Source organism: Marinobacter sp. MIT930201, from assembly GCF_047122665.1.
Classification (GTDB): domain Bacteria; phylum Pseudomonadota; class Gammaproteobacteria; order Pseudomonadales; family Oleiphilaceae; genus Marinobacter; species Marinobacter salarius.
Map to the genome: position 1 here is coordinate 2299702 of NZ_CP138916.1, position 57671 is coordinate 2357372.

The 57671-nt window shown below is 57.2% G+C and carries 44 protein-coding genes and 2 riboswitches (2 of these 46 only partly in view); of the genes, 31 read left to right on the top strand and 13 right to left on the bottom strand.

Features of this window, described 5'->3' with window-relative positions; all coding sequences use genetic code 11:
* A protein-coding gene (gene istA / locus SIC19_RS10535) for an IS21 family transposase (RefSeq protein WP_127401805.1) crosses the window boundary here: on the bottom strand, positions 1-127 show its 5' portion. The gene continues 1415 nt to the left of window position 1, outside the view; only the first 127 of its 1542 coding nucleotides appear in the window; the start codon lies at positions 125-127; its stop codon lies off the left edge, out of view.
* A 224-nt stretch (positions 128-351) separates the two neighbouring features.
* Between istA and SIC19_RS10540 the strand changes: the two genes are divergently transcribed.
* From SIC19_RS10540 to nhaB, 9 genes are all read left to right on the top strand, one after another.
* Positions 352-1587: a Wadjet anti-phage system protein JetD domain-containing protein gene (locus tag SIC19_RS10540; protein ID WP_412535511.1), complete on the top strand. Its 1236-nt coding sequence runs from the start codon at positions 352-354 to the stop codon at positions 1585-1587.
* Positions 1588-1681: 94 nt separating this feature from the next.
* Entirely contained in the window at positions 1682-2020 is a 339-nt protein-coding gene (locus SIC19_RS10545) for a mCpol domain-containing protein (RefSeq protein ID WP_412535512.1), read from the top strand.
* Positions 2021-2635 carry a hypothetical protein gene (locus tag SIC19_RS10550; protein WP_127402001.1) on the top strand — a complete coding sequence of 205 codons (615 nt, stop codon included), beginning with the start codon at positions 2021-2023 and terminating at the stop codon, positions 2633-2635.
* An 88-nt stretch (positions 2636-2723) separates the two neighbouring features.
* Positions 2724-3650 carry a nucleotidyltransferase domain-containing protein gene (locus tag SIC19_RS10555; RefSeq protein WP_127402000.1) on the top strand — a complete coding sequence of 309 codons (927 nt, stop codon included), beginning with the start codon at positions 2724-2726 and terminating at the stop codon, positions 3648-3650.
* Entirely contained in the window at positions 3647-4279 is a 633-nt protein-coding gene (locus SIC19_RS10560; RefSeq protein ID WP_185906459.1) for a hypothetical protein, read from the top strand. Before SIC19_RS10555 ends, SIC19_RS10560 begins: the two co-directional genes overlap by 4 nt.
* Before the next feature lie 764 nt (positions 4280-5043).
* Positions 5044-5141, top strand: a riboswitch (glycine riboswitch).
* A 163-nt stretch (positions 5142-5304) separates the two neighbouring features.
* A complete protein-coding gene (locus tag SIC19_RS10565) occupies positions 5305-6549 on the top strand; it encodes a D-amino acid dehydrogenase (protein WP_036211690.1) in 1245 nt (414 codons plus the stop codon).
* A complete protein-coding gene (locus tag SIC19_RS10570; protein WP_228712270.1) occupies positions 6549-7511 on the top strand; it encodes a helix-turn-helix domain-containing protein in 963 nt (320 codons plus the stop codon). Before SIC19_RS10565 ends, SIC19_RS10570 begins: the two co-directional genes overlap by 1 nt.
* A gap of 111 nt (positions 7512-7622) precedes the next feature.
* The gene (locus SIC19_RS10575; RefSeq protein WP_127401999.1) at positions 7623-9725 is read left to right on the top strand and encodes a TonB-dependent siderophore receptor; all 2103 of its coding nucleotides are present in this window, start codon (positions 7623-7625) and stop codon (positions 9723-9725) included.
* Between the two features lie 253 nt (positions 9726-9978).
* Positions 9979-11484: a sodium/proton antiporter NhaB gene (gene nhaB, locus SIC19_RS10580; RefSeq protein WP_036211681.1), complete on the top strand. Its 1506-nt coding sequence runs from the start codon at positions 9979-9981 to the stop codon at positions 11482-11484.
* Here nhaB and SIC19_RS10585 read toward each other — a convergent pair.
* On the bottom strand, positions 11471-12205 hold the full coding sequence (locus SIC19_RS10585; protein WP_412535513.1) for a DUF3047 domain-containing protein: 735 nt from the start codon (positions 12203-12205) through the stop codon (positions 11471-11473). The genes nhaB and SIC19_RS10585 overlap by 14 nt on opposite strands.
* A gap of 125 nt (positions 12206-12330) precedes the next feature.
* Positions 12331-12525: riboswitch (cobalamin riboswitch) on the top strand.
* Between the two features lie 109 nt (positions 12526-12634).
* On the opposite strand from SIC19_RS10585, the gene SIC19_RS10590 reads away from it, so the two are divergent.
* Both SIC19_RS10590 and SIC19_RS10595 read left to right on the top strand, forming a co-directional pair.
* Entirely contained in the window at positions 12635-15400 is a 2766-nt protein-coding gene (locus tag SIC19_RS10590) for a ribonucleoside-diphosphate reductase subunit alpha (RefSeq protein WP_127401998.1), read from the top strand.
* A gap of 34 nt (positions 15401-15434) precedes the next feature.
* The gene (locus tag SIC19_RS10595) at positions 15435-16493 is read left to right on the top strand and encodes a ribonucleotide-diphosphate reductase subunit beta (RefSeq protein ID WP_075196426.1); all 1059 of its coding nucleotides are present in this window, start codon (positions 15435-15437) and stop codon (positions 16491-16493) included.
* Positions 16494-16531: 38 nt separating this feature from the next.
* Here the strand turns inward: SIC19_RS10595 and SIC19_RS10600 are convergent, their stop codons facing one another.
* Both SIC19_RS10600 and SIC19_RS10605 read right to left on the bottom strand, forming a co-directional pair.
* Positions 16532-18199, bottom strand: coding sequence for a GMC family oxidoreductase (locus tag SIC19_RS10600; RefSeq protein WP_127401997.1), 1668 nt, complete (start codon positions 18197-18199; stop codon positions 16532-16534).
* Positions 18200-18226: 27 nt separating this feature from the next.
* A complete protein-coding gene (locus SIC19_RS10605; protein ID WP_127401996.1) occupies positions 18227-19738 on the bottom strand; it encodes a CoA-acylating methylmalonate-semialdehyde dehydrogenase in 1512 nt (503 codons plus the stop codon).
* A 188-nt stretch (positions 19739-19926) separates the two neighbouring features.
* Here SIC19_RS10605 and SIC19_RS10610 point away from each other — a divergent pair, with 188 nt between their 5' ends.
* On the top strand, positions 19927-20871 hold the full coding sequence (locus SIC19_RS10610; protein ID WP_051947094.1) for a LysR family transcriptional regulator: 945 nt from the start codon (positions 19927-19929) through the stop codon (positions 20869-20871).
* Here SIC19_RS10610 and SIC19_RS10615 read toward each other — a convergent pair.
* Complete coding sequence (locus tag SIC19_RS10615) at positions 20861-21763, bottom strand: LysR family transcriptional regulator (protein ID WP_127401995.1); 903 nt, start codon at positions 21761-21763, stop codon at positions 20861-20863. The two genes, SIC19_RS10610 and SIC19_RS10615, sit on opposite strands and share 11 nt — an antisense overlap.
* 91 nt (positions 21764-21854) lie before the next feature.
* Between SIC19_RS10615 and SIC19_RS10620 the strand changes: the two genes are divergently transcribed.
* The 3 genes from SIC19_RS10620 (at position 21855) to SIC19_RS10630 (ending at position 24366) form a co-directional block, all read left to right on the top strand.
* The gene (locus SIC19_RS10620; RefSeq protein ID WP_085678273.1) at positions 21855-22727 is read left to right on the top strand and encodes a sterol desaturase family protein; all 873 of its coding nucleotides are present in this window, start codon (positions 21855-21857) and stop codon (positions 22725-22727) included.
* 88 nt (positions 22728-22815) lie between these two features.
* Positions 22816-23328, top strand: coding sequence for a hypothetical protein (locus tag SIC19_RS10625; protein WP_091644436.1), 513 nt, complete (start codon positions 22816-22818; stop codon positions 23326-23328).
* A 69-nt stretch (positions 23329-23397) separates the two neighbouring features.
* Positions 23398-24366 (top strand): surface lipoprotein assembly modifier, encoded by a 969-nt coding sequence (locus tag SIC19_RS10630; protein ID WP_036211659.1) that lies wholly within the window; start codon positions 23398-23400, stop codon positions 24364-24366.
* 10 nt (positions 24367-24376) lie between these two features.
* Here the strand turns inward: SIC19_RS10630 and SIC19_RS10635 are convergent, their stop codons facing one another.
* Positions 24377-25711: a S8 family serine peptidase gene (locus SIC19_RS10635; RefSeq protein ID WP_169052495.1), complete on the bottom strand. Its 1335-nt coding sequence runs from the start codon at positions 25709-25711 to the stop codon at positions 24377-24379.
* A gap of 127 nt (positions 25712-25838) precedes the next feature.
* Between SIC19_RS10635 and SIC19_RS10640 the strand changes: the two genes are divergently transcribed.
* The 8 genes from SIC19_RS10640 (at position 25839) to ahpF (ending at position 35564) form a co-directional block, all read left to right on the top strand.
* Positions 25839-26330 (top strand): RNA polymerase sigma factor, encoded by a 492-nt coding sequence (locus tag SIC19_RS10640; RefSeq protein WP_041332886.1) that lies wholly within the window; start codon positions 25839-25841, stop codon positions 26328-26330.
* Complete coding sequence (locus SIC19_RS10645) at positions 26327-27052, top strand: hypothetical protein (RefSeq protein WP_127401994.1); 726 nt, start codon at positions 26327-26329, stop codon at positions 27050-27052. The genes SIC19_RS10640 and SIC19_RS10645 overlap by 4 nt, the downstream gene beginning before the upstream one ends.
* Positions 27053-27153: 101 nt before the next feature.
* A complete protein-coding gene (locus SIC19_RS10650; RefSeq protein ID WP_127401993.1) occupies positions 27154-29043 on the top strand; it encodes a monovalent cation:proton antiporter-2 (CPA2) family protein in 1890 nt (629 codons plus the stop codon).
* 144 nt (positions 29044-29187) lie between these two features.
* Positions 29188-29937 carry an NAD(P)H-dependent oxidoreductase gene (locus SIC19_RS10655; RefSeq protein WP_036211652.1) on the top strand — a complete coding sequence of 250 codons (750 nt, stop codon included), beginning with the start codon at positions 29188-29190 and terminating at the stop codon, positions 29935-29937.
* 66 nt (positions 29938-30003) lie between these two features.
* Positions 30004-31110 (top strand): histone deacetylase, encoded by a 1107-nt coding sequence (locus SIC19_RS10660; RefSeq protein WP_036211650.1) that lies wholly within the window; start codon positions 30004-30006, stop codon positions 31108-31110.
* A 147-nt stretch (positions 31111-31257) separates the two neighbouring features.
* Positions 31258-31821: an alkyl hydroperoxide reductase subunit C gene (ahpC, locus tag SIC19_RS10665; RefSeq protein ID WP_007153032.1), complete on the top strand. Its 564-nt coding sequence runs from the start codon at positions 31258-31260 to the stop codon at positions 31819-31821.
* A gap of 519 nt (positions 31822-32340) precedes the next feature.
* Complete coding sequence (gene ltrA / locus SIC19_RS10670) at positions 32341-33732, top strand: group II intron reverse transcriptase/maturase (protein WP_412535514.1); 1392 nt, start codon at positions 32341-32343, stop codon at positions 33730-33732.
* 239 nt (positions 33733-33971) lie between these two features.
* A complete protein-coding gene (gene ahpF / locus SIC19_RS10675) occupies positions 33972-35564 on the top strand; it encodes an alkyl hydroperoxide reductase subunit F (protein WP_036211647.1) in 1593 nt (530 codons plus the stop codon).
* Positions 35565-35688: 124 nt separating this feature from the next.
* Here ahpF and SIC19_RS10680 read toward each other — a convergent pair whose 3' ends face one another.
* Both SIC19_RS10680 and SIC19_RS10685 read right to left on the bottom strand, forming a co-directional pair.
* Entirely contained in the window at positions 35689-37440 is a 1752-nt protein-coding gene (locus tag SIC19_RS10680; RefSeq protein ID WP_127401992.1) for a hybrid sensor histidine kinase/response regulator, read from the bottom strand.
* A 20-nt stretch (positions 37441-37460) separates the two neighbouring features.
* Complete coding sequence (locus SIC19_RS10685) at positions 37461-38090, bottom strand: response regulator (RefSeq protein ID WP_075194613.1); 630 nt, start codon at positions 38088-38090, stop codon at positions 37461-37463.
* 256 nt (positions 38091-38346) lie between these two features.
* On the opposite strand from SIC19_RS10685, the gene SIC19_RS10690 reads away from it, so the two are divergent.
* The 7 genes from SIC19_RS10690 to SIC19_RS10720 all read left to right on the top strand — a co-directional run bounded on the left by SIC19_RS10690 (position 38347) and on the right by SIC19_RS10720 (position 49787).
* The gene (locus SIC19_RS10690; RefSeq protein ID WP_091643988.1) at positions 38347-43515 is read left to right on the top strand and encodes a hypothetical protein; all 5169 of its coding nucleotides are present in this window, start codon (positions 38347-38349) and stop codon (positions 43513-43515) included.
* Positions 43516-43705: 190 nt separating this feature from the next.
* Positions 43706-44314, top strand: coding sequence for a transcriptional regulator BetI (gene betI, locus SIC19_RS10695; protein ID WP_127401990.1), 609 nt, complete (start codon positions 43706-43708; stop codon positions 44312-44314).
* Positions 44315-44319: 5 nt separating this feature from the next.
* Positions 44320-45786 carry a betaine-aldehyde dehydrogenase gene (gene betB, locus SIC19_RS10700; protein WP_127401989.1) on the top strand — a complete coding sequence of 489 codons (1467 nt, stop codon included), beginning with the start codon at positions 44320-44322 and terminating at the stop codon, positions 45784-45786.
* 21 nt (positions 45787-45807) lie between these two features.
* Positions 45808-47493: a choline dehydrogenase gene (gene betA / locus SIC19_RS10705; protein ID WP_127401988.1), complete on the top strand. Its 1686-nt coding sequence runs from the start codon at positions 45808-45810 to the stop codon at positions 47491-47493.
* Positions 47494-47719: 226 nt separating this feature from the next.
* Positions 47720-48937, top strand: coding sequence for a BCCT family transporter (locus tag SIC19_RS10710; RefSeq protein ID WP_126810948.1), 1218 nt, complete (start codon positions 47720-47722; stop codon positions 48935-48937).
* Between the two features lie 40 nt (positions 48938-48977).
* Positions 48978-49187 (top strand): hypothetical protein, encoded by a 210-nt coding sequence (locus SIC19_RS10715; protein WP_041332895.1) that lies wholly within the window; start codon positions 48978-48980, stop codon positions 49185-49187.
* Between the two features lie 45 nt (positions 49188-49232).
* A complete protein-coding gene (locus SIC19_RS10720; RefSeq protein ID WP_127401987.1) occupies positions 49233-49787 on the top strand; it encodes a YgjV family protein in 555 nt (184 codons plus the stop codon).
* On the opposite strand, the gene SIC19_RS10725 is transcribed toward SIC19_RS10720, so the two are convergent.
* Positions 49782-50816, bottom strand: a complete 1035-nt coding sequence (locus tag SIC19_RS10725) for a histone deacetylase family protein (protein ID WP_127401986.1) — start codon at positions 50814-50816, stop codon at positions 49782-49784. The genes SIC19_RS10720 and SIC19_RS10725 overlap by 6 nt on opposite strands.
* A 30-nt stretch (positions 50817-50846) precedes the next feature.
* Complete coding sequence (locus tag SIC19_RS10730) at positions 50847-52706, bottom strand: sensor domain-containing diguanylate cyclase (protein ID WP_127401985.1); 1860 nt, start codon at positions 52704-52706, stop codon at positions 50847-50849.
* 57 nt (positions 52707-52763) lie between these two features.
* Between SIC19_RS10730 and SIC19_RS10735 the strand changes: the two genes are divergently transcribed.
* On the top strand, positions 52764-53324 hold the full coding sequence (locus tag SIC19_RS10735; protein ID WP_127401984.1) for a TIGR00730 family Rossman fold protein: 561 nt from the start codon (positions 52764-52766) through the stop codon (positions 53322-53324).
* On the opposite strand, the gene SIC19_RS10740 is transcribed toward SIC19_RS10735, so the two are convergent.
* The 3 genes from SIC19_RS10740 to SIC19_RS10750 form a co-directional block, all read right to left on the bottom strand.
* On the bottom strand, positions 53294-54187 hold the full coding sequence (locus SIC19_RS10740) for a carbohydrate kinase family protein (RefSeq protein ID WP_127401983.1): 894 nt from the start codon (positions 54185-54187) through the stop codon (positions 53294-53296). The two genes, SIC19_RS10735 and SIC19_RS10740, sit on opposite strands and share 31 nt — an antisense overlap.
* Positions 54188-54282: 95 nt before the next feature.
* Positions 54283-55188, bottom strand: a complete 906-nt coding sequence (locus tag SIC19_RS10745) for a DNA-binding response regulator (RefSeq protein WP_127401982.1) — start codon at positions 55186-55188, stop codon at positions 54283-54285.
* Positions 55175-57671, bottom strand: partial view of an ATP-binding protein gene (locus SIC19_RS10750; RefSeq protein ID WP_127401981.1) — the 3' portion only. The gene runs 884 nt beyond the window's last position; only the last 2497 of its 3381 coding nucleotides appear in the window; the start codon falls outside the window, past its right edge; it ends in the stop codon at positions 55175-55177. Before SIC19_RS10750 ends, SIC19_RS10745 begins: the two co-directional genes overlap by 14 nt.

Sequence of the window (57671 nt, forward strand, 5' to 3'; positions counted from 1 at the left end):
GGAGCTTCTGGATAGCCCCGACACTGGTTTTGGTACTGGCGCTGATCTGCCGGATCGAAAGCCCGGCTTCCAGCCTCAGACGAAGCACTTCTCTGATTTTGCGCATTGGATTTCTCTTTGCTGCCATGACCCTGATTCCCAAAAAAAGAACCAGAGTAGCAAGCGGTTGAATAAACAATGCGTTAAGAAGGATTCTGGTGGAACGTGAACACCGATTCCGGGAACGTGAACGCCAATTCCGGCATGGTGAACACCGATTCCGGAAATTCTTGAAAAGTGTTCATCTTCGACCAGAATGACTGTTCACGTTGAACCAGAATAGGTGTTCACGTTCGTCCGGAATGGGCGTTCATGATGGGCCGGAATATGCATGCGCAACTGATTAAGCAAATTGATAAGCCAGGTGGTGTAAAGCTTCAGGCACGGATAGGCATTACAGATCACGCCTATCGCTGGTACTTCGCACTGAACAACAGTGAGAAAACAGCCCTTCACCAAAGTTTAGAAGCGCTGAAGCATCTCGACATTCAGTATCAGCGTAGAGTGGCCTTAGGAGCATTCAAACATATTGAGGCGGTTCACATTACCGATGGTCGCAGGCTCATGGCATCTCAGGGTCTCAGCCCGCTGGCGGATGACATACAGCTCGCCTTCGAACAGCTTGAGGCCGCTGAGTTTCATGTCCCCTGGTGGGAGACAACGAAGCGCGATGTGGCAGAGGCATGGTCAGCCAACAAGGCATTCAATGGCGTTAAGCGACAGCAATCCGAGCGGCTTTTCGATGCCATGAAGGTTGTAGAGTGGATCGTTCAGTCGGAAGACGCCTCGCCAGCCCCTGATATTAGAACTCTCAGCACAATGCTCTTTTATGACTCCAAGAAGCTGGAGGGAAAGAGTTTTGCGAATCTGATTCGTCGTTTGATGCTCGGGCAACTGGACGACGATGTGGTAAACCTGATGGACGATGGGTCGAAGTTGCTGGAGTATTTTGGGATCAGCAAATATCCAATGCCGATGCGGTTAAAAGCGAGCGCCCAGCTAGTCTGCCGAGGTGTTGTTGATTTGTCTGCGCTCCATTACGGGATTGGTGTCTCCCCGGATGAAGTTAAAGATATTGAGTGGCTCCAACGACCACCGTATTTGCTGTTCATCGAGAACCGTGCCAGCTTTGAGCGGTATGTACGGGAGATCGATGATGCGGGTGTTGTCATTTACACGGCAGGTTTTCCGCCTCGTCACTGGCTGCACGCAATCGAGATCATCATCGACAAAATCCGAACTGAGGTACCGGTTTATCACTGGGGCGACCGTGACGTGGGTGGTTACAGAATCCTAGCGTTTCTGGCGAAACGACTTGATATCGATATTCAGCCATACCTCATGGGTGTGGATGCTCCGGTACCAACTCAGGTTGGTGACGAACTCAAAGAAATACCTGTCGTAGGGTTGATGCAGGCGATTGAGTCAGCGCGAGGTTATCCCTCCATTTCAGCGCTTTATGAAGATCTCGGTAGGTGTCAAGATACAAGCTTACCGTGGATTGAGCAGGAACAAATTGCGCCCATTAGCCCGCTGGAAAAAAGCTAAAGCAACGGCTGAGATTTGATGCTAGCTCCTCAAAGCAATGCCATTCAGATTCGTAGAGGTTAATTTGAACTACATCTCAATAGATGGAGACGATGTGGGCAGGAAGATCACGTCACTCTATCTTGAAAATGCGACAGCTAAGCTCTCTCAATTCTGTGATGAGATGAAAGGTGCCACGGAAAAAATATCCAATTTCCTCAAGGGGCAGGGGTTTGAGGTGATTTTCTGTGCTGCAGACGGTGTGGCAGCTTCAATAGAAAGTGATATTGATTTTGAGCGCGCTTTCACGGAACTCTGCAAGTTTGCTCCGGAGGGGATTACTCTCTCAGCGGGGGTAGGTCAGTCGCTGAGTCAGTCTTACATCGCCCTTCTATCTGCGAAGAGTAACGGTAAGAACTGCATACACCGATATTCAAGGCTTGGAGAAATCTAGATGGTTCGGATCATCCGGTTTGATTCACTACTCAAGTATGTGGCGTACACAACTGTCGCCTTGAGCATCGGAATCTACGCCTTTGTTCAGGCCATATGGCTTCCAGATTATTCTCTATTTAAGGTCGTCACGATCTCCTCGATTGTCAGCACATTTTTAGTGACCTTACTAATGCTCCCTTCGTGTTCTCGGAAGATTTGGGCATTCATAGGGTATATTAACGAATCCATCTACCCTGACCTGAATGGAACGTGGCAGGGTGAGATAACCCTCGAAGATGGAAAGGCCATAGATGTTCGAGCTGTAGTTCGCCAAACTTTGCTTTCCACGGAAATCGATATCCATGGTGAAACGATGAAATCTGTCACGCTCGACACAACGCCCAGCATGGAAGCCGGGCAAAAGAAACTGTACTACGTTTATCGCGCTGACCCGAAGAATCCCGCATGGCCAAGCTATTGTGGCTCGACAATTTTTGACGTGCGTAGCGTTCAGTTGGAAGGTAATTGCCAGTTAGAGCTTTCCGGCAAGTATTTCACAGATCGCAAAACCGTCGGACGGATAGTGTTGCGCCAGCTTGGGACAAATAATAATCATGATGTCTCTTTCTACTAGCGTCCGGGTCCCCCCGGCATGAACGTTAGGCTCGTGTTAAATCCAGGAACGATAATAACCCATAAGTTCACCAATACTCGGAGCGATTATGTCTCAGTACTGGAATGACCGATTCTCTCGATGGTCTCGACCACCAAGCGATAGTGAAGAAGCGAAGGCAGATCGGGCCGCAAGAATGGTCGACGACGCGATATCCGGGCATGCTCCTCTGGAAGGCAAAAGAATAAGCGTATATGGAACAGGCTCTTATAAAAACAACACGAATACTAGAAACGAAAGTGACATTGATATTGCCGTGGTGCTCCACGATTGTTTCTTCTCAAAATATCCGAATGGTAAGCCGCCTCAACCAGAAGACTTAGGTCATGCAGGTGGAGTGAAGTACGGCTTAAAAGCATTTCGCGAAGATGTGGGAAAAGCTTTACGCGCCAAGTTTGGGGCCGACGGAGTGACCGCTGGCTCAAAAGCATTTGACGTCCACTCTAACACTGCTCGTCTAGACGCGGACGTTGCGGTTTTCCTGGAGCATCATAGGTACACCGGGAAGCAAAACGCGGACGGGACATGGCATTATTTAGAAGGTGTCGAAATGAGGGGTAAGGATAATGCAAGAATTATTAACTGGCATGGAGACCACTATGCAAATGGTGTTGACAAAAACAACCGCACTGGTCGTCGATATAAACGCGTCGCAAGAGTTTTAAAATGTCTTCGCGACGATATGAAACAGAGTACAGACCAGGCGACACGAAAAGCCGCTGACGTGCCCTCTTTTTTGTTGGAATGCTTGGCTTTCAATGCTTCAGATGGCTGCTTCCAGCAAGGCGACTTATACGACGACTTAAAAGCTGTAATCACTGAGGTTTGGAATGGCACAAAGCCAGAAACAGATGATTTGGTCTACTTGGAGGTGAGCGGACTAAAATGGCTTTTTGGTAGCGAGCAGCCGTGGACCAAAGCTGGAGCACATTCGTTCCTTCTGAAAGCTTGGCAGCATGTCGGGTTCAGCAAATGAATAGGGCGTATGCAACCATCATTGTAGGATTGGTCGTCGCTACTTGGGCTATCTATCTATTGCTACAAGGGTACACTTTGACATGGAGCTACTTGGGACCGTTCTCGGTAGCTGTCGCCGTGCTCACCGCCACGGCGTTTGTATTCAAACATTGGGGTTGGCACTGGCCTATTGTTCACTTGCTAACCCAAACACCGAACTTAACCGGGACGTGGGTCGGGAAGCTTAAATCTGATTATATTCATGATGGGGAAACCGAACCGCGTGGCCCAATAGATGCGGTCCTTATCGTTACCCAAACAGTAGACGAAATTAACGTTCGCCAGTATACGAAAGAGTCATCATCAACCACGGTCGCTGCATCAGTAACGGCGGAGCCTGGCGACAAGTTCATTCTAGCAACGGTTTTCTTAAATGAACCAGAAATAGAATTACAGCAAACCCGCAGCCGCATGCACTATGGTGCTACGCGACTGGGCATAGAAGGTCCTCCGAGATCGCCAGAGAAACTAGTTGGGAATTATTGGACAGCTAGAAAAACGTCGGGGTCACTGGAGTTTAAGTTGGTAAGTCGTAAGCGTGCGGACTCATTCGAGCATGCATATCGACTCCAAAAAACTGCTAAGTGAAGGATGCTGGGGTCCCTAATCAAAGAGTGTCTAACCATGCGCTTCAACCGACTGCTAGCGCGGCGGTTGAGTACAGGCGTCAAGTGTTTATGACCGAAACTTGTGCGATCGAAGTAATGATCCGAAAGGCTGCGCCGCGTTCCTATAAGGTCACTGGCGGTCATTTTGACTATGGTAGCCTTTACTTGGCGAGCATGGCCGGTGAGTCGTATGTCCTGCCCATTTCTCAGATTTCAGAAATTCAGGACCTTGGTAATGGGCGGCACATTGTAGTTTTGCCTAGGTGGCTGGCCCGTAAAAGCGGGCTTCTAAAGTACGAGCGTAAGTTGTAGTCTCTGTGGATGTTTAGCAAATGCATTCAATCACCTAACGAATATTTGTAATTCGTTCTGCACTTCCCTCAACACGCATGACTCACGACCCTAAAAGCGAGGCCTTCAGGCTCTGACCGGAATGCCTACTTTGCGACCATCTGAACCGTTTTCGAGCCCCATTGTGGGAAGCTTGAATCTTTTACTGGGAGCTTGCCACAAATAAGTTACCAACTTTATTACTATTGATGTGGGCGCTTTTCTCGGCGATCGCCTCAAAAGTTACCAACGTTATTTATTTCTAGCGATTAGGCGGTACCAAAAACCAGCGCTTCAAAAGGCAATTTGTTACCAACTTTATTATTATCCTACACTGCTGCCCGGAGTATGCTAATATTCTGCAGGGCGAGTTCAACTTTTGCGTCCCTGTTACGCTAGTATTCGTCGAACAATGAGGTGTCAGCGGGAGAGATCGAGTCGCAAACCATGCACTCGGCGCCGAAGGAGCAACTGCCCCGGAAACTCTCAGGCAAAAGGACCGCTGACATGAAGACTTTCCGAAGAGTTGCCAACGACTGCGTCCGTTGGCACACCGAAGGAGCAAGCGGCCGGTTCCGTTGGAACGGTGCGTGAATCTCTCAGGTCCAGTGACGGAAGGGGTGCTTTCTACCATGCTGTGGAGAAAGGAAACCCTGGACGCCCCTGGAGAGTATTATGAAGCGAGTTGCAGTTATTGGCGGTGGTATCACGGGTATCACCACCGCATACACCCTGGCCAAGCGCGGCCTGGATGTCACCGTTTACGAGAAACACCGTTATGCGGCGATGGAAACCTCTTTCGCCAATGGTGGCCAACTGTCCGCCTCCAACGCTGAGGTCTGGAACAACTGGCAGACCATCATCAAGGGCCTTAAGTGGATGTCCCGGAGGGATGCGCCGCTGCTGGTTAACCCCAAGCCTTCCTGGCACAAACTGAGCTGGTTCGCCGAGTTCATCGCCGCGATTCCCCAGTACGAACAGAACACCACGGAAACCGCACGCCTTGCGATTGCCGCCCGGGATCACCTGTTTGCCTGGGCGCAGAACGAAGGGATCGACTTTGATCTGAAGAAGCAGGGCATCCTCCATATCTACCGTGACAAGGCCGGGTTCGACCATGCGGCGAATGTTTCCAGGTTGCTGGCTGCCGGCGGCCTGGAACGTCGGGCGGTCACTCCCGAGGAAATGAGGGCTATTGAACCCACGCTGGCGGGGACCTATTACGGCGGTTTCTACACCGAAAGCGATTCAACCGGTGATATCCATAAGTTCACCAATGGCCTGGCGGAGGCCATTCTTCGCCTCGGCGTCAAAACCTGTTATGAGCACTCGGTGACGGAACTGAGTGCGGATCAATCCCACGCCTGGGTCACCTCGTTTGATGGTGAAGAGCAAACTCGTGACACCTTTGATGGTGTGGTGATCTGTGCGGGCGTGGGTAGCCGGGAACTGGCCGCCAAGCTGGGGGACCGAGTCAACATTTACCCGGTGAAGGGGTATTCCATCACCGTTGAGCTTGACGACCAAGCCTCCCAGGAAGCGGCACCGACGGTCAGTTTGCTGGACGATGCCACCAAGATAGTCACCAGCCGGCTGGGAGATGATCGGTTCCGGGTTGCGGGTACGGCGGAATTCAGCGGCTATAACCGTGATATCCGGGATGACCGGATCCGGCCGCTCACCCGATGGGTCGAGCAGTGTTTCCCTGGGGTTTGCACCCGCCGCGTCGTACCCTGGGCAGGGCTGCGCCCCATGCTGCCCAATATGATGCCGCGAGTCGGTCCGGGCCGGTTGCCCACCGTGTTCTATAACACGGGTCACGGTCATCTGGGCTGGACCCTGTCTGCAATCACTGCCGAGATGGTGGCGGATGCCGTTGCGCCCGCGGTGTCAGGCACAACAGCGAGTACAGCCGGCTAGTGTTGGGAGATCGTGCCGAACTAACGTCGTTCGGCAGGCAGGATTTCCTGGCTTTTGGCCGCGAGTACGGAATCAGCTACCGCTTCCCCTGCGTCGACGGCCATGACGCCCCCGATGACGATTCAACCATCGCCCGGGGGTGGATTGATGAAACCCCGCTACCGTCGGGGTTTCGCTTCACTCATTCCGACCTGACGATCTCCCAGAGCTATGAATCGGTGTCGCTGGGCCATGCGCCCCTGTTGATGGTGATCGTGCTCGAAGGGCACATTCGCCTGTCGGTTGGTGCGGTCGAGCGGGAGCTTGGGAGTGGCATGGCTGCCAGCCTGCAATTACGACCGGAATATGCACTGGCAGCCTATCAGCCTGCTGGTCAACGTTTGAAAACCATTGTGTTGGCTTTTGATCCCGGTGGCCCGTTGCCGGCGCAGACCGAACAGGGGTCTCTGCGAGCCCTGCTCAGGGGGGTGCAGGACCCAGTGGTGCTGTGGGACGTTCCACCAGTTCTCATGACGGCTCTTGAGCAACCCCTTGGCGTCGGGCTGCCTGAGCTTCAGAAAACACTGGTGCTGGAAGGTCTGGCTCTGCAGTTGGTGGGTTATGGTCTTCCGGAGCAGGTGCCAGCGATTGAACGGAAAAGTCGCGCGTCCACCCAGGAACACCAGCGCCTGGAGGCCATTCGTCAGCTGATGGAATTCGCCCCGACGGACAATTACTCCCTGACGGATCTCGCCAGCCGTGCCGCAATGAGTCCCAGCAGTTTGCGTAGTAAATTCCGTGCGACCTACGGATTGTCGGTGTTCGGGTATCTGCGGAAGTGCCGGTTGAACCTGGCCTGGCATTACCTGGAGCAGGGATACTCTGTTCAGCAGGCTGCCCACCGGTCCGGCTATCGACATGCCACTAACTTTGCGACCGCGTTCCGGCGCCAGTTCGGTGTTTCTCCCAAAACCGTCGTTTGAATCACGGTATTTATCATTCCGCATATAAATTCTGTCACTTGGCATATCTAATGCTGGATCTAAAAGCGAATAATTCGCATTAAATTATCGTTAGACCCAAGTGAGGTTTTCATGTTCCGACATTCCCGTTTGTCATTTGCGGTTGCCATGGCCCTTGTCGGTGTCACCGGCGCGCCATTAGCCGTTGCCCAGGAACAGGGCGAACCGAAAATGCTGGATGCGCTAAACGTAACAGCGACCCGCAGCGCCACGAAAACCGATACCCCGGTGATTGAAACCCCGCAATCAGTATCTGTTGTCAGCCGCGAAGACTGGGAAGAAAAAGGCGCCCGTACGGTGCAGCGCGCCGCCAGCTATACCCCGGGTGTGGGTACGAACCAGGTGGGGTCTTCCAACCGCTACGATTATCTGATTCTCCGCGGTTTTTCCGATGGCAGTATCAACAACACCTATCTGGATGGCCTGCGGGTGATGAACGACGGTGGCTCCTACAGCTCCTTTGCCATTGATCCCTGGTTTCTTGAGCGTATTGAGATTGTTAAAGGCCCGACCTCCGTTCTCTACGGCCAGGGCTCCCCTGGTGGGATTGTTGCCCTGACCAGCAAGCGTCCGGAGTTCCGGGATGGGGGTGAAATCCGTGTCTCGCTCGGCAACAACGCCCAGCGCAGCTTTGCCTTTGATGTCACCGGTCCGGTGGATGATGAGCAACGGGTTGCCTATCGCGTGACCGGCATTGCTTCCGCTGCTGACGCGCAACAGGACCACGTGGAACTGGACCGTCGCGCCATTGCCCCGTCGCTGACCTGGGACATGACCGACGAGACCAGCGTGACTCTGCTGGCCTACCTTCAACGTGATCCGGAAGGTGGCTACCACAGCGGTTTGCCGTACGAGGGCACGGTGGAGTCCCGCGACGGCCAGAAAATCGACAACACCTTTTTTGAGGGCGAACCGGACTACGACCTTTTCCGGCGCGACATGACCATGGTGGGATACGATCTGGAGCATCGAATCAATCGTAACTGGTCCGCCTTGCAGAAAGCCCGTTACCTGGATTCGGACGTTGAGTTGAAACAGGTTTATGCCTACGGCTGGGCCTCGGCCACTGAGCTTAACCGCTACTACTCCGGTGGCGATGAGGATCTGCAGGCACTCACCGTTGATAACCAGATTCAGGGGGAATTGACGACTGGCGCGGTGGATCACACCGTATTGGTGGGGGTGGACTATCAGCAGCGTGAGAACGACGTGGTCTGGCCGTCGGGCGCCTTTCCGGCCATCGATGCCTTCAATCCTGAGTACGGGGCCGATCCCTCTGCCCTATACCCCCCGCAACGCAATCTCCGTAAGCAGAAACAGACCGGGGTCTATCTGCAGGACCAGCTGGCCACCGGTGGCTGGCGGTTGACGTTGGGTGGCCGTTACGACTGGGTGGAGATCGAGAACACCAATCGTGACACCGGTGTAGTGACAGAGCTGGACGAAACCCAGTTCAGTGGCCGTGCCGGGCTGCTCTACCTGTTCGACAACGGCATTGCACCCTACGTGTCCCACTCCACGTCGTTTTCGCCCAGCGCCTATACCGACGAGAACGGCGACCTGCTGGCCCCGAGTGAAGGCAAGCAGATAGAAACCGGGCTTAGGTACCAGCCGGTGGGAACCACGGACCTGTATACGCTCTCTCTGTTCCGCATCAACCAGGAGAATCTGGCCACCAAGCAGCCACAGGAGTCCTTCTACCGCAGTATTGGTGAGATTGAGTCCCAGGGTGTGGAGCTGGAAGCCAAGGCGCAGCTGACGGAGAACCTGAATGTCCAGGCCGGATATGCGTTCACGGACGTCACCTTTGAGAAGTCCGAGGCCTATCGCGAGGGCAATGCCGCCAGCCAGGTGCCGGAACACCAGCTGACCCTGTGGGCCGGTTACCGGTTCACGCAGGGAGTCCTTAATGGGGCAAACGCGGGATTGGGTGTCCGTCACAACGCAGACATCTACGCCGATGATGCCAACACCAAAAAGGTGCCGGACTACACCCTGGTGGATCTGGCACTGGGCTACGATTTCAGCAAGCTCGGCCTGGAAGGCGTTTCTACCCGGCTGAACGTGAACAATCTGCTGGACAAGGAATACGTGGCGTCCTGCTACAACAGTCTGGACTTCTGTTACTTCGGGGCAGAACGTAACGTTACGGCGTCGGTTTCTTACCGGTTCTGACACGTAAGCGGGAAGTGATAACGGTCATAATAAACCCTGAGTGCTGAAAACAGAGTCGATTCTGGCTCTGTTTTTAAGTAATATTACGAAACTCTTTTGAGTGGTCGTCCGGCCACTCTTCCTTGTTTCATGTAAGACCAAATAGGCACTCACCCTGTACCTTTGGGGGATTACCGGTTACACAAATATCAAGGAAGATGCGGGCCTTCTGCCACACAATTCCAACAAACCGTTTACTCAGAAGATTCCCGCAATGCCCACAACCGTTCTCTCCGGCTTTACCCACAACTTCCTGGGTAATGCACCCGCCTGGTACAAACAGGTCATTCTTCTATTCCTGATTGCCAACCCCCTGATTGTCTGGACCCTTGGCCCGGCCGTGGCCGGTTGGGCGTTGGTGGGGGAGTTTATTTTTACTCTGGCCATGGCGCTGAAGTGTTATCCACTGTTACCGGGCGGGTTGCTGGCGATTGAAGCCCTGTTAGTGGGTATGACGTCAGCGGATGCGGTGTACCACGAGGTGTTGGTGAACTTCCCGGTCATCCTGCTGCTGATGTTCATGGTGGCTGGCATCTACTTTATGAAAGAGCTGCTGCTGGTGACGTTTACCCAGATCCTGGTGGGTGTGCGGTCAAAGTCCGCGTTGTCACTGCTGTTCTGTGCTGCTGCGGCCGTTCTATCCGCGTTCCTGGACGCGCTTACCGTCACCGCAGTCATCATCAGTGTCGCTGTCGGTTTTTACTCGGTGTACCACAAGGTAGCTTCCGGCAAGGGTTATCATCACTCCGATCATAATGCCAACAGCGATGAACACGTGATTGAGTTGCACCGGGAAGACCTGGACAAGTTCCGGGCCTTTCTGCGTAGCCTGCTGATGCACGGCGCCATTGGTACGGCCTTGGGGGGAGTCTCCACTATGGTGGGCGAACCCCAGAACCTGCTGATCGCCAAGGTAGTAGGGTGGGACTTTGTCAGTTTCTTCCTGCGCATGGCGCCGGTGAGCCTGCCGGTGCTGGTGGCCGGCCTGACCACCTGCTGGCTGCTGGAAAAGCTGCGCTGGTTTGGGTATGGCGCCCGGTTGCCCAAGCCTGTCCGCCAGGTACTGGAAGAGTTTGCTGACAACGAGCGCACCAAGCGCACGAAAGCCGATCAGGCTGCCCTGTGGGTACAGGCAATGGCGGCCCTGGTGCTGGTTGTTGGGCTGGCGTTTCACCTGGCAGAGGTGGGGTTGATTGGCCTTCTGGTGATTATCCTGATCACCTCGTTCACTGGCGTTACTGACGAGCACCAGATCGGTAAGGCCTTCCAGGAATCGCTGCCATTTACCTCGCTGTTGGTGGTGTTTTTCGCTATCGTCGCGGTGATTCACGAGCAACACCTGTTCAAGCCGATCATCGATTTTGTGCTCAGCCTGCCTCAGGACCAGCAGCCGGGCATGTTCTTTATTGCCAACGGGTTGTTGTCGATGATCAGCGACAATGTGTTCGTAGCCACCGTTTACATCAGTGAAATCAAACAGGCGCTGGACGCCGGCAGTATCGACTACGAGCATTTCCAGGAGTTGGCCATCGCCATTAACACCGGCACCAACCTGCCCAGTGTGGCTACCCCCAATGGCCAGGCAGCGTTTCTGTTCCTGCTGACGTCTGCAATCGCTCCGCTGGTGCGATTGTCCTACGGGCGGATGGTTGTGATGGCGTTTCCCTATACCATCGTGATGGGCGCGGTAGGTCTGTTTTGCGTCATCAATCTGGTTTGACCAAGCTGACATCGCCATACCAGGCGGTGGCAGATGCTCCGGTGTTGTCGGAATCCGACATGATGGCGACGCCCACCAGCTTCGGCGGCTCTCGGCCAAAGGCCTTGCGGTAGTCCGCAACGATATCCCGCTCCACCGTGACCCATTCGCCTGTGTTCGTCGTCCCGGAGTTCACCGCTACCATCATCGTGGTATCGGTGAACGGGTTGGCAATGATTTCGCCAACCGGCAGCCGGTTGGCCCAGATGTAGTTCAGCGCATTGCCCGGCAGTTCCTCCCCGAACACCACTTCCACGGTCTTGCGTTTGGCGCGCTCGAAAAAGCCGGCTTCGTCCGGCTCGAACTCAAAGGCCACGTAGATTCGCGCAGGGTAGTCATCGCCCTCCTTTTTACGGGCGTTTCCCTGCTGATAAACGTTCGACACTTTCCACCGCCAGCGCAGGATCAGTGAATCCCCGGGTTCGACGGACACCCTGGCTATCAGCCCGGAGGCGCTGTTGTCCGTGGTGGCCTTGACCACCTGCTCGCCGTTGTCGTCCGTCAACTGATAGCGACTGTGGCGGTCTATCTTCGGAAACTCCATCGGTTCCCAGCCATCTTCCAGGGACGTTATGGTCGAAAACGCGGTGATCAGCGAGTTTTCCGTGCTGTCAGCCTGGGCCGAAGCGGCCATCAACGAAAGGGCGAGGGCGGCCGTCAGGTATCTCGGTAGCGGTGTCATGGGATGCTCCTATGGGTTCGTTTACTGACCGGTAACCGTCGAAAAAGTGCCTTGTTGCGATTTACCTTAGTCTATATAGTGTTTATATCCTTGGCTTAGTACCAGATATAGTGATCAAAGGCTGATCAATCACAGATCGCCCTCATCACGATGATCGTGGTACCGGGAATCCGGTGAGACTCCGGAACTGACGCGCAGCGGTATTGGGGAACGAGCGTGGCATAAAGACACTGGCGAATGCCGGGAAGTCGCCACGCAAGGCCGAGCCAACAGGTTCACGCCCCTGAGTCCGAAGACCTGCCAGGGAATACAACTGCACCTTCGCGTATCAAGGTGAGCAGATCGGTTTTGCGTTGTCTCTGTTCAGAGCAATGCTCGCCCCTGCGTACGCGAAGGTCTTGGCATAAACGCGTACTCAGGAGAACCGACATGTCCACTGCTACCCTGGCCGAGCCCGGCCAATCTGCCTCAACCAGCACTGCCTCCCTACAGGTTATTAAACGTAATGGCGCCCTGGTTGGATTCGACGCCAGCAAAATCAGTGTTGCTGTGACCAAAGCGTTTCTTGCCGTCGAAGGCGATGAAGCAGCAGGCTCGGCTCGCATTCACGATTCCGTGGAGCAGGTTACCCATCAGGTCATGCAGGCCATCAGCCGACGCTTGAAAGCTGGCGGCAAGGTGCACATTGAAGATATCCAGGACCAGGTGGAACTGGCGCTGATGCGGGCGGAGGAGCAGAAAGTGGCCCGCGCCTATGTACTCTACCGGGAGGCTCATGCCCAGGAGCGGGCCAGCCTGGCGCCGGTGGAGGCCCATCCCACGCTCACGGTGAAAAAAGCCAACGGTGAGGCCGCGCCGCTGGATCTGGGGCTGATGAAAGTCCAGGTGGAGCGTGCCAGCCAGGGATTGGAGGGCATCGATGGCGAATCCCTGGTGGAAGGGGCGCTGCGGAACCTGTACGACGGTATCGCTGAGGAGGAGGTGCTGTCTGCGCTGATCATGACCGCCCGCGGCCGCATCGAGCAGGAACCGGACTACAGTGCCGTAACCGCTCGTCTGCTGCTGGAACAACTCAGGCTGGAAACCGCAGCCGCCTTGAGCCTGCCCCTAAGTTTGCCGCTGGCGGAAATATACCCGCAGGCCCTGAGCACCTTCATTGAGCAGGGTATCCACTACGAGCTGCTGGACGACGCCATGGCGGCGTTCGACCTGGAACGCCTGGGTGCTGCCCTCAAGCCGGAGCGGGACCACCAGTTTGGGTTCCTCGGCCTGCAGACTCTCTACGACCGCTATTTCCTCAACTGGAAAGGTGACCGGCTGGAGTTGCCCCAGGTCTTCTTCATGCGCGTGTCCATGGGTCTGGCGTTGCAGGAAGACGACCCCAATGCCCGGGCCATTGAGTTCTACGACCTGTTGTCATCCTTCGACTACATGGCCTCCACGCCAACCCTGTTCAACAGTGGTACCCGACATTCCCAGCTTTCATCCTGCTACCTCACCACCGTTCAGGATGATCTGGAGGGTATCTATGGTGCCATCCGTGACAACGCCATGCTGTCCAAGTGGGCCGGCGGCCTGGGTAACGACTGGACGCCAGTCAGGGCTTTGGGCTCCCACATCAAGGGTACCAACGGCAGCAGCCAGGGTGTGGTGCCATTCCTGAAAGTGGTGAACGACACGGCGGTGGCGGTGAATCAGGGCGGCAAGCGCAAGGGCGCCGTGTGCGCTTACCTGGAAAGCTGGCACCTGGATATTGAGGAGTTCCTGGAGCTACGCAAGAACACCGGCGATGAGCGTCGTCGTACCCACGACATGAACACCGCCAACTGGGTACCGGACCTGCTGATCGAGCGCATGCGCAGTGATCAGGACTGGACCCTGTTCTCGCCAAACGACACTCCGGACTTGCATGACCTCTATGGCAACGCATTCCGGGCGCGGTACCAGGAATACGAAGCTATGGCGGCCAGGGGCGAGATCACTCTGTTCAATACGGTGTCCGCCAAACAGCTCTGGCGCAAGATGCTGACCGTGCTGTTCGAGACCGGTCATCCGTGGATCACCTTCAAGGACCCCTGCAACCTGCGCTCACCGCAGCAGCATCGGGGCGTGGTGCACAGCTCCAACCTGTGTACCGAGATCACCCTGAACACCAGTGCGGATGAGATCGCCGTGTGCAACCTGGGGTCCATCAACCTGGCGGCCCATGTCCACAACGGTGAGCTGGATGTCCAGCGCCTAGAACGCACGGTCAATACTGCGGTCCGCATGCTCGATAACGTGGTCGACATCAATTACTACGCAGTGCCCCAGGCGAAGAGTTCCAATTTCAAGCATCGGCCCGTTGGTCTCGGCCTGATGGGCTTTCAGGATGCGTTGTATCGACTCAATCTGCCCTACACCAGCGCGGAAGCGGTGGAGTTTGCCGATGTGGCGATGGAGCAGATCAGTTATTTCGCGATCCGGGCCTCGGCTGCGCTGGCCGGTGAACGCGGTGCCTACGAGACCTATGAAGGCTCATTGTGGCATCAGGGTATTCTGCCCATTGACTCCATCAACCTGTTGAAAGAGGCCCGTCAGGACGGTGACCTGAGCCTGAATACCAGCAGCCGCCTGGACTGGACGGCGGTGCGGGAACTCATCGCCCGCAATGGCATGCGTAACAGCAATGTGATGGCCATTGCGCCAACGGCGACCATCTCCAACATCGTCGGTGTCTCCCAATCCATCGAACCGGCGTACCAGAACCTGTTCGTGAAATCGAATCTCTCCGGCGAGTTCACGGTGGTTAATCCATCTCTGGTTCGTGATCTGAAAGCTGAGGGTCTGTGGGACAACGTGATGGTGAACGATCTCAAGTACTTCGATGGCAGCGTGCAGCAGATTGATCGTATTCCCGCGGAACTGAAGGCCCGCTACGCCACCGCCTTTGAGATCGATGCCCGCTGGCTGGTGGAGGCGGCGGCCAGGCGCCAGAAATGGCTGGACCAGGCCCAGAGCCTGAACCTTTACATGGCGGAACCCAGCGGCAAAAAGCTGGATGAGTTGTACCAGTTGGCCTGGGAACGGGGACTGAAAACCACCTATTACCTGCGCTCGCTCGGGGCCACGGGTGCCGAGAAAACCGCGCCGGTAGCAGCACCGCAACCACAGGTATGCAGCATTGATGAGCCGGACTGCGAAGCCTGCCAGTAAACCCGACCGCCACCAAGATTCTAGAGGTTAAAAGATGCTCAACTGGGACGACGAACCAAACACCCAAACCCGCCCGGCTACCCAGGAGGGTCCGGCCCCGGTCAATGTCGATGACAAGCGCGTTATCAACGGCGAAACCGACATCAATCAGCTGGCACCCTTCAAGTACCCCTGGGCCTGGGAATACTTCATGAATGCCAACAAGAACCACTGGACGCCGCTGGACGTGAACATGGCTCAGGACGTTCACGACTACCACCACCGCCTGTCCGCGCCGGAAAAGCACGTGTATGAGAACGTGCTGGCCTACCTCACCACCTCCGACATCCTGGCGATGCGCAACATCGGCCTGGCGGTGATGGAGAAGATGAGCGCCCCGGAATTGCAGATTTACCAAGCGCGGCAGGTGTACGAGGAAGCCATGCACACCTGGGCCTACCAGCACTGCATTGAAACCCTCAACCTGGACCAGAGCGAGATCTACAATCGCTATCGGGTGGTCCCCGCGATCAACGGCAAGATCCAGATGGCCAACCGCCGGCTGGATGCCGCCATGCGCTCTGATATGAACCTGCGCAACAAGGACGACCTGCAGGAGTTCATTATGTCCTACCTGTTCTTCGCAGCGGTCTTTGAGGGTGCCTGGTTCTACAACGGTTTCAGCCCCATCTTCGCCCTGCAGCGCCGGGGCCTGATGCGGGGCACCGGTGAGCAACTGCAGTACATCCTGCGGGACGAAGCCATGCACTTCTCGTTCGGGCTGAAAGTGGTGAACCAGATCCTGGAAGAGGAAAACATCACGCTGGACCCCAAAGCCGTGCGCGATATGTGGGACGAGTCCGAAGCCGCTGAAACCGCCTACGCCAACTACATCCTGCGGGACCCGATCCTGGGCTATTCCGCCGAGTACCACAGCGAGCAGTTCCGTTTTGTGGCCAATCGCCGGGCCAGAACCGTTGGCCTGGACGAACCGTTCCCGGGAGCAAAGAACGTCTCACCCTGGCTGGATGAGCAGGCCACCCTGCGTAAGGAGAAAAACTTCTTTGAAACCCGGGTCATCGAGTATCAGACCGGCGCGCAGTTGGAGTGGTAGCAACGTACTGACCTTCAGTCCGGCGGGCTGGCCGGCACTTACGTGCCGTTCAGAATCCAGCCTGCCGCCTTCTCCGCAATCATCAGTGTGGGGGAGTTGGTATTACCGCTGGTGATGGTCGGCATGACACCGGCATCCACCACGCGCAGGCCGGCGACGCCACGAACTCTGAGGTGAGGGTCGACGACTGCCATGTCGTCGTCTGCCCGCCCCATGCGGGTGGTTCCCACCGGGTGAAAAATCGTGGTGCCAATGTCTCCCGCCAGCCTGGTAAGTTCCTCATCGGTCTGGTACTGAAGGCCCGGCTTGAACTCTTCCGGCTCATACTTGGCCAATGCCTGTTGTTCTGCAATTCGGCGCGTTACCCGAAGGGAATCCGCTGCGACCTTGCGGTCTTCCTCGGTGTTCAGGTAATTGGGGGCAATGGCGGGCTTGATTCTGGAGTCCCGGCTACGAATGCGCACGCTACCGCGGCTCGTCGGGTTGAGGTTACAGACGCTGGCGGTAATGGCTGGAAAGTCATGCAAAGGCTGGCCAAATGCCTCCAGACTCAATGGCTGAACGTGGTACTGGATGTTGGCGTACTCATATTCTTCGGAACTGCGGGTAAACAGACAGAGTTGGGAGGGGGCCATGCTCATGGGGCCAGAGCGGGTAAGCAGATATTCCAGCCCAATTCGTGCCTTGCCAATCAGTGAGTTGGCCATGGTGTTCAGGGTCTTCGCGCCCCGAACCTTGTAGACCGATCGAATTTGAAGGTGATCCTGAAGATTCTCGCCGACGCCGGGTAAGTCGGCAACAACCGGGATATCGTGCTCCCGAAGCAGATCCGCCGGGCCAATGCCCGACAGCTGCAGCAACTGGGGGGATCCGATAGCGCCGGCTGAGAGGATGACTTCGCGGCGTGCGTGGGCGGTGATTTCTCCCTCTCCCGGTCGTTCAACACGCACGCCGGTGCATCGGGGCATTTCACCGGCCGCCATGTCCAGCGCCATGACATGGGTGGAATGCCACAGTGTCAGGTTAGGGCGCGTCTTGGCCGGCCGCAGGAACGCCTTCGAGGTGCTCCAGCGCCAGCCGGAGCGCTGATTGACTTCGAAGTAGTCAACGCCTTCGTTGTCGCCGCGGTTGAAGTCCCGGGTCCGGGGAATGCCAGCCTGAACGCAGGCGCTGGCAAAATCCTCCAGAACGGTCCATTTCAGCCGCTGATGCTCGATCCGCCACTCACCGCCGTGGCCGTGGTAATTCCCGTGTTCCGGATCGGCGTCGCCTTCTTCGTCCAACCGGTAGTGATCTTCATGACGCATAAAGTCGGGCAGGCAGTTATCCCATGACCACGCCTGCTCTCCGGTAACATTGGCCCAGTGGTTGTAATCCCGGGCCTGGCCACGAATGTAGAGCATGCCATTGATGCTGGAGCAGCCACCCAGGGTTTTCCCCCTGGGGTAGATCAGTGATCGACCATTCAGGCCGGGGTCCGGCTCGGTGCGAAAGCGCCAGTCCGTGCGCGGATTGTCGATGCAATAAAGGTAGCCCACTGGAATATGGATCCAGTGGTAATTGTCACGACCGCCCGCCTCGATCAGCAGCACCCGGTTGGCCGGGTCGGCACTCAGACGGTTAGCCAGCAGGCAGCCGGCAGAGCCGGCCCCGACGACGATGTAATCAAACTCGTGCTGCCCGTGTGCATTGTTGTTATTGGACATGGTCTGTCTCCAGGACTGGTTTGCGTGTTACTTGGCGGTTGGCATCACAAACTCGGCACCGGCATCGATGGAGTCTGACCAGCGCTGCATAATGGATTTCTGCCGAGTATAGAATTTAACGCCCTCTTCACCGTAGGCATGGGTGTCGCCAAACATTGAGCGTTTCCAGCCACCGAATCCGTGCCAGGCCATGGGAACCGGAATGGGCACGTTGATACCGACCATGCCAATCTGAATGCGACGGCCAAATTCACGGGCGACGCTGCCGCTCTCGGTGAAACAGCTGACACCGTTGCCGAATTCATGATCATTGATCAGACGGATGGCGGTCGCAACATCGGGAACCCGCACACAGGCCAGCACTGGTCCGAAGATCTCTTCCCGGTAAATCGTCATCTCCGGAGTCACATGATCAAACAGCGTACCACCCATCCAGAAACCTTCGCCGCAGCCTTCGCCCGTTGACGCTGCATCGAAGTCGCGGCCGTCGACCACCAGTTCAGCGCCTTCAGCCACACCTTTATCAATATAACCGGTAATGCGCTGGTGAGCGCCGGCACTGACAATCGGACCCATTTCGGCGTCCAGTTCCATGCCGTTCCTGATCTTCAGGCTGCGCGCCTTCTCTGCCAGCCTGGGAATCAGTTTGTCAGCAACATCACCGACCAGAACCGCCACGCTGATTGCCATGCAACGTTCGCCGGCACTTCCGTAACCAGCGCCAATGAGCGCATCCACGGCTTTGTCCAGATCGGCATCGGGCATAACCACCATGTGGTTCTTGGCGCCGCCGAGGGCCTGAATGCGCTTGCCGTGACGGGCGCCATTTTCATAGATCAGATTGGCAATCGGAGTGGAGCCGACAAAGCTCAGCGCCATAACGTCCGGGTGCTCAATGAGCGCTTCCACTGCACCCTTGTCACCCTGCACCACATTGAACACGCCGTCGGGCAGGCCAGCCTGTTTGAGCAGATCAGCGAGCATCAGAGACGCACTGGGGTCGATCGGGCTGGGCTTGAGCACAAAGGTATTGCCGGCAGCGATTGCCACCGGGAACATCCACATGGGCACCATTACCGGGAAGTTGAACGGCGTAATACCAGCGACCACGCCCAGGGGCTGGCGGGTCGTCCAGTTATCGATACCGGTACTGACCTGTTCGGTATAGTCGCCTTTAAGAAGCTGGGGAATACCGCAGGCGAACTCCACGATATCAATCCCCCGGGCAACTTCCCCCTGAGCGTCGGTAAAGACCTTGCCATGTTCGCGAGTAATCGCTTCGGCCAGTTCGTCTTTGTGCTCGTTAAGCAGTTGCAGAAACCTGAACATGACACGTGCGCGACGAATCGGCGGGGTGTCCGCCCAGCTTGGGAAGGCGGCAGACGCAGCGGCCACGGCCTGATCAACATCATCGCGGTTGGCAAGAGCGGTCTGGCCTGAGACCTTGCCGGTAGCGGGATTGAATACGTCCTGAGTTTGGCCGGAGCTGCCTTCTGAAATTCGCCCATTGATATAATGCTGGATCGTTGGATTGCTCATGGTTGTCTTTTCCTGTTTTTGATTCAGTTTGTTGTAAGTGTTCTGGAAGCCCTTAATCAGGGCATTCGTCGTTGTTGGCTAAGGATTGAACAGATAATTTACGATCGGTCAGGCATCGAAGCAATTGAGTTATTCTAAATCATGATATAAGTAATACTTATATTGGAGCTCAGGAGGGGGAGACGACTATGCAACACTTGCAGGGATTACGTGCCTTTGTGTCTGTGGCTCGTGAGGGGAGTGTTTCCAGGGCTGCCGAGCGACTGCATCTGACACAGCCGGCCGTGAGCCTGAAATTGAAACAGCTACAGGATGATCTTGGCCTCAGGCTTTTTCGGCGTAAGCCGCAGGGGTTGGTGCTGAGCGCTGATGGTCACAACCTGTTGCCGGTGGCAGAAAAGGCGTTGGCGGGAATAGCCGCATTTGAGCAAAGCGCCCAGGCATTGCACAGCACGGTTCGCGGACGCCTTAAGATAGGCACCATCGTGGATCCGGAATTTATCCGTCTGGGGTCGTTTCTACACCAATTGGTGGCTCGCGCGCCCCAACTTGAAACCGAGCTGCATCAGGGGATGAGTGGCCGGGTTCTGGAACAGGTCCGTAATGGCAGCCTGGACGTTGGTTTTTTTCTTGCCCCGCCAGGTCTGGGCGCTGGACAGTCATCGCCAGAGTTAATGTACAGAGAGCTGACCCGGTTTGACTATCACGTTATTGCACCGGCGGGATGGGCGTCACGGGTGGCGGACAGTCGCTGGTCGAGCCTCGCCGGGCTGCCCTGGATCGTGACGCCGCCGGATTCAGTGCACAATCGGTTATTGGCTGACGCAATGGAGCCTCACGGATTGGTTCCAAATGGCGTTGCACAGGTCGACCAGGAAGCCTGCATGCTGGACCTGGTCAGGGCGGGCGTCGGGCTCAGCCTGGCCCGGGATGCCCTGGCGATGGCAGAGCGACAGGAACGGGGGCTGGTCGTTGTGGAAGGCGTGCGTATCCCCTGTGCCCTGAGTTTTATCTGGCGCAAGGACCGGGAGGACGAGCTGGTGATTGCAGAGGCGCTGGAGGCTCTTGCCGGTGTGTGGTTGTTTGAGACTCTTGATGACATCGATCGTGAAAACCGGCCCATTAGCCCGTGACACTGTCCATCAGACGCTGGCGGAACCAAATATGGGCCGGGTCATTGTCCATCACCGGTGCCCACAGCAGGTAGACCGGCAACGAGGGTACCTCTACCGGAAACGGCAGGGTCTTCAGCCCGAATGCCCGGGCGTACTGCTGGGCCAGACGTTCGGGCACCGTGGCAATCATGTCGGAGCGGCTGCAGGTGGCCAGCATACTGGCGAACTGGGTGACCCGGGCCCCGGTTCGCCGCTGCCAACCCGGTTCGTTGAGGATCTGGTCCAGGGGCAAGCGCCGGTTCCGATCCGGCAGTACGACGTGTTCGGCGTCCAGAAACTGCTGTTTGCTGCAATCTCTCCGCAGGTCGGGGTGGTCCTGTCGTGCCACCACCGCAAGCCTCTCCGCGAGAAGTACTTGCCGCCGTAATCGATCGTTCTCTGTTGCAAAGGCATCCACGGCAAGATCCGCTTCGGCGGTATACAGCCTCTGGGGCATGTCATCGCCGGCCAGAGCGACCTCCACCACCACATTGGGCGCCTCGCTTCTCAGGCGTGTCAGTAACGTTGGTAACACCACCATTTCGAAATAGTCGTTGCTGAGCACGCGAAAGCGTCGCTGGCTGGTGCCGGGCACAAAGCGATTGGCCGGGTCCAGTGTGTCGCGCATGGCGCCGAGTTGCTGGCTGAGGCTTCTGTGCAGCTCACGGGCGCGGGGCGTCGGCACCATACCCTGATGGGTACGCACAAACAGTGGATCACCCAGGGTATGACGCAGGCGCTGCAATGCGGCACTGATGGCGGGCTGGCTCATGCCCAGGGTGTCTGCGGCACGGGAGAGTTGCCCGGCTTCCATAATGGCGTCGAACACCGGCAGCAGGTTGAGGTCGACGCTTCGTAAGTTCAGTTTCATGGATAATACTTATACCAAATATTGAATAGAAAGATATAGCTCTCCCCAGTAGCGTCAGAAGACGTACAAACCCTCGTCTCGGAGAACAATAATGGACGACCAAAAACTGACGATGCTGGTTACGGCTTTTATTGTGGTTACCGCCCTTTGGGAGGTAGTCAGCGGCCGTACCCGTGAAGGTCGCAAGAACACGCAGGACTGGCGCATGGCATTTCTTGCCACGTTCATGATGGTGGCGGTGCAAAGGCCGTTGGTGTTGCTGTTGCTGACGCTGGGTCTGTCAACGCTGATTCCTGGCAGCGCCGGTTCACTGGCCTGGCTCGAACAGGCGTATTTCTGGCCCACGTTGATCGTGTTTTTCTGCGTGGAAGAGTTTATCCACGGCAGTTTCCACCTGTTTGCCCACCGGCGCCGACCCAATAACCGTGTTCTGCAATGGGTTCAGGCGTTTTACAAGATGAGCCACCGCCCGCACCACATGTCGGGCGGCCAGGACAACAAGGGCCAATTGACGGTAACGCAGACCTTCGTCAATGGCTGGGCCTGGTGGCTGATCATGCCCAACTACACCTTCCAGTTGCTGTGTCTTTATCTGGGGCTGGTAGAGGTGTTCCTGATTGCCACCGCCTTCAAGGGACTATGGGCGGCCCATACTCATGTGAACTGGAATTATGACCTGTATTTCCACAACCACCGCTGGGCCTGGGTTCGCAAGACCATGTGGGCACTGGCGCATATTCTGGTCTTTCCCACTCAGCACCACCATCATCACGCCCGCGGGCCCAATTCAGCCAAGAATGTGACCTCCACACTGGCGATCTACGATTGGCTGGTGTTTGGCACCCTCGCCATTGAAACCAGCAAACCCAAGGTCTATGGCTGGCGCCAGAAAGACCACGAGGCAAACAGTGCATTGAAACGCTATTTCTGCTGGGATGTTCGACCTTACGTGCCAAAAACATAGGCGGTGAAATTTTTTTGGAATAAACGCAAGGCTCAGCCGTCTCCCTGATGAAAGCCACCCGAAACGGGTAAATCAGGAGGACGTAACCATGAAAAAGCATGTACTGACACTCGCAATCTGTTCCATTCTTTCCACCGGCGTTTTCGCCGCAGAAGGGTCTGGCGCGGCCAATGCAAACGCGCAGGCTGAAACCAACATGAGTGCGGAAGCCAGCACCCGCAACGGTGTTTCCGCGAATGGTGGTGCCTCTGCAAGCGCAGAGGGCAGTGTCAACGGCGAAGCCGCTCGAGACGAAGCTGCCGACCAACGCCAGGCGGCCAGTGAAGAAGCCCGCGGAAGGGCCGATCAGGCGGTCAGCGCTGGCGTTGAAACCGGCCAGAAGGTGCGAGCAACCGCCGATGCTACAGCGGACACGGCTCGCGATGAAGCTGGTGAGAAGCGCGAACAGGCGCAAGAGCGCATGAACGAGACCCGAAATGCTGAAATTCGCGCTGAAACCAATCAGCAGATCGGAACGTCTGTATCTGAGAGCGTCCGGAGTGAAGTGCAGAACACCGTCAAGGGGACCGTGAAAGGGTCCGGCAGTGGCGGCCTGCTATAACCACTCCTCCAGACTCGCCGGGCCATAGGGCCCGGCTTTCTTTTGGACGCCCAAGTGAAAGGAGCAGACATGCAGTTGATTCAACGTATTTTGACCTTGCCCCTGGCCATTGGCCTGGCGTCACCGGTATTAATGGTTCAGGCGCAGGAGAAAGCGTCAGCGAACGGATATCTTGAAGGCGGTTACGAGCACGACAGCAACGTGACCGTGGATGAACTGAACACGTCCGCCGATGAGAGCGATCAGGCCTGGGTTTTCGACGCCGGTCTGGAAGGCATCCTGAAACCCACCGAGCGGTTAAACGTGACGCTCGGCTATTCGCTCTCGGGCAGACGGTACCAGAACCTTGATGAATTCGATCAGGACATTCACCTGCTGTCGGCCGATGTCAGTTATGACTTCGACCCGGTCACCGTTGGCACCAGTTACTACTATTCCCACGCAACCCTGGGGTCAGACCCGTTCCTCGATTTCCGGCGTGCCAGTGTCTATCTGGGCAGCCTGCTCGCGGAGGACGTTTATCTGCGTGGCAGCCTGCAGGACAAGCGCAAGGAATTTGATGACAGTGATGCGCGGGATGCCGAGATAAAAGGCGCCAGTCTGGATGCGTTCTTCTTTTTCAACCAGGCCCAGAGCCACTTTCTACTCGGCCTTGACGGTGATCGCGAAGATGCGGAGGCGAAAGCCTACGACAATGACCTGCTTCGCGTTCGGGTAGCGTTGGTGCATCGGTTTATCCTGGCCGGCGAGGAAAACCGCCTGCGGTTTGGCTGGCGTTACGAGGACAGGGAGTATGAAGAGGTGACCGTCACCAGTACCAGCCCGGTTCTGACGGACCCTCTGACCGGTGACCTTACCGAACGCTCAAGCAATGAGCGGGCGGACAAAGCCCGTATTCTGGAGGCCAGCTGGCGGATTGGACTCAACGAGGTGTTTAGTGTTGAGCCCAGTGTTTCCTGGGGCCAGTACACCTCGAACGTGGATTCTGCGGATTACGACAAGACGGTGGCGGGGGTGACGCTCAGGGCGGATTTCTGAAACCCGACAGTCAGAAATCCAGAAAGCCGTGACCGAATTCGGTGTCTCGGCCAGGACGGCCAAGATCCTTCGCTGCATTGATCAGGGCACCAATGGCCTTGTCTTCCGAAAGTTCATTACGTTGGCAGGCCAGTGCAGCGGCAACCACCGGCGACGCCAGCGAGGTGCCGCTGTCTGCAACCATGCCGGCATCAGGGTGTGCTACCGGAACGGTGACGCCGTTGCTGGCAAACATCACCTGTTCACCCCGATTGGCCCAGCGGTAGAGCTTCCCGGAACTATCAGCCGCCGTCACACCGATCACTTCTGTGTAGGCGGCCGGATATAATGGCGGGGCAGAGGGCCCTTGATTGCCTACCGCCGCAACCATCAGCACGCCGCGCTCCCTGAGGCGGCTCACCGCCGCAGCGAGAAGCTGGTTGTCCGGGCCGGTCAGGCTGATGTTGATAACCGACAAATCCTGACCGGCCAGCCAGTTCAGGCCTTCCAGTAAATGACCAAGTGTGGCGCCTGAGAGGGTGCGATCCCGGTCATAGAACACCGAGGCATTGAAGATCGTAGCCTGCGGCAGCCGGGCAGGCCATTGCCCAGGCCGGTTGCCCACCAGCAGGCTGGCGACGGCCGTGCCGTGAATCATAGGCTCAGCGAGACTTCCTTCCATTTCCGCCAATGCCAGAAAACGCTCCTGCACAACCTGTGCACTTTCAAATACCCGATGGTCTGTGGCAATCGACGTATCCACCATTCCAACGCGAACCGGGGCGGTGCAGAGGCTACGCCACTGTGGCACTTTGGTCTCTGACAGGGGCTCTTTCGCACCCGTTTGCGGAGCATAGATATGGTTGCGGTCCAGCCGATCCGCGAGTTCTGGTAGGGCGTCCTGTAGGGCATTATGGGAATCCAGCTCGGCAGTAACCCGGAAGCGCACCACGGTCATTCCCAGGCCGGTCAGCTCTCGGCGTTCGAGAACTGTGATCTCCGGCTGGTCAAGGCGGGCGAGTTCCGCAGCGGTACCGGTCACCAGCCACTGACCTTCCACGGCACGGAAACCGTCGTCCAGTTGGATATCATTGAACGCTTTCTGTCCCTGACGCGTGAGAATGGAAAGGACTGACGGTAACGCTTCGAGCTGTTCCATGAGCTCTGTGGCCTGTGTGTTGATCTGCTTCTCAAGGCGACGGTCCATGGCCTGCTCCACCATGCGCTGTGTCTTCTGTTCAACCTGGCGGGTTATTGGATCTATCTGGCCGCTGGTTACGTCACCGACACCGATGGACAAGGCCGGTGCGGAAAGCGTGCAAAGAGCGATTGCAGGGAACAAGTGTCTCAAGAGAAAAGGTTTCATCGTGCCCGTCCGATTAAAGATGTGTGTCATACGATACAACGGCCCGGCGGAAAAAAAATTCCTTCGTTCATGGAATAAATCGGTTTCACGACCGTTTTACCGATAGCACCTTTGGAAATGGAAGGCTATGAAAGAGGAAATCACCGAACTATTACCAAGGCTCCGACGATTCGCCTACTCGTTGACCGGCTCCCTGTCAGACGCCGACGACCTGCTACAGAATACGGTGGAGCGTTTGTTGACCCGGGACATGCCGGACGACGCCGACCTTACCAAGTGGGCATTCCGGGTTTGCCGTAACGTCTGGATAGACGAGTGTCGCGCGCGTAAGGTTCGGCGGGACGCCGCGGAACATCCGGAGTTGACGGATGGCCAGGTGATCAATGGCGAGCACCAGACCACCAAAGAGATCGAATGGCACCGAGTGGACGCTGCGATGGCAAGATTGCCACAGGACCAACGCCAGATTATCTCCCTGGTGGCAATCCAGGGCATGCCCTACAAAATCGTGGCTGAGATTCTGGAAGTGCCCAAGGGTACGGTGATGAGCCGGCTGGCCCGAGCCAGGGCGGCATTGAGCGAGGCCCTGGCGCCTGTAACCATGAGGACCGATTCATGAAGATGACTGATGAAACCCTGTCGGCTTTCCTCGATAACGAACTGACCGACGCGGAGATGGAAGCGGTTCGGGACCAGATTGAGAAGGATCCAACGCTGGCAGATCGACTGGCCGAGATGGCGTCCGTGGATGCCGAACTACAGGCGCATTACGGCTCGATTGATAACCGTCCCATGCCGGCATCAATTACCCGAATGCTGGAGGAAAAGGCCTCCCGGAGTGCTGCGCCCGCGCAGGACAATGTGGTCACTTTTCCGTGGTGGCGCAGGCTGCCCGGCCACACGGGTAAAGCGATCGCCGCCGCTATCATCGCGGGGGTGGCGCTGACGCAATGGCTGACGGTAGCAACGGACGGCGATCCGATGTCGCCCGCGGTGGCGAACGTTCTGGATAGCCAGCCCAGTGGCGAAGTTTACCAGGTTAATGACCAGGCAAGCCTGACGCCGAGACTGACGTTCCAGAGCCAGGCCGGCCAATGGTGCCGTCAGTTCCGCCTGGAGACGCAAACGTCCGCGTCGGAGCAAATTGCCTGTCGCACTGGCGAGGGTTCCTGGGAACAGGTGGCCACTGCCGAAGCAGAGCCTTCCCTGGCACCTGATGTATACCAGACAGCGAGCGGTGGCAGTGTGCTTGACGAGGAACTGGACCGGATGATGGCCACGCCCCCCGTTGGGCCGAACCAGGAGCGTGCGTTGCTTGAACAGCAGTGGAGGCGTAATTAACAGTCCTGCGTCCCAGCGGTTTGCGGTTCCGGTGGATGGCAACACGGGGGAATCCAGCTAGTATCAAGGTGTTTATCCTTCGCTGACCTGATGGGGCCGTAATGACCGAATACTTTATCCAGGCGTTTATCTATCTGACCGCCGCTGTTGTGGCGGTGCCATTGGCGAAGCGCCTGGGTTTGGGGTCGGTTTTGGGGTATCTGGTGGCCGGTGTCGTCATCGGTCCGGTGACGGGGCTGGTGGGCCAGGAAACCGCAACCATTCAGCATTTTGCCGAGTTTGGTGTGGTCATGATGCTGTTTCTGGTGGGCATGGAGCTGGACCCGAAATCCCTCTGGGCCATGCGGATTCGTTTGCTGGGCCTGGGCGGCCTGCAAGTGGTGCTCACCTCCGCTGCCGGAATGGCGATTGCCTGGTGGATGGGGCTGCAATGGCAGACCACCGTCGCCGTTGGCCTTATCTTCTCATTGTCTTCCACCGCCATTGTGCTGCAGACCCTGAACGAGAAGGGGCTTAGCAAAACCGAAGGGGGCCGGGGCGCTTTCTCGGTGCTGTTGTTCCAGGATATTGCGGTCATTCCCATGCTGGCGGTGATTCCCCTGCTGGCGATATCGGAGTTGGCGGGCGTTGGGGCGACGGACCCCGGGCACCAGGGCGGTTTCAGCCTGGTGGCACATCTACCGGGCTGGGCTCACGCCCTGGTGGTGATCGGCTCTGTGACTACGGTGATCGTCGGCGGTCATTACCTGAGCCGGCCCCTGTTTCGTTACGTGGTTCAGTCCGGTATGCGGGAGGTTTTTACGGCCACCGCGTTAATGCTGGTGATCGGTATTGCCGCGCTGATGAGCGTTGTCAATCTGTCGCCGGCGCTCGGGGCTTTCCTCGCCGGTGTGGTGCTGGCCAACAGCGAGTTCCGTCACGAACTCGTGGCCAACATCGAGCCCTTCAAAGGGCTACTGCTCGGATTGTTTTTCATCACGGTGGGTGCCGGTATCAACTTTGAGGTGCTGGCGGCGCAATGGGGCACAGTGATCACATTGGCGCTGGTGGTTATCCTGGTCAAGGCAGCAATTCTGCTGCTCCTGGCATTGTTATTCGGGCTGCGGGGCCGTGATGGCTGGCTGTTCACCCTCGGGCTGGCCCAGGCCGGCGAATTCGGCTTCGTGCTGCTGACCTACAGCATGCAGAACAGTGTGATCCCGGCGGACATCGCCCAGCTTCTGGGATTGGTGGTGGCACTGTCCATGTTCCTGACGCCGCTGTTGTTTATTGCCTACGACCGGCTGATCTTGCCGCGGTATCGTGAAGCCCGCAATGAGCAGCGGGAAGCCGATGTGATCGAGGAGCAGGCGCCAGTGATTGTGGCCGGGGTTGGACGATTTGGCCAGATTGTGTGCCGGTTGTTGCGCGCCAACAAGATTCCCATTGTCGCGCTGGATCTGGCCCTGGATCAGATCGAAAACCTGCGACGTATCAACATCAAAAGCTATTTCGGTGACGCCAGCCATACGGGGTTACTGGAAACGGCGGGCATCGCCCACGCGCGCTTGCTCGTGGTTGCGATTGACGACCGGGATAGAGCCGTGGCCCTGGTGCACCATGTAAAACAACACTACCCCGGCGTCTGGGTACTGGCACGGGCGTTCGATCGGGGCCATGGCTATCAGTTGCGCCAGGCCGGCGCTGACGACGTCGTGAGCGAAACCTACCATTCTGCGGTGGAGCTGGGTGGCCATGCACTGACCGCATTTGGCGTTCACCCATTGCGGTCGCGGCAGATGACCTGGGCATTTATCAATAATGAGAAGTCCCACGAGGACGAACTGTTCGACGCCTGGAAGGAAATCGAAGAGGGTATCCGCTTTAGCCCCCGTTATGGTGAGCTGTTCATGAAGCTGGAGGACACCCTGAGTGACGTGATGCAGCAGGACTGGGAACCGCCCAGCCGTGAGGAGGTGCCCTTGTGGTTACCTCCTAAAACGGATGAGTGAAACGCGCCTGGGGAGCGTGACTCGTCTTGCCATTGCTTCACCCCTTGTTCTTTTATGCAAACAATATTCTCAAATATTTGGAATACATGTCCGTAATCGGACAGGTTAGTCTGAATTCACCGAAACACGAAGGAGAATTCAGACATGAAGGTACTGATTGTACTGGCCCACCCGGAAAGGCGGTCATTCAGTGGGGGTTTGGTGGATGTGGCTACGGAAACCCTGAATCTGGCGGGGCACGAGGTAGAAATAGACGATCTCTATGGGGAAGGTTTTGATCCGGTGGAGCGTTCGTCGTGGTATGGCAAGCGTCAGGATGAGTGCTATTTTGCTCCGCTGACGGAGCAGCGGGCTCACTATGATGCCAATGCATTACCTCAAGACGTGCAGCGTGAGATAGCCAGGCTGAATTGGGCCGATCTGGTGATTTTCCAGTTTCCGCTATGGTGGCATTCTCAACCCGCCATATTGAAGGGCTGGTTTGATCGTGTGTTGGTCTATGGCGGACTTTACTCGGGAAGCATGCGCTATGATCGTGGCTATTTTCGCGGTAAACAGGCGATGTGTTCCGTGACCACAGGTTCGCCGGAGCAGGCGTTCATGCCATTTGGCCGCGCTGGCAATATGGTGGAATGGCTGTGGCCGGTTCATTCTTCACTGTATTACGTGGGCTATGACGTGCTGGCACCGCACATAAGCTATGGGGTGCAGGGTGGCGGCATCCGCTATCAGGAGGAAGGCGCGTTCCGGGACCATCTGGAGGCACTGAAAGACCAGTGGGCGCACCGGTTGTCGGGGATTGAACAGGACGCGCCAATTCCCTTTACTGGCTGGAATGACTGGGACGATGCCGGAGTGCTCAAACACTCGAATCCGACGCGTTGGCGGTTGTGAGCAACGTTGTGATTTGCCCTGAGAAGACTATGCTTGAGCTAAGGCCCGGCAGAGGAGAGCATTGCCTTGGCACAACAACGGGACGTCACGGTCTTTTACGATGAACGGGTATTGGCCCATCACCCCGATACCAACATGGATTTCCTGCCCGGCCGCCTGGACAAACGGGTACGTTCCATTCTTTCAGGCCTCAATGTGCAGTGGAAGTACCCCGAGCATCCAGGCCGTATTACCGCGATCATGGACTTGCTCGCCCGTGATCCCATTCCCGGTGTCCGGATCGAGCCTGGTAAGGCGGCAACGCCGGATCAGTTGAGCCGGGTTCATACGACTTCGTTCCTGGACGACATATTCTCATTGCGGGACGAAAGTGCGTGGCTGGATGTGGATACCACAGCCGTTTCACCGGGCAGTGTTGAAGCTGCCGAAGTGGCTGCAGGCACGGCCATCGCAGCCGTGGAAGCGGTGGTTGAGGGCCGAACGAACAGCGCCTTCGCAATGGTCAGGCCGCCTGGTCACCATGCTGAGCCAGTACGCGCAAGGGGGTTCTGCCTCTTCAATAATGTTGCCGTTGCGGCTGCACACGCGCAGGCGGAGCTGGGCTGTGAACGGGTATTGATCGTCGACTGGGACGCCCACCATGGCAATGGTACCCAGGACATCTTCTGGGCGGATCCGGACACCATGTTTTTTGATATTCACCGGGCCGCACCATTTTACCCAGGCAGTGGCGCGTTAACCGACGTAGGCGCCGGCCTGGGCGAGGGCACCACCATTAACGTGCCCATGCCCGGTGGCGCGGGCGATGTCGCTTACCTGAAAGCGCTGCGGGAGATACTGGTACCCGCCGCAGACTACTTCAAACCGGACCTGGTACTGGTTTCCGCCGGCTTTGATGCCCATTGGTACGACCTGGCGCTCAATGTGTCCTACGAAGGCTTCTCAGCCATGACGGGCATTGTGCAGGAAATTGCGGACAAGCACTGTAACGGCCGGCTGGTCATGGTGCTGGAGGGCGGTTACAATACCGAATCATTGTCTCATGGCGTGCACGCAGTGCTTCGGGCACTGGCCGGTGGCACGTTGGCGGAACCAAGGGTCTGCGGCATGGAAGAAGTGGACACTGCCATCGATTTTCATAAGGGCGCCTTCGAGCCCGATAACACGGATTAGTCCTTCTCTGCAGCCTTCCCAAAAATAAAATAGCGGTTTCCTATCGAACGGCTAAAAACAATCAATTTGAATGTTTTTGATCAAATCAATACTTTAGCCAACTCAAGTTAGCCAATGCCTAAACTCAACCAACGGGAGATATCTACTATGGGTATGATTAACAGCGAAATTAAACCGTTCAACGCCACCGCCTTTAAAGGCGGCGAGTTCGTTGAAATTTCTGAAGCCGACGTAAAAGGGAAGTGGTCTGTCTTCTTCTTCTACCCGGCCGACTTCACTTTCGTATGCCCGACCGAGCTGGGCGACGTTGCCGACAAGTATGAAGAGCTGCAGAAGCTGGGTGTGGAAGTATTCTCCGTATCCACCGATACGCACTTTACCCACAAGGCGTGGCACAGCAGCTCCGAGACTATCGGCAAGATCAACTACTTCATGGTAGGCGACCAGACCGGCACCATCACCAACAACTTTGGTGTGATGCGTGAAGGCCAGGGCCTGGCAGACCGCGCTACTTTCCTGATCGACCCGGATGGTGTTATCCAAGCCATGGAAATCACTGCCGAAGGTATCGGCCGTGACGCTGACGACCTGCTGCGCAAGGTAAAAGCGGCTCAGTACGTTCGTAACAACCCCGGCGAAGTTTGCCCGGCCAAGTGGAAAGAAGGCGAAGCGACTCTGACTCCGTCACTGGACCTGGTTGGCAAGATCTAAGGTTTCGGTAACAGTGAAACCTGTAAAAGGCCCGCTCTGCGGGCCTTTTTTGTTGTGCGCCAGGCATGGCGCGTAGCGCCTTGACGGGCGCTGTTCCGGTTCAGGTGGTGCTGGCCGGATGACTTGGGGGTGCAAGTCCCCTGTGGACCCGGCAAGGGGAACCACTAGCCGGACGGCAAGGGTGTCCATCGTGAGATGGAATCTGAAGGAAGCCGCAGGCAAAGCACTGGCCTGACGAACAGAAATCGCATATGAGGCGGTCACACCGGGTAAGGCGTCAACTATCGTCAAAGCCCTGTACTTGCACGGAAGGTGTGGACGTAAATGCGGCGGGCATAAGTGTGAAGGTCACGCGTCTTACCCTGGGAAGTCTGGTTCTCTGCCGCTGTGCTACTCACTTCGCGAGAGGTGGGGATGGGGAGCCAGAACTCAGCCGAGGTCATAGTAGGTGCGTTACCGCGTACTGAAGGACCGAACATGGTTGGCCGTTAGTAGACGGTGAGTTCTCGTGATGTGCTTATGAAGACAGAAGCGACCCGGATGGGTCAGGGCATTCAGGAAGGGGTTGGGCGGAACCCGGCAGGTACTGAGGCCCGTGTCGAGGCAGGCGCGGGGGCTCACCCGTGGACGAACGCGGAGCCGAACGCGCTGATGGAGCAGGTGCTTGAGCGCCCGAACCTGATGCGTGCGTATCAGCGGGTGGTGTCCAACAAAGGGGCGGCTGGCGTCGATCAGATGCCGGTAACAGCCCTGAAGGGCCACCTGCAACAGCATTGGCCAACACTGCGCGAGCGGCTGTTGGCCGGAGACTACCATCCTCAACCGGTACGCCGGGTCAGCATCCCCAAGCCGCAAGGCGGGGAACGGATACTGGGTATTCCGACGGTGCAGGATCGCCTGATCCAGCAAGCACTTCACCAAACACTGAGCCCGATGCTGGAGCCGACCTTCTCGGATCACAGCTACGGGTTCCGTCCTGGTCGAAGTGCCCATCAGGCGGTCAAGGCGATGCAACGGCATATCAACGACGGCCACCGCTGGGTGGTCGATCTGGATCTGGCCCAGTTCTTCGACCGGGTCAATCACGATGTGCTGATGAGCCTGCTGGCTCGTCACATCACTGACCGGCGGATACTCACCCTGATCCGGCGTTACCTGCGAGCAGGCATGCTGTCAGGCGGGCTGGTCAGCCCGAGGGGGGAAGGGACGCCACAAGGCGGTCCCTTATCTCCTCTGCTGTCCAATGTGCTTCTGACCGAACTGGATCGGGAGTTGGAACGCCGGGGGCACCGGTTCTGTCGTTATGCGGATGATTGCAACCTCTACGTTCGCAGCCGACGAGCCGGTGAACGGACCATGACCAGCATTACCCACTACCTGGAAACGCACCTGCGCCTGACGGTGAATACGGCGAAGAGTGCCGTGGATCGCCCCTGGCGCCGGAGCTTTCTGGGTTACAGCGTGAGCTGGCATAAACGTCAGGTCCGGTTGAGAGTCGCGCCCAAAAGCCTGAAGGCCTTCATGGCCAAGCTTCGCCCCCTGCTGAAACGGTCACGGGGACAGTCGTTGACGACCACCATCCGGAACCTGAACCCGGTGCTGAGAGGCTGGGCAAATTACTATCGCCTGACCGCCTCGAAGCGTTCGGTCGAAGCCCTGGATGGCTGGATAAGACGGCGGCTTCGCCTGATCCTGTGGCAGCAGTGGAAGCGGACCCGCACGCGGGCCCGCAACCTGGTACGGCTAGGCTTGACTGAGATAAGGGCTTGGAGGAGCGCGACCAATGGTCGTGGACCCTGGTGGAACAGCGGTGCGTCTCATATGAACGCGGCCCTGCCTAAGAGGGTATTCGACCGTCTGTCTCTGGTAAGCTTGCTGGATACGATGACTCGGCTTCAGAGCCGACCATGAACCGCCGTGGTACGGAACCGTATGCCCGGTGGTGTGAGAGGACGGGGGAGATAACTCCCCCTCCTACTCGATTCTATCCAATTGATTTACCGAGTCGAATAGCAAAGACCTATCAAATACTTTGGATCAATTAATTTGAGCTGTGGAAGGCCAGTCCGTATCGTTCTCCTATATTCGATTCACGACTCAAACCGAGTTCGCACATTCAGTTTTACGCTATCCAGAGGGGAAAAGAGAGCATGTTGGATGCCAGTATCAAGGAACAGTTGAACGCTTACATGGACAAGCTGCAGCAGCCGATCGAGCTGGTTGCCGCTTATGACGACAGCGAAAAATCCCAGGAACTGAAGCAGTTGCTGGACGAGCTCGAGCCCATGTCTGACAAGATCAGCCTGCGCACGGAAGAGTCAGAGCAAGTACGTCGCCCGTCATTTGCCATTAATCGTGTTGGCAGCGACATCGGCGTGCGATTCGCCGGCATCCCCATGGGCCATGAATTTACCTCCCTTGTTCTGGCGCTGTTGCAGGTAGGTGGTCATCCGCCCAAGGCCAGCCAGGAAGTGATTGAACAGGTCAAAGACCTGGACGGCGACTTTGAGTTTGAAACCTACTTCTCGCTGTCGTGCCAGAACTGTCCGGACGTGGTCCAGGCGCTGAACCTGATGAGCGTCCTCAATCCAAGGATCAAGCATACGGCGATCGACGGTGCCCTGTTCCAGGATGAAGTGGAGCAGCGTGAAGTCATGGCAGTGCCCAGCGTTTATCTCAATGGCAAGCCGTTTGGCCAGGGCCGCATGACTCTGGAGCAGATTATCGCGAAGGTCGACACTGGTGCAGAGGCTCGTGACGCTGAGAAGCTCCAGCAAAAAGACCCGTTCGAGGTGCTGGTCATTGGAGGTGGCCCGGCGGGGTCTTCAGCCGCTATCTATGCGGCGCGCAAGGGTATCTCTACCGGTATCGCCGCAGAACGCTTCGGTGGCCAGGTGGCGGACACCATGGGCATCGAGAACCTGATCTCTGTGCCCTACACCGAGGGCCCCAAGCTGGTGGCGGCCATGGAGCAGCACGTCAAGGAATATGATGTAGACATCATGAACCTGCAGCGCGCTGAAAAACTGATCCCGGCGGCCCGTAAGGGTGGCTACCACGAAGTGCGTCTGGCCAATGGCGCCTCTTTGAAGAGCCGCACGCTGGTTCTGTCCACCGGCGCTCGCTGGCGCCAGATGGGTGTTCCGGGCGAAGAGGAATACCGCAATAAAGGTGTGGCCTATTGCCCGCACTGCGACGGCCCCTTGTTCAAGGGCAAGCGTGTGGCGGTGATCGGCGGCGGTAACTCCGGCGTGGAAGCGGCCATCGACCTGGCGGGTATTGTTGGCCACGTGACTCTGATTGAGTTCGGCGCTGCCATGCGCGCAGACGATGTGCTGCAGAAGAAACTGCGCAGCCTGAAGAACGTGGAAATCATTACCTCGGGCCAGACTACTGAGATTACCGGCGAAAACGGCAAGGTGAACGGCCTTCAGTATACCGACCGCACAACCGGAGAGAGCCACCATGTATCGTTGGAAGGTGTGTTCGTCCAGATTGGCCTGGTGCCGAACACCGAGTGGCTGAAAGGTGACATCGAGCTGAGCCAGCATGGCGAGATCATTGTCGACGACCGGGGCGAAACCTCCATCCCGGGCGTGTTTGCGGCCGGTGACGCTACCACCGTGCCCTACAAGCAGATCGTGATCTCTATGGGTGAAGGCTCCAAGGCCGCCCTGAGTGCGTTCGACTTCCTGATTCGAAACTCCGTTGATGAGAGCGAGAGTGACGAAGCTGCGGCCTGAAGCTCCGCCTGAAATTCGGCGTGAAAACAGGTTCACACACGGCTGACCCCTAACCAGTTCGTGTTTTTCCGCCCCGTTGTCCGGTTTCCGGATAGCGGGGCTTTTTTATGGGCGTCCCGAAACGTCAGTTGTGAGCGTATAACTGATGTTGAACAAGGCTGCGCAACTCACTGGGATTAATGGGCTTCTGCACCAGCCGGTAACCGCTGGATCTGGCCTGCTTCAGTTTATCCGTATCGGTGGTGCCGCTGATAAGCACGCCGGGGATACTGGTGCGAAAATGATCTCTCAACTGGCTAATGATTCCAATGCCGTCGGGTCCTTTAAGCAGGCTCAGGTCGGTCAGGATGAGATCCGGAGCGGTTTGTGATTCGGGCATTTTTTGAAGCATATCAACGAGTGATTCAGCCACAATCACGGTGAGACCCCAGCGGGATAGCAGTGTGTGCATGGCATCCAGAACGCTAGGGTCATCGTCGATGACAAGCACGAGTTTCTGCCTGTCGTGCGCGTGGGGATGGTTGGCATTGTGCTTGACATGATTCTCTGCCTGGGCCTCGCTTCCTAGAGGGCAGCGGATTTCGAATGTGGATCCGTACCCCACCCTGGATCGTAGTGAAAGTGGGAGGCCCAGCAATTCACACAACCTGCGTACGATGGCCAGGCCGAACCCGAGTCCTTTTTCCTGTTCCTGGCCTGCATTGTCCAGTTGCTGAAACTCGATGAACGCCGTTTCCTGCTTATCCGGCGGTATCCCTGAGCCGGTGTCGATCACCTGGATGAGGACGTGGTCTTTGCGTCGTCGGGAGGCAATGAGTACGCCACCGGTGTTGGTGTAGCGCAGAGCGTTTGTTATCAGGTTTCGCAGGATGCGCTCCAGCAGCGCGCGGTCGGAATAAACGACGGTTCTTGATGAATGCATACGCAGGCTAAGGTGCCTGTTCCTGGCTTCCTCCCGGTATTCGCGCTCTAATCCTTCGAGACACTCTGCAATGTCAAAGTGATAGGGTTCCGGCTGCACGGCGTTGGCGTCCAGTCTCGAAATATCAAGAATGCCGTCAAACTGTTTTCTCAGTATGCCCAGACAGGTATCCAGGCGTCGAAAAATCCGAGTGCCTTCCTGTCGGTTGTGTTTTGGCGTATCTCTTAGTGCATCAATGTACAGCGAGATGGCGTGTAATGGCTGGCGCAGATCATGGCTTGCTGTAGCGAGGATTCGCGATTTGGCGAACACAGCCTCCTGTGCCTCTCTGGTCTTGTGTTGCAGCTCACGGGCGAGATCAGCGCTGGAATAGTGCAATCGCATTTCCGAGCGAACGGTGGCGTTGAGCTGCTTTGCGATGTTTATCGCCGTCAGCAAGGCCAGCACCATAAGGCACGCGAGTGCAAGGTAAGGCAGGCTGCCGACGAAGGCCAATCTCAGTATTAATGCGATCAGAATGGGGACGCCGTACACATAGTATAGCGGCAGCCAGTGCGTACCGGAGGTAATGGAACCGATGCCAAGCGTCACAGCAACGGTAATCATGAACACCTGGTGAGGAGCAGAATGTTCATCAAAAAACGCAAAAGTCGCAATTACCCAAAGCGAACCCATGAAGGCGGTGCTCAGAAGCAGCCCCACGTGCCACTTGCTGGCGCTCTTGTCTCGTGAGGCGTGTAACTGGTAGTGCCGGGATAACAGGTATTTCGCGTAAATGCCCGCCAATGCAGCCAAAAGCCAGCCAACCAAGAGCGTTGCTTCATTGCGGGGCCACAGAACGATCACGACTGTGAGTGGCACGATCGCGGTTACGATCGACCACCTGCGCAGACTTGGAAAATACGGAGAGAGCGACTCAAACGTAATGCGTTCCTCAATGTCCAGTGCAGACATAGCGGCCTGGCTCCTGCGGTTCAGCGTTCGATAAGATCCCGTGTTCTGGCGATATGAACGCAATCGGTGCGGTTGACCGCATTCAGCTCAAGTAGCAGGGAGCCCACATGGGCTTTGACGGTGTGTTCGGTCAGGAAAAGCGCGGTGGCAATCTGGCGATTGGAATAGCCCCTGGCCATCAGTTCCAGAACCTGGCGCTGGCGTCTGGTGATATTGCCGGCGAGCGGCGTCCGTCTTGGTTTCAGGGTATCGATCTGTTTCTGGATGCCGGGTGGAATGTAGGTGTCACCTGACAGTACGCAGGCCAGCGCGGCCAGCATTTTCTGGCTGCTGTAGCTCTTGGGAATAAACCCGAGGATGCCCATTTCCAATGCCGTCTTGATGGTTCGGGCGCATTCCTCGCCGGATACCACGACGACGGGATACCAGATCCCCTGCTCATGCATTCTCTGAATAATCGATAGGCCATTAAGTCCCGGCATCACAAGATCAATCAGTACCAGATCAAATGATTCGTCAGACTCGAGTTGCGCAATGGCCTGCTCGGCACGGCTTGCTTCGGTGATATCAGGCTGGGGATGAATTTTCTGGAGAACGTGCCAGATGCCGTCGATAAAGAGCTGGTGGTCGTCCACGACGAGTATCTTCATAGCAATCGCCTGATCTGGGCCATCGAAACTGAGCAGAAGTGTAGCAAATACGCTGGCAAATACCCCGATTCCGTTGAAATTAGCGCTTATGGCTAATGATTCGTTCGCGCTCCTTACGGATACTTGTTTAGTTACAAATTGTTAACAACAACCATAAACACGAAGGTATCGTTCAGTCTGTTGAGCTTGGTCTGCCGTAATTATGGCTGCATCAGCTCCGAACCATACCAGCGTACGCTGAACGGAACTCGGAGCGATGATGAACACCCCCACTGTGAATAGCGGCAACGGATCAATGCAGGCCGGGTATGCCCGGTCTGGCCCTGTTTTATCCCCTGGAGTCTGGAAGAAACTGTCCCGCCTGACGGTTCTGGCGTTTGTGCTCCTGCTCGGCGCCTGCGGTGGCAGCAGTAGCGATGATGACACAGATTCAGCAAGCCAGATTGAACCGAATGCCGAGGAGCTTCCACCGGTCAGCGACGTCAAATCGCTCAGCCAGCGGTATGTTGAGGTGACGTTTGAACGGGCGGCCTCCGAAGACGCGGCTGAAAACATAAAAAACTACAACGTTGTACTCTCCAACGGAAACTCTGCGCCGGTTGTTGCGGCAAACATGGCGGCAGATGGCAGAACGGTGCTTCTTGAGATTGCCCCCGCCCGGTCAGACCTCCAGTTGGTGCCCAACGGCACCCTGGAGTTCGATCTGGTGGGCGTGGATGATCCGGCAACGGTGTTCACCGGCAACGGCACAAATGAGCCGATCATTGAGTCCGTCGCCTCCCTGAGCGATACGGTGGTCGAGGTGCTGTTCAATGAGCCGGTGTCAGACAATGCGGGCTTTCTGGAAAACTACCGGATTGAAACGCCAGGGGGCGAAACGCTGGAGATTCTGGCGGCCACTATGGGCGCTTCCGGTGATAGCGTGATTCTGACCACCGGGCCGCAGGACGATGTGCCCTACACCGTCACGCTGACCGGCGTTTCTGGCAAGGTGAGCGCTCTACCACTGCTTGCGTCCGCCAGTAACCTGAATTTCTCAGGCCTTTCCCGCAATACGGCAGCGTCCACGGCTCCTGCAGTGACCAGCGCGCGCTCGTCTGGCAATACTGGTGTGGTGATTGACTTCAACAAGCCAATGGGAATAAGCGCCATCAACCCGGCCAACTATGCGATTGGCCAGGAAAACGTTAATCCTGAAGCCAGTGGCCTGACGGTTGTCTCTGCTGAATTCTCCGGCGCTGATCGCAGTGCCGTTGTGCTGACCACCCGTTCCCAGAATTCGCTGACCTACCGGGTGACGGTGGGCAACGTCCGGGATATTAACGGCCAGTCGTTCAGTGTCGCTAATGGCACCCTCGATGTGATTGTCGCCAACAGCACCACCTTTGCCGGCACCGGGCCGGACGCCGGTACGCTGGTTGATACCGACGGCGATGGCCTCTACGACAACGAAGAACAGAGCGGTTATACCGTGATCATTGAGATGGCCAACGGCGACATCGTAGAACGCCAGGTCACCAGTGACCCGGACGTGGCCGACACCGATGGCGACGGTGTCAGTGATGGCGCGGAACTGCAGTACGGCATGAACCCCCGCGCCACCGACACCGATGGCGACGGCCTCGATGATAACCTCGAACTCAACACTATTTTTAGCAACCCGTTTGCGCAGGACTCTGACAACGATGGCTTACAGGATGGCTTCGAACACTTCGACTTGAAGACATCGCCACTGCTTGCTGATACCGACGGCGACCAACTCTCTGACTATACCGAACTGTTTGAGTTGAACCGGAACCCACTGCTTGCGGACCTGCCCAAACTGCGCATTGATGTGGGGAATGTTCGACTGCAGATTGACGAGCGCTACAGCTACACGGACGAGACCGGCGAAGTGATCTCCCAGGAGTCAAGCTCCAATTCGACGCTGGCGACCAGCGAGAGCACTTCGTTTACAAGTTCAAGCAGTGATACCACGGAGTGGGGCGTCGAGGCGTCACTTCGGGCGGGACTTGGAAGTGGCAATTTCTTCGGCGGGAGTAGCAATAACTTAAGTGGTGGCGCTGAGCTGACGGTTACTGGCGGTTACAGTGCGTCCAGCACGGTGGCCACGGACGACGAGTCGGCGCAGGAAAGCCAGGAAGTTTACGAGAACTCCCTGGTCAAGGGGGCAGAGCTGTCCACTACCAATACGGTAGCGAGGGAAGTCGTCGGGGCCCGGATTGATGTTGATCTGTCGATTCTCAATCTTGGCAACGTTCCTTTTAACGTGAGCGATATTGAAATTACGGTGTTGCAACAAGTCGGTAGTAGGACCAACTTCCTGCCGGTCGCTACGCTGGTGTCGAACTCAGAGCTAATTTCAGGGACGCCACTGAGTGTTAGCCTGGGGGCGTTCAGCACCGAGCGCGGACCATTTTTGTTCGCCAGCCGTGAAGTGTTCCCGAACCTAGTTGAGGACATAATGCGCAAGCCGGACGGCTTGGTCTTTCGAGTGGCCAATTACCGGGTGACCGATGAACTGGGCCGTACCTATACCTTTATCAACCAAGTGGCCCGCGACCGCACCGCCCGTATCGCGCTAGATTTTGGTGATGCAGATTCAGCAACGGATTATCTGGTCGCAACCAGCGGTGTGTTGGATGATGGCGGGGTCTCCGGTGGCGGGTATCTGGGAGGTTATGCCCCAAATGGCGACGCGATCGGTTTGCCGATTGGTTATGTGCTGGAGGCTATTATGGACGTTCCGCGGCACGACACCACGCTTGACCGAATCGTTTCCGGTGTTAATGGTCTTCTTGACACCGATAACCCGACATCGGTGGGCGGCGACGACATCGTCACCCAGTTTAATGGAGAGGCGGTGGTTACTGTTGGTCCGAATGGGTGGTTGGACAGCCGACCTGCAGGCGATGATTTAATCCTCAACCCTGATGTCGCCAGCGGCATTGTTGCAGGTTTGAACAAACGCGCCGACAGTCTGGCTCAGGGGGACGATGTCCAGATTGTGCCCCGAGATACCACCGGTTTAAGTATCGGAACGCTGGTGATCGGTCCAGGAGCCAACGGCAGATTGGACACGGGGCGCTTCGGCGACGATCAAGTTGAGTTTGTGAGTGGCTATGAGACCAGTCGCACTTGTGCAGTTAGCTCCAACAAAGCGGGTGACGTGTGTCGGGTCGCTGCAGACTGTGGGTGCGAGGCAGGCGACTCAGACGTTCGGTGCCTGGTTCCGGTTGTGGAACCGGTCAATGCCTGTAGCGGACCGGAACAACTGGTGCGCATTAACACTATGCGCAATGGTGACTTGAACCGGGGCTGGGTCGTACTGACGGCTGAAAGCCTACCGCCTGCAGCGGATTTCAATGAAATTCTGGTGGAAGCGGGCAACGACCTGTTTCTGGCGTTTCTGCAAGACTTGGACGGGGATGGTCTGTTTGCCCGCAACGAGTTCCTGTCAGGATCCACGGACAGCGGAACGGACAACTACGTCAACGGTTCCTTTGGGGAAGGTTTTGATCCGGATGTGGCCGGAGGGTGCCCGCTGCCGGAGCCTTTCTGCGACGGCATTCCGGATTCCAGGGATACCGACCGGGATGGCCTGGGAGATTTCGCAGAAATCAATGTGGGCTGGAAGGTTGCAGTGGACGGCGGCAACCTGAGGCAAACCTTCTCATCACCGCGCTTTCGGGATACCGATGGCGACGGGTTGCTCGACCCCGTTGAGCAGGACTTGCGTCGTTACTGCGAGGCGAATGACTCCCGAACGGACGCTTTGTGTGCATTTTTACAACGAGACCCTGTGGTCATAGATCAGGCCATTGGCATCATTGCCGGCAGAAATGGTGTAGCAGAGAGCCAGGCGAGCGATACCGATGAGCAGTTGGTGCCGGTGGGGGCCATCGTGGCGTATGGTACGGCGGTGGTTGGTCCTGGTACGGATAACATTCTGACAACCAGCCTGGCGGGCGACGATCTTTACGAATCGATCAACAGCATCCCGCCGGCGACGGACCCGACTCAGCGGGATACCGACCGGGATGCCATTTCGGACTTCATCGAGCTTGAGGGCTTTGATGCTGGACTGGCGATCGTGGATGGTGGCAACGGAATTGCCGATTCGTTAAAGAATGGTGACGATATTCAGCGCGTGTTTTCAGGCAACCCTGTCTATCCGGAAAGTGTTGTTATTCTTCCGGGAAACAATCAGTTGATTGATAGTGTCACCAAAGGTGATGACAGAGTTCGCCCTGCTATTGAGGGCCTGGTCAGTGACCCGTTGCGACGGGATACTGATGCGGATACTTTTGTAGACGGCCTGGAGCTGGCGCTGGGGTCGAACCCGACCGAGTTTGACGGTTCTGACTTCATCGATTCCGATCTCGATGGTCTTTCAGATCGGGAAGAAGACACGCTGGGATGGGTGGTGAGCGTGAACGGAGCCATAGGCCGTCAGGTTAATTCGAGCCCGTCGCTGCCCGATACCGATTTCGACGGCTTGCCGGATGTGATTGAACGGGACCTGCGGACCGACCCCAATAATCAGGATACTGATGGTGACGGACTGTCTGACTACGAGGAAGTGAATGACCTGAGAAAGTATGCCGAGCTTGGGCAGCTCTATCCGGTTCTGGATTTCCCGAGCTCGACCGGGGGCCTGGGAACCAATCCGTTACTTTCCGACAGCGATTCGGATGGCTTGTCGGATAAAGCAGAAACGCAAGAGGGTTTTCTCCTGCTTATCCCTGGTCGCTCGACCGCAAGTACGTTTTACACCAACCCATTGCTGGCTGATACCGATCTTGATGGCGTGAACGATGGTGACGAGGTGAATCGCGGCGGATTGAATCCTGAGCCAACGGATCCGACAGATCCCGATACGGATGATGACAATCGTAATGACGGTCAGGAAAGGGCAGCGAGCAGCAATCCGTTTGTTCCCGATGCAGTGGTCACTCTTCGCTACACTTTCTTATCGTTGAATGCTGCTGGCAGTGACAACGAATGGGATTGGACATTTTATGCCCAGGGAGGCGGCGATCGTTATCCAGGTAGAGTTGTCGTAAACACAAGAGAATTCACCGATAACTCTTCTTTCGTGTTAGTGGAAGCACCGGCCTGCAATTACATTGAAGTCGGGAACCTTGCGACTCTCTACTTTAGCGGCAGTTATGCAGACCAGACGTTTGTGATGCAGGCGGGGGATGCCATTGTGTTAAACGGGACAGTCAGAGAGATCGACGGGAGCGGTGGATTTTGCCCTGCTGGAGCTCCTGTAGAGGTCGATGAGCTAGCTACTTTCGAAAAGGTTCTGACCTTTGAAGACATTGTTGGTAGTGCTGCAGGTCGAAACGGGACTATTACAACGGTTGCATTAACGGGTAGCGCGACGCCGAATGTTGGCTGGCAGGTGCTGGTCGAGTAGCAGTCAGTCCGAAGTCGAGAGCTTCTCGAAACAGACTGGCTACAAATTCCGCCCGTTGTCCAGCTTCTGGATAGCGGGTTTTTTTGTGGACGTCTATTCCGTGCACATAGGCCAGGTTGAATGGTTCGATTACTTTCTGTACACTTTATTTTAATTGAACGTTCAATTAATAAAACGGACAGGAAGCGCGATGCCGATTGTTGGCGTGAAAGACACCCGAAAGCAGCAACTGATTGATGCCACCATGGCGTCTATTGCCGAGCTGGGGCTGCAGAATACCACCATCATCTCCATCAGCCGTCGTGCCGGCATGTCGTCCGGCATCATCAGCCACTATTTCGGTGGTAAGCAGGGGCTGATCGAAGCCGCGTTGCGTTATTTGCTGGACCATTTGGGGAAGGAATTGCGGGAGCGGATGGCCCGCACCGATGGGTCGCCGGAACAACGCCTTCAGTGCATCGTCGAAGCCAATTTTTCCGAGTTCCAGCGCACCGATCTGGCGGCAAAGACCTGGCTCAGCTTCTGGGCCCGCTCCATGCACGAGCCGGGTTTGCAGCGCCTGCAGCAGATCAACAACGCCAGGCTGTACAGTAATCTGCGTTACTCCTTCGCCCAGCGTTTGCCAAAACAGGCCGCCACCGAAGCCGCCCGCCAGCTGGCGTCGATGATCGACGGCTTCTGGCTGCGAAGTGCCCTGAGCACCGATCCCCAGGAAGGCTTCTCGGCGGCGGAAACGCTGTGTAAACGATTTGCGTTGAACGCACTCGAATCCACCACGAATTCACACGATCAGGTTTGAACCCCATGACTGAATTGCCCCGTTATCAGAACTTTATCAACGGCCAGCCCATGGCCAATGCCTCCGGTGAAACCTTCCCGGTTGTGAATCCGGCCACGGGCGAAGTGATCTATGAAATGGAAATCGCCGATGAGGCTGTCCAAAAGGCTGCGATAGACAGCGCCCAGGCCGGCTTCAAGGTCTGGTCTGCGATGACCGGTGCCCAGCGTGGCCGTATTCTCCAGCGTGCCGTGGCGTTGCTGCGGGAGCGTAATGACGAACTGGCTGCCCTGGAAGTTCAGGACACCGGCAAACCCTGGCAGGAAGCCCAGGTCGTAGACGTGGTAACCGGTGCAGACACCCTGGAGTATTTTGCGGGTCTGGCGCCCTCGGTAGAGGGCAACCAGCAGGACCTTGGCGGGGATTTCTATTACACCCGTCGTGAGCCGCTGGGCGTGTGCGCAGGTATCGGTGCGTGGAACTACCCGCTGCAGATTGCCTGCTGGAAGTCCGCCCCGGCCCTGGCTACCGGCAACAGCATGATCTTCAAGCCCTCGGAGGAAACGCCAATGGGCGCCCTCAAGCTGGCGGAGATCTTTGTCGAAGCCGGCGTACCGGCCGGCGTGTTCAACGTGGTCCAGGGCGCGGGTGATGTCGGTGCCTGGCTGACCCACAGCCCCGATATCGCCAAGGTGTCGTTCACCGGGGAAGTCGGCACTGGCCGGAAGGTAATGACCGCGGCTGCCTCCACCCTGAAAGACGTCACCATGGAACTTGGTGGTAAATCACCGCTGATCGTTTTCGACGATGCAGACATCGATAACGCAGTGTCCGCAGCCATGCTGGGTAACTTCTATACCCAGGGCGAGGTCTGCACCAACGGGACGCGCGTGTTTGTGCATGAAGACATCTATTCGGAGTTCATGGACCGCCTGCTGGAGCGGACACTGAACAATATCCGTATGGGCGATCCCACCGATCCGGACACCAACTTTGGCGCATTGATCTCGCAGAAGCACCAGCAACTGGTGCTGGATTACATCGAGAAAGGCATTGCCGAGGGCGCCACCCTCAGCCACGGCGGTAAGGCCGCGAAGCCAGGCTCCGCGCCCGGCGGTTACTTCGTGGAGCCCACGATTTTCACCGATTGCACCGACGACATGACTATCTGCCGTGAGGAAATCTTCGGGCCGGTGATGTCGGTACTGACCTTCTCCGACGAGGAGGAAGTGATCGACCGGGCCAACAATACCGACACCGGCCTTGCCGCTGGCGTGTTCACCAACGATATCCGTCGCGCCCACCGGGTGATTCACCGCATCCAGGCTGGCATCTGCTGGATCAACAGCTACGGAGCATCGCCTGCGGAAATGCCGGTGGGTGGCTACAAGCTCTCCGGTGTTGGCCGCGAGAACGGCCGAGTCACACTCGACCACTACACCCAACTGAAGGCGGTGTACGTGGGCATGGAGGACATAGACAGCCCTTTTTAAGCGGGTTGTCAGGAGTTGCGTATGAAAGAAGTGAACTACGATTACATCATTGTCGGCGCGGGGTCTGCAGGCTGTGTGCTGGCCAACCGGCTTACCGAGGATGGCCGCCACCGGGTGCTGCTGCTGGAAACCGGCGGCAGCGACAAGAGCGTCTTTATCCAGATGCCCACGGCGCTGTCCATCCCCATGAACACCAAAAAATACGCCTGGCAGTTTGAGACCGAGCCGGAACCCTACCTGGATAACCGCCGCATGCACTGCCCCCGGGGCAAGGTGCTGGGCGGCTCTTCCTCCATCAACGGCATGGTATACGTACGTGGCCATGCCCGTGATTTCGACGAGTGGCAGGAGCAGGGCGCCGAGGGCTGGGACTATCGCCACTGCCTGCCCTATTTCAAGAAGGCGGAAACCTGGGCCTTTGGCGCTGATGACTACCGTGGTGACCAGGGCCCGCTGGGCGTGAATAACGGCAACAACATGCAGAACCCGCTCTACAAGGCCTTTGTGGATGCGGGCGTGGATGCCGGTTATTTCGCCACCGACGACTACAACGGCGAGCGCCAGGAAGGTTTCGGCGCCATGCACATGACCGTCAAGAATGGTCGCCGCTGGTCTACTGCTAATGCTTACCTGCGCCCCGCCATGGCGCGGGACAATCTGACCGTGGTCACCCATGCGCTGGTGCACAAGGTGTTGCTGGAAGGCAAACAGGCCACCGGCGTGCGCTACGAGAAAGACGGCAAACTGGTGGACGTTAAGGCATCAGAGGAAGTGATCCTGTCCGCCGGGTCTATCGGTTCGCCCCATCTGTTGCAGCTTTCCGGCATTGGCAACCGCGACGTACTGGAGCAGGCTGAGATCCCCGTCAATCACGAACTGGCGGGTGTGGGCGGCAACCTGCAGGATCACCTGGAGTTCTATTTCCAGTTCCGCTGCAAGCAGCCGGTCTCTCTCAATGGCAAGCTCGACTGGTGGAACAAGCTCAAGATCGGTGTTCGCTGGTTGCTTAAGAAAGACGGTCTGGGCGCCACCAACCACTTTGAGTCCTGCGGATTTATCCGCTCCAAGGCGGGCGTTGAGTGGCCGGATCTGCAATATCACTTTTTGCCAGCGGCCATGCGCTACGACGGCAAGGAAGCCTTCGATGGCGACGGCTTCCAGCTGCATATCGGCCACAACAAGCCCAAGAGCCGTGGTTCGGTAACTGTGCAGTCAGACGATCCGCGCCAGCCGCCGCGCATCCAGTTCAACTACCTGCAGCACGAGGATGACCGCGAAGGCTTTCGTGATTGCGTGCGCCTGACCCGTGAGATTGTCAGCCAGCCGGCGATGGACGCCTATCGAGGCTCCGAAATCCAGCCCGGCGTTGATGTGCAGAGTGACGAGGAAATAGACGCCTTTGTCCGCCAGGCGGTGGAAAGCGCCTATCACCCGTCCTGCACCTGCAAGATGGGTGTGGATGATCAGGCGGTGGTAGGGCCCGATACGCGGGTTCATGGCCTCACCGGCCTGCGGGTAGTGGACTCGTCCATCTTCCCCACTATTCCCAACGGCAACCTCAATGCTCCCACCATCATGGTGGCGGAGCGTGCCGCTGACCTCATTCGTGGCCTGGCGCCACTGAATCCGTCTGACGCCCCCGTGGCGATGGACGAGCAATGGCGAGATCGCCAGCGCCCCGGAGGGGCCGCGCGCGAGATCGCCTGATACCGTTCCCGGCGGCGCAATGGCCGCCGGCTGTTATGCAAACCATCAGGACTTACCTATCGTCGCTGCGGCGCGATAACCGTGTCGTTCTGAGCGCGCGATAGTTAAGTGTTGACCCGTCAACGCGGGGGTTTGTGTCCGATTCGAATGAACACGTGCTTCAAAGTAGAGGAGGAACACCCATGTTGTCCCATATAATAAGTAACGCCAGAAACTGGAGGTGTGTATGACACTCTGGTTATCCACAGGCCTGATTTTCACTTTCGCGGCTATCGTGCTGATCCTGTTCAAATGGTGGGACCTGAAAGTCATCGGCGTGACGCCGGTACGTACCTTCACGTTTATCGCCATTCTGTTTACCTCGGGCCTGGATGTCGGCCTGATCATGTTTCCGCTGACGGAATTTGCCGGTTACGGCAACCTGACGGAAAGTCCTGAGTACGGCTTCGCTAACCCACTGGCGATTGAGTTCGGGTTCTGGGCCTTCCTGATCTGGGGGTTCTACTTCCTTACCTGCTTCTACTTCTGTGTGATCGAGCCGCGGGTCAAGTTTTTCGACATACCGCTGGTGCGAGTGGTCAACAATGTGGTGATCATCGGCACCTGTGCCTTTACTGCGTTCCTGTTGCTGGTCAACCTGCCCTGGTATCTGCCGGAAATTGGTGACGGCGAAACCGTCGTGCCGACGTTCTACCTGATCGTCTTCGCGGCGATTGCGGCGGCGGTTTATTCCAGCAGTAAAATCAAATACGTGCGCATACTCAGCCTGGGTTCCAGTTGGCTGTTTATCGCGCTGATTGCGGTAATGTGGGGCCGTGCCTTCCTGACGGGCAACGGCAGTGTCGGCGACTTCTTTGGCACGGCAGGGTTGATTGGTGAGTACTTCACCAACCTGCATCACTTCATGTTGCCGTTGAACGACTACCACGAGTTTTACCTGTTCTGGTGGTTCTCCTGGAGCATCATGATCGGCCAGTTCACTGCGCGCTTTGTCAGTGGCCTGCGCACCTGGCAGTTGATGATCGCGATGCTGGTGTTTCCGTCCATTGCCATCGGTACCTGGTTCTCGGTGCTCTACCATTACCACGCTGAAGGCCTGAACATCGCCAGCTACATCAACATAGCCATGATCACGGTGGGTATCCTGATGGTGATCAACTCACTGGACTCACTGATCCGGCTCTACACAGACAATCTCAACCTGACCGCAAGCCGGCTGGGACAGTGGAAGTATTATTTCGGCAACCTGATTGTGATGTGTGGTTTGACGCTGCTGTTCCAGCTCGACTTCCTGCGCATTCAGTGGGTGGGCGCTCTGGTGATTGCGCTGTACTTCGGCTGCTTCGTGTACATTGTCACGAAACGTCGCGCTGAGGTGATGGGCATTGAAGGTTCGCCCAAAGAGAATACACTCGACTTCAGGAAGATTGAGTTAGCGAGCTAGATAGCATCACACACCATCAGGGGAAACCCGGGAGGGCTTTATGTTTCTCGCCGAGAAATCGACCGGACACATGATTGAGGTGTTGGACACCAAAATGCTGATCGACCCCAACGAATCGACCGTTAAGGGCAGTCTGCATTTTGGCGAAGAAGCCCAGGACCCGGAGTTTTTCGACAAGGCCGGCCTGAATTTCCCCTCCGGGGAATCCCTGCCGCAGTGCTGGACGGACCCGGATTACCGCAGGCGGTGATCCGGGTTAACCGCAGCCATCAAATGCCAGGTCGGGCTGCCCGCGATGTTTGAGGGTATGAGCCTGACAGAGATGGCGGGCCAGGCGGTCAGCCTGATTGCACTGGGCTTCTGCATTGTCGGCTTTGCCAGCAAGCGGGATGACCGTTTGATGGTGCTGCTGATCTCCGCGAATGTGGCCTTTGCCCTTCAGTTTGCCCTGTTCGGCAGTTGGACGGCGGCGGTGCTGAGTTTGCTGGTGATCGGCCGTATCGTGCTGGCCAGGCGATACCTGGGCAACTGGAAAGTCATGCTGGCGGTGCTCGCGGTAAACCTGCTGGCAGCGGCTCTGACCTGGCGGACGCCCGTCGATTTCTTTGCCATTGGCGCGGCCATGTTCGGCACCGTCGGCATGTTTATGCTGCGCGGCATTCCCATGCGGCTGACGCTGGCCGCTGCTGCGATCTGCTGGATGTTGAACAACCTGCTGATTGGCTCTGTCGGCGGCACGCTGGCAGAGGGTATGGTGGTGGTGACCAATTTCGTCACCATCTTACGCCTGGCGAGAATGAAGCGCCGTTATCCGGAGGCCTTCGCCAAACTGAACGAGCCGGACTCATAGCCGGCCGCGTTCAAAACCCTTCAGTACGTTCACCACATTTACGCCAATGGCGTCCACGTCGTAGCCGCCTTCCATGGTGAACAGGGTAGGTAGGTTCAGTCTCGCCAGCCGCTCCCCCATCAGCAGGTAGTCCGCAGACGTCAGCTTGAAGAAGGAAATCGGATCGTCCTCGAAGGTGTCTACTCCCAGAGCGATCACCAGTGCTTCGGGCTGGTATTCCGTAATGCGCTGGCAAGCGGTTTCCAGCCCTTCGCGCCAGACCTCGAAGGGCGTGCCGGGTGGATACACCAGGTTCTGGTTATAGCCGTTGCCGTCGCCTTCGCCGGTTTCATCCTCAAACCCCAGGAAGTGAGGGAACACCAGGTCCGGGTCGCCGTGCAGGCTGATGGTCAGCACGTCGCTGCGCTGGTAGAAAATGGCCTGGGTACCGTTGCCATGATGGAAGTCGACATCCAGTATCGCCACGCGTTTGGCGCCCTGGTCCCGAAATGCCTGGGCGGAAATAGCCGCGTTATTGAAAAAGCAGTAGCCTCCGAGCAGATCGGCATGGGCGTGATGCCCAGGTGGGCGGCATAGTGCAAACGCGGCAGGCTCCCCGTTGGCCACCAGTGCCTGAGCGGTCAGTGCGACGTTTGCCGAGGCGCAGGCGGCGTCCCAGGTACCCTCGGTGATCGAGGTCTCGGCGGCAAAGCTGTAGTAACCCAGACGGCCGTCGATGTCTTTTGGCACCCTTTCCCGCATCCCCCGGCCCGGCCAAACGGCGGGAATGGCCTCGCCGGGTTTATCCTCGGCTTCCCAATCCTTCCAGCAGGTCTGGAGGAAGTTCACGTAATCCGGGGTGTGCACGCGCAGAACCGGTTCCAGGCCGAAGTCGTCCGGTGGAAGAACGTCTCCCAGTTGTTCCTGCTTGACCCGGCCCAGTATGGTCTCCGCCCGGGACGGTTTCTCGTGGGGGGCGATCAATACGCCGCCGTCCAGCTCGGTCGTGGCGGTACGGCGATTGTGCAGCGGGGAAAAAACGGTTTTCATGGAAAACGATTCCGTTCTGGTTGTGGAAAGTCAGTCGTTGGCGGTTTTCTGGATACTGGAATAGAGGCAAACCCGGTTTCGTCCGCCAGCTTTGGCCTGATACAGAGCCCGGTCTGCGTAGAGCAGCAGGGTATCCAGATTATCCGACTTGTCTGGCCAGAAGGTGGCGACGCCGGCGCTGATGGCCAAAGTAAGGTGCCCACTCTCCAGCGGAAGCGGGTTGTTCTCGATGAAGCTTCTCAGGCGTTCGGCGACCTCTTCCGCGCCCGGTTCGTCGGTGTTCTCCAGAAGCACGGCAAATTCCTCTCCGCCCACACGGGCAACAATGTCGATATCCCTCAAGGCTTCCGTTGCCAGCTTGCTGAGATGGACCAGCGCCTTATCACCGACGCCGTGGCCATGGGTGTCGTTCACTTTTTTAAAGTGATCCGCATCGAACATAATGGCCGACAAAGGCGCCCCTGATCGAACTGCTTTTTTAACCGCTGTCCGACCCAGTTCGAAATAGTGTCTCCGGTTTTTCAGGCCGGTGAGTGCGTCGGTGCGCACGGTTTCCTCCAATTGGCGGATCAGTGTTTCTCGCTCCCTGCGCATGGCGTCCCGCTGGATGATTTCATCCTCCAGCAGGGTGTTGGTGTTCTCCAGTTCCCGTGTTCGTTCCTCGACACGGTATTCCAGGGTTCTATTGAGCTCGTTCATTGCCCGGGTTTTCTCAGTCAGGTTCAGGATCAGGTTTCTGAGAGTGGACGATAGGGTTTTTACCTCCTCGTAGTCGTCTCTCTGCTTAATCAGAGTGGAGGGCTGATCCGGGTCCAGGTTTCGGGCTTCCTCGGTCATCTTGATTAAGGGCCGAGTGGTCCAGCGTGCGGCCAGGGATGCAAACAGGATCAGCAAGAGCGAGACAACAAAACCTGTGGCAATCAACGTATGGCGAAGGTTGTTGGCCGGGGCAAAAGCTTCTTCAGCGGGCTGTCGTACCAGCACTCGCCAGTTGAAGCTGGCGTATTCCTCACGATCACGCAGGCGGCTGAAGCCAATCAGATATTCTGTCTGTTCATCTGAAGCTCCGGCGGTCATCGAGTCCGTCACATAGCCGGAAGGGTTGCGGCTCGCCGCATCCGCCAGTGAATCCGGAATGGCCTGACCAATGCTGTCTGTTGGCCCGATCAGGATGGTGCCTTTGTGATCGGCCACGACGAGTTCTGCCTGCAGGCGCTCTTGCAGTGGGGCCAGCAAGGACTGGCCAATGGACGCCACCCAGTCCAGGTAGAGGTGTGCACCAAGAACGCCCATGAGCTCGCCGTTGTCCCGATACAGTGGTACAGCAACATCCACAAACCGAAGGGGAACAGAGGACGGGTTATCGAGTTTGGACTCCAGCAACACCGCGAGGTGAGCGTCTCCGAGAAAGGGCCCTTTGGAGGCTTCACGGAACCAGGGGCGCTCAGACACATTGGCGCCCTGAAGCAGGTTGTCCGTGCTCGTGATGACGGTACCTTCGGGTGATACCAGGCCGATCCAGGCATAGCTTGGGAAGGCGTCCTGAAGTGCATTGAGGAGAGTCGGTACGCTGACGGACTGGTCGTCCTCAATGGACTGACTGGCAATAGCGGCTGCGATGCTCAGGTCGCTGTAGCGCTCGTGGAGATCAATTTCGATCTTGTCCCTCAACTGCACCGCCACTTCCTGGAGGTTTTGGCTGGTGGACTTGCGTAGTTCTTCAACAGCCAGATTGGAAGCCAACCAGGTGCCAATGGCGGTGGTGACGAGTATCAACCCACCGAATAGAAGAATCAGTCGGCTTTTGAGGGTGTTGAATGGCTTGATGGCAATGGCCCCATTGGTGCTTGTTATTCGTCCCAGTCGTTGACGCTGGCGCTCCCTGGCCACTATCTGACAGTATATTACTCATCCGATCAAACCACGAACGCGTTATAGGACTCCGTCATGAAAATCGCTGTCTTCTGTGGCTCCAGCCGGGGAAATGATGAACGTTTTGCCCAAGCCGCCGGAGTGTTTGGCCAGTATATGGCCAGCCAAGGTATGGATCTTGTATTTGGTGGTGGCAAGGTGGGCCTGATGGGCGTGGTTGCCGATGCCGTTCTGGCCGGCGGCCGGGAGGTATATGGCGTTATCCCCGAGTCCCTTCGCGACCGCGAGTTGGCCCATCAGGGCCTGACCCACCTGGATGTGGTGAGCAGCATGCACGAGCGCAAGGCGCTGATGGCGGATATGGCCGACGCTTTTGTGGCGCTACCCGGCGGGCCGGGTACTATGGATGAAATTTTCGAGGCCTGGACCTGGGGCCAACTTGGATATCACAGCAAGCCCTGTGCGTTTTACAACGTGGATGGTTACTACAATGAGCTGCTGGCCTTCATCCGCACGATGTCTGGCGCGGGCTTCCTGAAACCTGAGTACGCCGAGATGGTGATCGTGAAAGACCAGCCCACCGAACTGGTATCCGCCCTGGAAAACTACCAGCCGCCCTCGCGTAAATGGTCATGAACTCGCTGAAGGCTCAGGTTTTCCGCTGCCAGGGACTGTGAGGTCACGCAGAGTGCGCCACAGACCGCCCCGAGGCGAAGGCAGGTCTTCAGGTTTTCACCGTTAAGGTGGCCACACAGAAAACCACTGAAGAAGGCGTCACCCCCACCATTGGTGTCCTGCACCTGACCGACCGGAAACGCGGGCTGTTCCAACCATTGCCCGTCCCGGCTAAGCAGGGTGGCACCGTCACTGCCATGGGTGCACACTACCAACTCCTTGCCATCATCGATCATCTTTTTCATGAAACTGCGATAGTCCGGCAGATTGTCGTTGGACAGGAAAATGACGTTCGCCGCATCGATAAACGGCTGATGATGTGGGTTTCGACCGTCGTAGTCATGCAGATCGGTCCACACCGGTTTGTTCGCGTTTTGTGCCAGGGCCAGCGCCGGCTTTGTGTAGCTCAGGATATTGATCACCACCAGTTCGCAGCCTGAGATTGCGGAGGTCACCGATGCCCAATCAACGACACTTGGGTCAGCCGGAGGTTGGACAAACAGCGAAACCCGCCCGCCGTGAGGGTCCATCAGGTTTACGTGCTGTTCTGTCGGCGTGTCGGTGATTTCTGCAAGCAGCTCAATGCCAGGCTTATTCAGGGCGTGGCGCACCAGATCGGCCTCCGTGTCCTGCCCCAGCAGCGAATGCAGAACTACGTTGCGCCCCAGCGCCGCAAGGTTCAGCGCCTTGCCAGCACCGGTGCTGCCGACGGATCTGTAACTGCTCTTGGGCCACAGGGTTTGCGGTGTTGGGGTTGGCAGGGCATCGAGCTGGATGATGGTATCCAGCGATGCGCCGCCGATAATGACGATGGGTTTGTTCATGGGTTGGCCTCGGCAGGAAGATTAGCTCATCTTATCCGGTGTGGAACGGGTAGGGCTCCTCCCTGCGGCTACGCCCCTTTCGTTGCCTGTGGTGGTCAGGTTCGTGCCAGACATTTGATGGCGGCAGCCGCGGCCGACGTGCGGTTTTCCACGCCCAGTTTGCGAAATACCTGCTCCAGATGCTTGTTCACCGTGCGCGGGCTCATTTCCAGAATCTGTCCGATTTCGCGGTTGGTTTTGCCATTGGCTATCCACAACAGCACATCGGACTCCCGGCCGGTCAGGCTGAAGCGCGTCCGCAGAGCGCCCGTGGCCTCGCTGGGCTTCTGCACCTCTTGCAGGCGCAACAGGTATTCCCTTTCGTCGACCAGAGTGAGGAACTCCACCGCGTGGAGCTCGGGCAGGAAATCCAGAGTAAGGCTGTGGCCGTTCTCCGGATTGTGGCTCAACCAGTTGGCCAGGTTATTGGTCAGTAGCTCAAGGTTGTTGGAGCCGCCGCCAGTGAGCCGCTGATGAACCTGGGGGGTGGACCACAGAATGGCTCCGTGACGGTCCACGGCAAACAGGTTCTGTCCGGCGGTATCCAGTGCGGCCCGAGCGCTGTGTGCCATGCGGGCGTTGGTCAGATGTACCTGCATGCGGGCCATCAGTTCGGTGGTGTTAATGGGTTTGGTGATGTAGTCCACGCCGCCGCATTTGAGCCCCATCACCACGTGCTCAGTATCGCTGAGGCCGGTCATGAAAATGATGGGGGTATTTGCGAAGTCCGGATTCTGCTTCAGCCGACGGCAGGTTTCGAAGCCATCCATGTTGGGCATGATGGCGTCCATCAGCACAATGTCCGGGGTGATGTTCTGACTGATGGTCAGGGCCTGGCTGCCTTCCAGCGCAATCAATACCGTCATGCCGGCACTTTCCAGGGCCTCGTTGATCATGCGAATGCAGTCAACTGCATCGTCCACCACCATAACGACCGTCTTTCGGGCTTCAGGTGTGCTCATGTTCCGTCACCTTGATCAAATCGATGATTTTTTCGAACTGGAAGTCGTTGGTGAGCTTCACAAGTTCTTCTACAAACACCGGATCGGCCTCGCTCCGGTAACGGAGTCCGTGCAGTGCCTCAAGAAGTCCTTTTTTGTGGCCGATGGTGGCCAGCCCCACCAGCGCGGCGCGATGTTCAGCCGCGGGCAGAATCAGCGTTTCCGATTCGGGCGTAATGGTGGCTGCCAGCGGTTCCGGGCTTTTCTCGAAGCGCCAGTCGAGGGTAAGCAGCCGGGCGATGTGGTCCAGCAGCAGGTTCAAGCGCACCGGCTTGATGATGTAACCGTTGTGCAGGGTGGGTGATTCCGGCCGGTTGCGTCCTTCGCTGGCGTCGGCCGATACCATGACCACGGGCACCTGATGGTTGTTGCTTCGCAATTGCGTAAGGATATCCCAGCCGCTGTAACCGGGCATGGAGACATCGAGTAACACCAAGTCGGGATGGCTGTTGTCGATGGCATCCACCACCGCCAGGGAGTTGCCGATGTCGACAATCTCAAAACCCAGCGGAGCTAGCATGGCTCGGATCACCTGGCGGTGGGAGGACTCGTCATCCACCACCATGATCTTGCGTCGCGGGCCTTTGTAGCCATAAATGCGCCGGGCCGGAGATGTCATGGATTCCGGGCGGGGGGTATGCAGGCTGGACAGCATCAGGCTGACGCGGAAGGTACTGCCTTCCCCGGGCGTGCTCTCTACAGAGAGATCGCCGCCCATGATTTCGGTCAACAGCCGGGTGATGGTGAGCCCGAGCCCGGTGCCGGTGCGACTTTGTCCGGGGGTGCGTATACGCTCGAAAGGTCGGAATATGCGCTCGATGTTTTCTTCGGCGATACCTTCACCGGTGTCCTTTATCGTGAACTCAGCCACCTGGCTGCGATATTTCAGGGTTAACGAAATGCTGCCGTTGTCGGTGTATTTGAGCGCATTGGACAGCAGGTTGATGAGTATCTGCCGCAGGCGCTTTTCATCCGTGGTCACCAGTTCGGGTAAGCGGGTAGGGCCGTGGTAACTGAAAGCCAGCCCTTTCTCTTCCGCTTGCAGCCGGAACATGTGCACCAGTTGCTCCATCAGCAGGTCAATACGCACTTCGTCCCGGTGCAGGTCCAGCCGCCCGGCTTCGATCTTGGAGATGTCCAGCAGGCCTTCGATTAGGTCTGCCAGATACTCACCGCTGCGGCGTATGACACCCAGTGCGTCCTTGCGGTTGTCGGGGATAGCGGTGTCGTTCTCCATCAGCTGGGCGTAACCCAGGATTGCGTTCAGCGGTGAACGCAGCTCGTGGCTGATGCCAGTCAGGTAGCGGCTCTTTGCGCCGTTGGCCGCTTCTGCGTGCTCCTTGGCCTGTTGCAGGGCCTGATCCGTGCGCTCGTGGGCCACGATTTCCTCAGTCAGAAGACGGGTCTGTCGCTGGGACTCCTCCTCGGCCACCACGCGGCTTTCATGGGCCAGCACAAACAGCCAGCACACCACGCCGGTGATAATGATCAGCACGAAGAACACCTTCCACAGGGTGATCGACAGCAGCGCGGCTTCGGTGGGCGAGTTCACCGGTGTCTTAGCGTATATCAGTGCCAGAAGCAGCCCGGACAGACCGTTGATCAGGAACAACAACGTCAGGAAGTGGCCAATGCGCGAGTGTAGTTTTGAGAGCACTGACTCGGGAATAAACAGGCCAAAAAACTGCTGCAGCTGATGCCGATAACCTGCACCGGGTTTACAGAAATCGCCGCAGCGGGCATCAAGGGAGCAGCACAGCGAGCAGATATTGCCGGCATAGGCCGGGCAGCCAGTCACGTCTTCCGGCTCGAATTCGTGTTCGCAGATACAGCAGGCGACAAGTTGTCGGTCAGTGGCGATGGGCACGAATGGGCGTGCGGTATAGAAGCGCCCACGAGTACGCCAGGCAATGACGGGCGCGATCACCAATGCTGAACCCAGGGTAATGAAGTGTGACAGCGCCTGGGGTACGTCGCCAATGGCGCCACCGTGGCACACCATACCAATGACCGAGGCCAGTATCATGGCACCGACACCAACGGGGTTGATGTCGTACAGGTGTGCCCGCTTGAACTCGATGTGCTTCGGGCTGAAGCCCAGTGGTTTGTTGATCACCAGGTCGGCCACCAGGGAGCCCACCCACGCCACCGCTACGACGCCATAGAAGCCCAGAGTCTCTTCCAGGGCGCGATAAACACCCAACTCCATCACCAGCAAGGCAATGGTCACGTTGAAGACCAGCCACACCACACGGCCCGGATGGCTGTGCGTCAGACGTGAGAAAAAATTCGACCAGGCAATGGAGCCTGCATAGGCGTTAGTGACGTTGATCTTGACCTGGCAAAGAATGACAAAGATGCCCGCGATGGCCAGCGCCACTTCCGGAGACGACGAGAGATAGCCGAATGCCACCATGTACATGCGGGTGGGGTCGGAGGCATCC

What these genes read in the sequence shown, in the direction of transcription:
- SIC19_RS10645 (WP_127401994.1), top strand. Translation starts at nt 26,327, where the DNA reads ATGAAGATGACTGATGAAACCCTGTCGGCTTTCCTCGATAACGAACTG.
- SIC19_RS10685 (WP_075194613.1), bottom strand. Translation starts at nt 38,090, where the DNA reads ATGAAGATACTCGTCGTGGACGACCACCAGCTCTTTATCGACGGCATC.
- SIC19_RS10600 (WP_127401997.1), bottom strand. Translation starts at nt 18,199, where the DNA reads ATGTCCAATAACAACAATGCACACGGGCAGCACGAGTTTGATTACATC.
- betB (WP_127401989.1), top strand. Translation starts at nt 44,320, where the DNA reads ATGACTGAATTGCCCCGTTATCAGAACTTTATCAACGGCCAGCCCATG.
- SIC19_RS10655 (WP_036211652.1), top strand. Translation starts at nt 29,188, where the DNA reads ATGAAGGTACTGATTGTACTGGCCCACCCGGAAAGGCGGTCATTCAGT.
- SIC19_RS10715 (WP_041332895.1), top strand. Translation starts at nt 48,978, where the DNA reads ATGTTTCTCGCCGAGAAATCGACCGGACACATGATTGAGGTGTTGGAC.
- ltrA (WP_412535514.1), top strand. Translation starts at nt 32,341, where the DNA reads ATGAAGACAGAAGCGACCCGGATGGGTCAGGGCATTCAGGAAGGGGTT.
- SIC19_RS10690 (WP_091643988.1), top strand. Translation starts at nt 38,347, where the DNA reads ATGATGAACACCCCCACTGTGAATAGCGGCAACGGATCAATGCAGGCC.
- SIC19_RS10615 (WP_127401995.1), bottom strand. Translation starts at nt 21,763, where the DNA reads ATGAAACTGAACTTACGAAGCGTCGACCTCAACCTGCTGCCGGTGTTC.
- SIC19_RS10635 (WP_169052495.1), bottom strand. Translation starts at nt 25,711, where the DNA reads ATGAAACCTTTTCTCTTGAGACACTTGTTCCCTGCAATCGCTCTTTGC.
- SIC19_RS10725 (WP_127401986.1), bottom strand. Translation starts at nt 50,816, where the DNA reads ATGAAAACCGTTTTTTCCCCGCTGCACAATCGCCGTACCGCCACGACC.
- SIC19_RS10680 (WP_127401992.1), bottom strand. Translation starts at nt 37,440, where the DNA reads ATGTCTGCACTGGACATTGAGGAACGCATTACGTTTGAGTCGCTCTCT.
- SIC19_RS10590 (WP_127401998.1), top strand. Translation starts at nt 12,635, where the DNA reads ATGTCCACTGCTACCCTGGCCGAGCCCGGCCAATCTGCCTCAACCAGC.
- SIC19_RS10735 (WP_127401984.1), top strand. Translation starts at nt 52,764, where the DNA reads ATGAAAATCGCTGTCTTCTGTGGCTCCAGCCGGGGAAATGATGAACGT.
- SIC19_RS10620 (WP_085678273.1), top strand. Translation starts at nt 21,855, where the DNA reads ATGGACGACCAAAAACTGACGATGCTGGTTACGGCTTTTATTGTGGTT.
- SIC19_RS10610 (WP_051947094.1), top strand. Translation starts at nt 19,927, where the DNA reads ATGCAACACTTGCAGGGATTACGTGCCTTTGTGTCTGTGGCTCGTGAG.
- SIC19_RS10630 (WP_036211659.1), top strand. Translation starts at nt 23,398, where the DNA reads ATGCAGTTGATTCAACGTATTTTGACCTTGCCCCTGGCCATTGGCCTG.
- SIC19_RS10720 (WP_127401987.1), top strand. Translation starts at nt 49,233, where the DNA reads ATGTTTGAGGGTATGAGCCTGACAGAGATGGCGGGCCAGGCGGTCAGC.
- SIC19_RS10640 (WP_041332886.1), top strand. Translation starts at nt 25,839, where the DNA reads ATGAAAGAGGAAATCACCGAACTATTACCAAGGCTCCGACGATTCGCC.
- SIC19_RS10550 (WP_127402001.1), top strand. Translation starts at nt 2,021, where the DNA reads ATGGTTCGGATCATCCGGTTTGATTCACTACTCAAGTATGTGGCGTAC.
- SIC19_RS10555 (WP_127402000.1), top strand. Translation starts at nt 2,724, where the DNA reads ATGTCTCAGTACTGGAATGACCGATTCTCTCGATGGTCTCGACCACCA.
- nhaB (WP_036211681.1), top strand. Translation starts at nt 9,979, where the DNA reads ATGCCCACAACCGTTCTCTCCGGCTTTACCCACAACTTCCTGGGTAAT.
- SIC19_RS10585 (WP_412535513.1), bottom strand. Translation starts at nt 12,205, where the DNA reads ATGACACCGCTACCGAGATACCTGACGGCCGCCCTCGCCCTTTCGTTG.
- SIC19_RS10710 (WP_126810948.1), top strand. Translation starts at nt 47,720, where the DNA reads ATGACACTCTGGTTATCCACAGGCCTGATTTTCACTTTCGCGGCTATC.
- SIC19_RS10605 (WP_127401996.1), bottom strand. Translation starts at nt 19,738, where the DNA reads ATGAGCAATCCAACGATCCAGCATTATATCAATGGGCGAATTTCAGAA.
- ahpC (WP_007153032.1), top strand. Translation starts at nt 31,258, where the DNA reads ATGGGTATGATTAACAGCGAAATTAAACCGTTCAACGCCACCGCCTTT.
- SIC19_RS10560 (WP_185906459.1), top strand. Translation starts at nt 3,647, where the DNA reads ATGAATAGGGCGTATGCAACCATCATTGTAGGATTGGTCGTCGCTACT.
- SIC19_RS10565 (WP_036211690.1), top strand. Translation starts at nt 5,305, where the DNA reads ATGAAGCGAGTTGCAGTTATTGGCGGTGGTATCACGGGTATCACCACC.
- betA (WP_127401988.1), top strand. Translation starts at nt 45,808, where the DNA reads ATGAAAGAAGTGAACTACGATTACATCATTGTCGGCGCGGGGTCTGCA.
- SIC19_RS10595 (WP_075196426.1), top strand. Translation starts at nt 15,435, where the DNA reads ATGCTCAACTGGGACGACGAACCAAACACCCAAACCCGCCCGGCTACC.
- ahpF (WP_036211647.1), top strand. Translation starts at nt 33,972, where the DNA reads ATGTTGGATGCCAGTATCAAGGAACAGTTGAACGCTTACATGGACAAG.
- SIC19_RS10540 (WP_412535511.1), top strand. Translation starts at nt 352, where the DNA reads ATGATGGGCCGGAATATGCATGCGCAACTGATTAAGCAAATTGATAAG.
- betI (WP_127401990.1), top strand. Translation starts at nt 43,706, where the DNA reads ATGCCGATTGTTGGCGTGAAAGACACCCGAAAGCAGCAACTGATTGAT.
- SIC19_RS10575 (WP_127401999.1), top strand. Translation starts at nt 7,623, where the DNA reads ATGTTCCGACATTCCCGTTTGTCATTTGCGGTTGCCATGGCCCTTGTC.
- SIC19_RS10625 (WP_091644436.1), top strand. Translation starts at nt 22,816, where the DNA reads ATGAAAAAGCATGTACTGACACTCGCAATCTGTTCCATTCTTTCCACC.
- SIC19_RS10740 (WP_127401983.1), bottom strand. Translation starts at nt 54,187, where the DNA reads ATGAACAAACCCATCGTCATTATCGGCGGCGCATCGCTGGATACCATC.
- SIC19_RS10745 (WP_127401982.1), bottom strand. Translation starts at nt 55,188, where the DNA reads ATGAGCACACCTGAAGCCCGAAAGACGGTCGTTATGGTGGTGGACGAT.
- SIC19_RS10650 (WP_127401993.1), top strand. Translation starts at nt 27,154, where the DNA reads ATGACCGAATACTTTATCCAGGCGTTTATCTATCTGACCGCCGCTGTT.